The sequence below is a fragment of the Pseudomonas sp. SJZ080 genome, assembly GCF_007828295.1.
Taxonomy (GTDB): Bacteria; Pseudomonadota; Gammaproteobacteria; order Pseudomonadales; family Pseudomonadaceae; genus Aquipseudomonas; species Aquipseudomonas migulae_A.
Genome location: NZ_VIUK01000015.1, coordinates 115,344 through 161,587 on the forward strand (window position 1 = coordinate 115,344; position 46,244 = coordinate 161,587).

Here is a 46,244-nt window from a genome sequence, read left to right on the forward strand (position 1 = left end):
GTGCTGTCTTCATTCTTGATCCGCAGCGCCAATGTCAGGCGACCGATGCCGCGCCCCATCGCATACCCCGTGAGCAAGCCGGCAGGCACGGCCCAGAGCAGGCTGCGCAGCGCCCAGTCGCCCAGCCAGCCGGGGTTGCCGTCGTGTTGCAACAGCAGCAACCCGAGGATCACGAACGGAAAGGCAATCCCGTCGTTGAGCCCGGCTTCACCGGAGAGGCCGAAGCGCACACTGTCGTCATCCCGGGCGTCGTTGACTTGTACCAGCGCCGCGAGTACCGGGTCGGTGGGTGCCAGTATCGATCCGATCAACACGGCGACGCCCCAGGACATTTCGAAACCGTAGTGCAACAGCAGGCTGACACCGGCAATGGTCAACACCATCACCGGTCCGGCCAGGCCGACCGCGATGCGCCAGTTTTTATCCTTGAAGGGCGAGCGCAACTTCAGGCCACACACGAACAGCGAAAAGAGCACCGCGACTTCCGTCAGATGCTCCATCCAGGTCGAGGCGTCGTTCATGTCCAGTTTCAACAGACCCAGTGCTGCGGGCCCGATTGCAATCCCCAACACCAGGCACACCGCCGATGTCGTCACCGGCATCCAGCGCAGGTACGAGGACGTCAACGCCAGAGTGAGCAGCACCGCACCCAACACTGCTACCCAGAGAATGAAGCTCATGCGCTGTACCCGCCCAAAGGATGCGTATTCAAAGCATAGGCTTGCCGCCGGTAATCCCGTAGCGCTGACCGGTGATGTAGCTGGCCTCATCCGAGGCCAGCAGCACATAAATCGGCGCCACTTCGACGGGTTGTCCCGGCCGTCCCATCGGTGTTTGCCCGCCAAAGTTCTGCACTTCCTCATCGGGCATGGTCGAGACGATCAGCGGCGTCCAGATGGGCCCTGGCGCCACGCAGTTGACCCGGATGTTTTTCGGTCCCAGCATCTGCGCCAGGCCGGCGGTGAAGTTGGCGATCGCGCCTTTGGTGGTGGCGTAGGGGAGGAGGGTCGGCTTGGGCATGTCCGAATTGACCGAGCTGGTGTTGATGATCGAACTGCCGGGTTTCATGTGCTTCAGCGCCGCCTGGCAGATCCGGAAAATGGCGGTGATGTTGACGTCAAAGGTCATCACCCATTCTTCGTCCGGGATGTCCTCGAAATGTTCGTGGGTCATCTGGAACGCGGCGTTGTTGACCAGGATGTCGATGCGGCCAAATCGTTCGACGGTTTTGTCGACCAGCGTCTGGCATTGCGCTTTCTGCGCGATGTCGCCGGGCAGCAACACGCACTGACGCCCGGCCTGTTCGACCCAGCGCGCGGTTTCCTGCGCGTCTTCATGTTCATTGAGGTAGGCCACGGCGACGTCCGCACCTTCACGGGCGAACGCGATCGCGACGGCGCGGCCGATCCCGCTGTCGGCGCCGGTGATCAGGGCGATCTTGCCGTCCAGACGGCCGGAGCCTTTGTAACTCTGCTCGCCACAGTCCGGGTACGGGTCCATTTTCTTCTGGGAGCCGGGGACGGGTTGGCCCTGTTTCTTGAAGGGGGGTCTTGGATAGTCAGTCATCGTGAAATCTCCGTTCTCAAGGCAGAAGAGTCAAAGGGTGGACCCTGCTCTTTTGTCTTGAGTTCGGTTGGATTTCGGAGGGCTGTGGAATCTCTCGAACTGCATAGATTCCCTGTGGGAGCGAGCTTGCTCGCGAAAACGGTGTGTCAGTCAACATTAATACTGGATGACACACCGCTTTCGCGAGCAAGCCCGCTCCCACAGGGGATGGCGTTGACGAAGTTCGGTCAGGCCTTGAGATTGATCAGGCTGCGCTCCATCCGCGCAATCCCTTCCTCGAGCAACGCACGCGGGCAGCCGAAATTCAGGCGGACGAACTGTTTGCAATCATCGCCAAAATCCAGGCCTGGGCTAAGCCCGACCTTCGCCTGTTCAAGGAAGAACTGCTGCGGATTCTCCAGGCCCAGCGCCGAGCAATCGAGCCACGCCAGATAAGTGCTCTGCGGTACGTTCATGGTGACGCCCGGCAGCCGGGTGCGAACCGCATCGACCAGGTAATCGCGGTTGCCTTGCAGGTAACCCACCAGCGCGGTCAGCCACGGCCCGGCTTCAGTATAGGCAACCCGTGTCGCTTCCATGCCCAGCGGGTTGACGCTGTCGACCATCCCGCAACGGGCGTGGTTGACGCGCTCACGCAAGGCCCGGTCCTGAATGATCATGAACGAGGTCTTCAGGCCAGCGATGTTGTAGGCCTTGCTCGCCGACATCAGCGTGATGGTGCGCTGGGCGATTTCCGGGCTTAACGATGCGGTGGGAATGTGCTTGCGCCCGTCGAAGCACAGTTCGGCGTGGATTTCGTCGGAGATGATCCAGGCGTCCTGCTCCCGGCAGATGTCGGCTACCGCTTGCAGTTCGTCCCGTGGGAACGTCTTGCCCAACGGGTTGTGCGGATTGCTCAGCAGCAACGCGCCGCCACCGGCCAGCGACTGGCGCAAGGTGTCGAGTGGTGTGGCGTAGGTGCCGTCTGCCTGCGTGTCGAAATTCAGTTCAACCTTGTTCAGACCCCAATGGCCAGGGGCATGCCGCAGCGGCGGGTAGTTGGGGACCTGGACCACGACGTTCTGTTGCGGTTGTACCAGGGCGTTCAGGGCCATGTTGAAACCCGACTCCACGCCAGGCAGGAAAATCAGCTCTTGCGGCTGAACGCGCCAGGCGTACTTGTTCCACAGATCGGTGACGATGGCGTGGCGCAAGTCATCCTGAGCCACGCTGTAGCCGAGCAACGGGTGTTCCAGACGCTTTTGCAGGGCCTGGATGATCACCGGCGGCGCGGCAAAATCCATGTCGGCGACCCACATCGGCAATACCTCGGCCGGGTAGCGGCTCCACTTGGTACTGCCGGTGTTGTGGCGATCGAACACCTGATCAAAATCGAAAGTCATGCTCATCTCATAAAGGCCGGGATTAATTCGGCAGACATGATAAGCGCCAAGCCCTCGTGGGAGCGAGCCGTGTGGAGGGTGGATTTGTGGAGAGGAGGTTTTGTGGTGAGGGGATTTATCCCCCCACCACAAAATCCATCAGCCACAGGCTCCCTCCCACCGGGGAAGATGCCGGGCCGGCTGTCGGTTTTCACACTGTCCGCAACAGCATTGTCTAGAGTTTGAAGTGTCGGCAGCCCGTCTGCCGCTACCGTGATCGTCCAGAAAAAACCGGCAAAAGTGCCGGGTCTTCACCTGATCAGGAGTGCACGATGGACCTCAACCGTCGTCAGTTCTTCAAGGTCGCCGGTATCGGCCTTGCAAGCTCGAGCCTCGGCGCGCTGGGCATGGCCCCGGCGCCGGCCTTCGCCGAGCAGGTGCGCCACTTCAAGCTTGCCCACACTCATGAAACCCGCAACACCTGCCCGTACTGCTCGGTCGGTTGCGGCTTGATCATGTACAGCCAGGGCGATGCGGCCAAGAATGTCGCGCAAAACATCATCCACATCGAAGGCGATGCCGACCATCCGGTCAATCGCGGCACGCTGTGCCCCAAAGGCGCAGGGTTGCTGGACTTCATTCACAGCCCCGGCCGCCTGCAATACCCGCAGGTGCGCAAACCGGGCAGCAGCGAATGGACGCGGGTGTCCTGGGATGAAGCGCTGGATCGCATCGCCGACCTGATGAAGGCCGACCGCGACGCCAACTTCATCGAGAAGAACGACCAGGGCCAAACGGTGAACCGCTGGCTGACCACCGGTTTCCTTGCGGCTTCGGCGGCGTCCAACGAGGCGGGTTACATCACCCACAAGGTCATTCGCAGTCTCGGCATGCTGGGGTTTGATAACCAGGCGCGTGTCTGACACGGCCCGACGGTGGCAAGTCTTGCCCCGACGTACGGCCGTGGTGCCATGACCAATACCTGGACTGATATCGCCAACGCGAATCTGATCCTGGTGATGGGCGGCAACGCAGCAGAAGCGCACCCGTGCGGTTTCAAATGGGTGACCGAAGCCAAGGCGCACAATGCCGCGAGGCTGATCGTGGTCGACCCGCGATTCACCCGCACCGCGTCCGTGGCCGACTATTACGCGCCCATCCGCACCGGCACCGACATCGCCTTCATGGGCGGGCTGATCAATTACCTGCTGACCGAGGACAAGATCCAGCACGAATACGTGCGCAATTACACGGACGTGTCGTTCATCGTCAAAGCCGGGTATGGCTTCGAGGACGGAATATTCAGCGGTTACGACGTGGCCAAGCGTGCGTATACCGACAAGTCCGGCTGGGGTTATGAGCTCGGTGACGACGGCTTCGTCAAGGTAGATCCCAGCTTGCAAGACCCGCGATGCGTCTACCAATTGATGAAGCAGCATTACAGCCGCTACAACATCGAGCTGGCCAGTCAGATTTGCGGCATGCCCGTGGAGGCCATGCAAAAGATCTGGGAGGAGATCGCCACCTGCTCGCAACCCGGCAAGACCATGACGATTCTCTATGCCCTGGGCTGGACGCAGCACTCGATCGGTTCGCAGATCATTCGCAGTGCCGCCATGGTGCAATTGCTGTTGGGCAACGTCGGCATGCCGGGCGGGGGCGTCAATGCCTTGCGCGGGCACTCCAATATCCAGGGGCTGACGGACCTGGGGCTGCTGTCCAATGCGCTGCCGGGCTATCTTACGTTGCCGCAGGACGCGGAGCAGGATTACAACGCCTACATCACCAAACGCACGCAAAAACCATTGCGGCCGGGGCAGCTGTCCTACTGGCAGAACTACAGCAAATTCCACGTCAGCCTGATGAAAGCCTGGTACGGCGGCAACGCCACGCTCGAGAACAATTGGGCGTATGACCATTTGCCCAAACTCGACATCCCCAACTACGACATCCTCAAAGTGTTCGACCTGATGGGGCAGGGCAAGGTCAACGGCTATATGTGCCAGGGCTTCAACCCGATTGCCGCGTTGCCCGACAAAAACCGGGTGATGGCGGCGCTGGCCAAGCTGAAATGGCTGGTGGTGATGGACCCGCTGTCCACCGAAACCTCGGAGTTCTGGCGCAACGTCGGGCCGTACAACGACGTGCAAACCGACGGCATCCAGACCGAAGTGATTCGCCTGCCCACCACCTGTTTCGCCGAGGAAGACGGCTCGCTGGTCAACAGCAGCCGCTGGCTGCAATGGCACTGGAAAGGCGCTGACGGCCCTGGCGAAGCGCGCACGGACGTGCAGATCATGAGCGAGCTGTTCCTGCGTCTGCGTCAACGCTATCAAGCCAATGGCGGCGCTTATCCCGACCCGATCCTCAAACTGTCGTGGCCCTACAAGATTGCCGACGAACCGATGCCGGAAGAGCTGGCCAGGGAAATCAACGGCTACGCCACCACCGACTTCACCGATGCGACGGGTGTGGCGATCAAGGGCAATGCGCAACTCGCCGGCTTCGGCCAACTCAAGGACGACGGCAGCACCGCTTCAGGCTGCTGGATTTTCTGCGGCAGCTGGACCGAGACCGGTAACCAGATGGCCCGACGCGACAATAGTGATCCGTACGGCATGAAACAGCATCAGGGCTGGGCCTGGGCCTGGCCGGCGAACCGACGGATTCTCTACAACCGCGCCTCGTGCGACCCACAAGGCAAACCGTGGGACGAGAAAAAACGCCTGGTGTGGTGGAACGGCAAAGTCTGGGGCGGCACCGACGTGCCGGACTTCAAGGCCGACTCGCCACCGGAAGCCGGGATGAATCCGTTCATCATGAACCCCGAAGGCGTGGCGCGATTCTTCGCCGTGGACAAGATGAACGAAGGCCCGTTTCCGGAACACTACGAGCCATTCGAAACGCCCATCGGCATCAATCCGCTGCACCCGGAAAACAAGAAAGCCACCAGTAACCCGGCGGCGCGAATCTTCGATTCGGTATGGGACTCCCTCGGAGTGGCCAAGGATTATCCGTACGCCGCCACCAGCTACCGCCTGACTGAGCATTTCCACTTCTGGAGCAAGCACTGCAAGCTCAACGCGATTTCCCAGCCCGAGCAATTTGTCGAAATCGGCGAGGTGCTGGCCAAGGAAAAAGGCATCGTCGCCGGTGACCGGGTGCGGGTCAGCAGCAAGCGCGGGCATATCGAAGCGGTGGCGGTGGTGACCAAGCGGATACGTCCGTTGCAGGTCAACAATCAGGTGGTGCACCAGATCGGCATCCCGTTGCACTGGGGATTTACCGGGCTCACGCGTCACGGGTACCTGACCAATACCTTGGTGCCGTTCCTCGGCGATGGCAACACTCAGACCCCGGAATCCAAGTCATTCCTGGTCAACGTGGAGAAAGTGTAAATGGCCAGCCAAGACATCATTGCTCGCTCGGCCACCACGACGGTTTCGCCGTCGGTGCGCAATCAGGAGGAAGTGGCCAAGCTGATCGACACTACCAAGTGCATTGGTTGCAAAGCCTGTCAGGTCGCCTGTTCGGAATGGAACGAGCTGCGCGACGACGTCGGTCACAACCTCGGCACTTACGACAATCCCCAGGACCTGAGCGCGGAAACCTGGACCCTGATGCGCTTCACCGAGCACGAAACCGACGCCGGCAATCTCGAATGGCTGATCCGCAAGGACGGCTGCATGCATTGCGCCGAGCCGGGCTGCCTGGCGGCGTGCCCGAGTCCGGGGGCGATCATCAAGCATGCCAACGGCATCGTCGATTTCGATCAGGATCACTGCATCGGTTGCGGCTATTGCATCACCGGTTGCCCGTTCAACATCCCGCGGATCTCGCAAAAGGATCACAAGGCCTACAAGTGCACGTTGTGCTCGGACCGGGTCGCTGTGGGACTGGAACCGGCCTGCGTGAAAACCTGTCCGACCGGGGCGATTGTGTTCGGCACCAAGGACGACATGAAGGAGCACGCCGCCGAACGCATCGTCGACCTCAAGAGCCGCGGCTTCGCCAATGCCGGCCTGTACGACCCCGAAGGCGTGGGCGGCACGCACGTCATGTACGTGTTGCATCACGCCGACACGCCTGTGTTGTACGCCGGTTTGCCGAACAGTCCGACGATCAGTCCGCTGGTGGAATTGTGGAAAGGCGTGAGCAAACCCCTGGGCTTGCTGGCCATGGGGCTGGCGGTGCTGGCCGGGTTTTTCCATTACGTGCGCATTGGCCCGCAGCTGGTTGAGGAAGACGAACTTCCGATGCTCAAAGACCCGGCGGTACACGAAGTCGATCCGGCGGTGCACACCTTCGATCCGCGCGGGGAGGACAGACCATGATCCGCAGACAGATCCTGCGCTACACCCCGAACCAGCGCACCAATCACTGGCTGGTGGCGATCTTCTTTTTGATGGCGGCACTGTCAGGGCTGGCGCTGTTTCATCCGGCGTTGTTCTGGCTCAGCAACCTGTTCGGTGGCGGGCCGTGGACGCGCATCCTGCATCCGTTCATGGGCGTGGTGATGTTCGTGCTGTTCCTGGGGCTGGTGATTCAATTCTTCAGGGCCAATTTCTTCATCAGCAATGACCGTTTGTGGCTGCGCCGCGTCGGGCGGGTGATCCAGAACGAGGAGGAGGGCGTGCCGCCGATCGGCAAATACAACCCGGGGCAGAAGCTGCTGTTCTGGACGTTGCTGTTGTGCATGCTGGTGTTGCTGTTCAGCGGGTTGGTGATCTGGCGCGCGTATTTCAGCGAGTATTTCGGCATCACCGCGATTCGCTGGGCGATGTTGCTGCATGCCTTGGCGGGATTTGTATTGGTGCTGAGCATCATCGTGCACATCTACGCCGGTATCTGGATCAAGGGCTCGGTGAGCGCCATGGTGCATGGCTGGGTCAGCCGCGCCTGGGCAAGGAAACACCATGAACTCTGGTACCGGGAAGTGACGCGCGATGAACACCCTGAGCGACCGATCAGTAAAAAAGGATAAGCACCTTGGCGACGATTCTTGAGCCTGGCGAGATTGAAGCGGCGGCGAGTTCTCCGCCGTTTCTGCACCTGCCGCCGAATAACCTGTTCGCGTTGCGCGCGCAGCGACTGGAACGGTTGGCTGAGGGGCATCCTTTGGCCGATTACCTGCTTTTGGTGGCCGGGCTGTGTGATGTTCAGCAGCAATTGATGGACGATCCGCCCGTCGCTGCGTTGCCGGACCCTGAACGTCTGCGGGTTTGCCAGCAGCATGGCTTGCCGCCGTTCGCTGCCGACAGTCTGGTGCGCGAGGGCGATTGGTTGCCTTGGCTCGATGCGCTGTTGCGCCGTTATCAGCCACCGTCGCAACTGGAAGTCGAGAGTGCGATAACCCGCTTGCGCAATGCCGGTGCCGGTCAGCTCAAGGCCTGGGCAATTGCCTTGGTCAGTGGCCAGTTCGCGTTGCTGCCTGCGGCGTTGGTGCCATTTCTGGGCGCTGCATTGCAGGTTGTCTGGAGTCATTGGTTGCTGAACACGCCTGATCTGTTCTTGAAACCCGGTGACAGTCTCAACCAGTGTCCGGCGTGCGGTTCGCCGGCGATGGCGGGGGTGATCCGGCATCGCGGTAAACATAATGGCTTGCGCTATCTGGTGTGTTCGCTGTGCGCCTGCGAATGGCATGTGGTGCGGGTCAAATGCGTGTATTGCGAGCAGAGCAAGGGTCTTGAATATGTCAGCTTTGATGATGACCGCCATGCCGCCAATCAGGCGCCGTTGCGGGCTGAAGTGTGCCCCGGTTGTCGCAGTTATCTGAAGTTGTTGTATCTGGAAAACGATGCTGATGCTGAAGCGCTGTCGGGTGATTTGACTAGTCTGATGTTGGACATGCGGCTGGAGCAGGAAGGGTATCAGCGGTTGGCGCCGAATCTTTTGTTTGCGCCTGGAAGTGATTGAATCTGTCTTGGAGGTTTTAAACGCTAGGGGGACATATCTGTTTCTGCGGTAACGGCGGCTATTGGTTCCGCCCTTACGGCGAGTCACTTGGAGAAGCGCCAAGTAACCAAGCGCTCTTGCCCCTTTCGTTCGGTGCCTCGCTGTGGCTCGGCATGCCCTCGTTCCGGTCTCACGAGGGGGCGCGACTACCGCCACAGCGCCGCGAGGCGGCCTTCGGGCCGACCTGGGCGTCAAGCGGGCGCGCTTCGCTCATTTGTCGTTTACATCCCTCTTGAACAACTCCCACAGGGGATTTTTGGCGGGTATGAGATGGGGGGGCACTGCCGATGACCTTGACCGAAAACAGGTCGGCTCTAAGGCCGCCTCGCTTTGTTTTTGATCTTGATCTTGATCTGCCCCGTCGGAAGGCCGAGTGGAGGTTCTGCGCAGTGGGCAACCCGGCATGGATGCCGGGTTAGCCGCCCCCGGCCATGGATGGCCGATGGCGGCGGGCCCACGGAGCAGGACCGGAGCGAGGGGATGGCGAGCCTTAGCGAGCCACCGTACGTCAGGGGCGCAGGCGCTTGGTTACTTGGCGCTCTTCCAAGTGACCCGCCGTGAGGGCGGAACCATTAGCCGCCGTTACCGCAGCAATGGATATGTACACCCTCAAAAAACAAGCCGCCTGACGCTCAGCCATCGCTAGCAAGCCAGCTCCTACAGGGGGGCCGGGGACATCAGCAAGAACAGGTCGGCTGTCAGGCCGCCAGCGCACGAGCGCCAGCCGTACGCAGATCCATTGTGGGAGCGTCAGCGACTACACTCAGGCGGTCAGCCGTTTACGGGAGCCCCTGATGTCCTCCAGATCCGCCAGCCCGGCCTTGCGGCTACCTTCCATCGACAGTTTGCTGCGCCATCCGGCCTGTCAGCCACTGACCGAGCGCTACGGACGCGAGGCGTTGCTGGCGAGTTTGCGACAACTGCTGGATGACCTGCGTGAACCAGTCATTTCAGGACAACTCGAGGCGATAGAAATCACCCCGGAAATCCTCGCGGGCAGGGCTGGCGAACGCCTTGCCCAACAGCATCGCAGCCATGTCCGTCGCGTATTCAACCTCACCGGCACCGTGCTGCACACCAACCTCGGTCGCGCGTTGTTGCCACAGGAAGCGATTGACGCCGTGCTGATGGCCGCCCGTCATCCGCTCAACCTGGAATTCGACCTGCACAGCGGCAAGCGCGGCGACCGCGACGATTTGATCGAAGGCCTTATCCGCGAACTCACCGGCGCCGAAGCCGTGACCGTGGTCAACAACAACGCGGCCGCCGTGCTGCTGACGCTCAACAGCCTGGGCGCGCGCAAGGAAGGCATCATCTCCCGTGGTGAACTGATCGAAATCGGCGGTGCGTTCCGCATTCCCGACATCATGGCGCGGGCCGGGGTGAAGCTGCACGAAGTCGGCACCACCAATCGCACCCACGCCAAAGACTACGAAGCCGCCATTGGCCCGCGCAGCGGTCTGGTGATGCGCGTGCACGCCAGCAACTACAACATTCAGGGCTTCACCACGAGCGTGCCGACCGCTGAACTGGCAGAGCTGGCGCACAAACATGATTTGCCGCTGCTCGAAGACCTCGGCAGCGGCAGCCTGCTGGACCTGACTCGCTGGGGCTTGCCCGCCGAGCCGACGGTGCGCCAGGCATTGCTCGACGGTGCCGACATCGTCACCTTCAGCGGCGACAAACTACTGGGTGGCCCACAGGCCGGACTGATCGTGGGTCGCAAAGACCTGATCGCGAAGATCAAGAAGAACCCGCTGAAAAGGGCGTTGCGCGTCGACAAACTGACCCTGGCCGCCCTCGAAGCCGTGCTGGGGCTGTATCGCGATCCGGATCGTCTGGCCGAACGCCTGCCGAGTCTGCGCCTGCTCACTCGGCCACGGGCAGACATCCTCGCCCAGGCCGTACGCCTGCACCCATCGCTGGCCAAAGTGATGGGTGACGGCTGGAGTGTCAGCGCAGTGCCAGCGTTGGGCATGATCGGCAGCGGCAGCCAACCGGTGGCGCGCCTGCCGAGTGCGGCGTTGTGCCTGCGACCGGAAGTCAGCAAGCGCCTGCGCGGTCGACGGTTGCTTGAGCTGGAGGCTGCCTTCAGACAGCTGGACATTCCGGTGCTCGGTCGCCTTGATGACGACGCCTTGTGGCTGGATCTGCGGCAACTGGACGACGAGCCGGCGTGGCTGGCGCAACTCGATCGACTGCAGGTGCCCGGGTGATCGTCGGCACCGCCGGGCACATCGACCACGGCAAGACCGCTTTGCTGCAGGCCTTGACCGGTCAGGCGGGCGACCGTCGCCGGGAAGAGCGTGAACGGGGCATGACCATCGACCTCGGCTACCTCTACGCAGCGCTTGAACCCGGCGCGGCCCTGACGGGGTTTATCGACGTGCCCGGTCATGAACGTTTCACCCACAACATGCTGGCCGGGGCGCAGGGTATTGATCTGGTGCTGCTGGTGGTGGCTGCCGATGACGGCGTCATGCCCCAGACCCGCGAACACCTGGCTATCGTCGAACTGCTGGGCATTCCTCGGGCACTGATTGCGATTACCAAATGCGACCGGGTCGAGCCTTCCCGGGTGCAGGCCGTGCGCGAACAGATCGCCACCTTGCTGGCGCCCGGTCCTTATGCGGGTGCACCGCAGATTGCGCTGTCGAACACGACCGGCGAGGGCATCGAAACGCTGCGCCAGGCCTTGCTGGATGCGCAAGAAAACGTGCTCCAGCGCAGTACCCACGGTGGGTTTCGTCTGGCGATTGATCGGGCATTCAGCGTCGCCGGCGCGGGCATTGTGGTGACCGGCACAGCGTTGTCCGGGCAGGTGTCGGTCGGCGACACGCTGTTGTTCGGCCCGCAGGGCAAGCCGGTGCGAGTGCGCGGCCTGCATGCGCAGAATCAGGCCGCCGACAGCGCAACGGCGGGCCAGCGCGTGGCATTGAACCTGAGTGCCGAGCGCCTGGCACTGGAGCAGATTCATCGGGGACACTGGTTGTTGGCCGAGTGGCTGTATGCGCCGACCCAACGCCTGGATATCGACATGCAATTGCTGGCCAGCGAACCCAAGCCCTTCGAGCACTTTCAGCCGGTGCATGTTCACTTGGGGACTCAGGACGTAACGGGGCGGGTGGCGCTGCTGGAGGGGGCCAGCCTGGCACCGGGCGAGCGAATGTTTGCGCAGATCCTGCTGAATGCGCCGGTGCAGGCGGTGAAGGGCGACCCTTTGATCCTGCGCGATCAAAGCGCTCAACGCACCCTCGGCGGTGGTCGGGTGCTGGACCCGTTCGCGCCATCCCGACAGCGCCGAAGCGCGGAGCGACTCGCGCAGTTGCAGGCACTGACCACGACGACAAATCTGGAGGACGTCCTGCCGGCATTGCTGATCAACAGCGACATCGGACTCGATCCGCAGCAACTGGAACGCCAGTTCAACCGTCTGCGCGGCACCTGGAACCTGCCCGATGATGTGCGCCTGATCGACACACGCCAGGGACAACGACTGTTCAGTACGCTGCGTTGGGAAACGCAAAAAGCCCGGTTACTGGAGCATTTGGCGCGTTTTCATGAACTCGAACCGGACCAAATGGGCCCGGATCGGGACCGCCTTCGCCGGTTCACCGGCACGGCGCTGAACCGCGCGACGTTCATCAGCCTGCTCGACGAACTACTGGCCAGCGGCGTGATTACCGCCAGCGGACCGTGGCTGCATTTACCCGGTCATCAGGTACGTTTGAGCGAGGAGGACGAAGCCCTGTGGCAACACCTGCAACCGTTGTTCGAACAGGCCGGTTTCGATCCGCCGTGGGTGCGTGATCTGGGAGGCAATGAGGTGGCGGTACGCTTGCTGCTGCGCAAGATGGCGCGCCTGGGCCTGTTGCATCAAGTGGTCCGCGACCTGTTTTACACCGATGCGATGCTGCGTCGTCTGGCGACTATGCTCTTGCAACTGGCGGTGCAAAACGAGGTGATTCAAGTCACCGCGTTTCGCGATGCGGTGGGCCTTGGGCGCAAACGCAGCATCCAGATTCTCGAATACTTCGACCGCATCGGCCTGACCCGACGCTTTGGCGACAAGCGCCATGTGCGTCTGGACAGTGCACTGGCTCGGCAAACAGAGCCCTGAGTTCAAGGAAGGCAATCGCGCCCGGTGGCGCGGCCGGGCTTCAAACCCGGTTGGGGACGGCATCCGTTCCCGGGCAGGTTCGACTCCTGCTGCCTTCCGCCATTTCCATCAGAAACGCCCGAAGTTCAGCGGGTACTCGATAACCACGTAAACCCGGTCGATATCATCGCCGGCCTGGGCGCTGTTGGCCCGGTGCGAGACATGGGACAGTTGCAGTGACAAGCCCTTGGCCGAACCGGACTGCACGATGTAGCGCAAGTCGATGTCGCGCTCCCAATGCCGTCCGCCATCACCTTGTTGCGGCACGTTCGTGCCCAGCGATTCATCGAACGGGTTGTAAGCGCCACCTGGGGGGGCGTGGGTGCCATCAATCTGGCTGCCCCGGACATACCGGGTCATGAATTTCAGACCGGGAATGCCATAGGCACCCAGATCCAGGTCGTAACGCGCTTGCCAGGATTGTTCATGGGCGCCGTTGAAGTCGGCGTACTTGATCGAGTTGGCAAGGTAGATGGAATCGCCGCCGACGAAATCGAACGGTGTATCGCCGTTGACCTTCTGATAGGCCAGGGTAAAGGCATGGGCATCGACGGTGTATTTACCCGACAGGCTGAACGCTGTGTTATCGATAGCGCCGGCAAGTGATCGGCCAGTGTCCTGGGTGTGATAAAGATTGGCATCGAGGAACCAACCGGACTGTTTCAGGTGCAGATTGCCGTAGTACTGATGCCAGGTGTCGGTCAATTCCGATGCGTACAGGGCTGCGCCGAGAGGGCTTTGCGTAAACAGGTCGGCACCCAGCAATGAAATGCCGCCCGCTTCGGTGTTTGCGCCATAGCCGTAAAAGTTGCCCTTGCCCGAAGAGGCGTCCTGGTTCTTGAACGCTGTAAAGTGGCCGGCGACCAGGTTCATCCCGTCGATTTCGCGGCTGTTCAACAGAAACCCGCTGGCGTATTCCGGTTGCAGACGTTTGTCCGCGGTGTCGAATACCGGGGTTTCGACCATCATTTCACCGAAGGCCAGGGTGGTTTTCGAGGCCCTGATCTTCAATGCGCCGCCGCCACTGGAGTAGCTGTCTTCGCTCCTGCCGTCACTGTCCAGCGGCAACAGTCCTGTCCCGGAATGGCCCTTGCCGCCATTCAGTTTCAGCCCCAGAAACCCGTGGGCATCGAGGCCAAATCCCAGGGTGCCGGGGGTGAAGCCCGATTCGAACGAGCTGATGAAACCCTGGGCCCATTCCGCCTTGTAACTCTTGCCGGTGGGCGAGGGCGTACGGTAATCGCTGTTGAGGTAGAAGTTACGGCTCAATACTTCCGCCTTCGAGCCTTCAAGAAAACCCTGCACCGATTCATCGGCACGGGCAGGTCCAATAGTGCTGGCTAAAAGCACGGACAAGCACAATGGCAGCCTGACCCGGAGGTCTTGCGAGGAATATTTCATCGGTCAATCACCGCGGGGGAAAGCGACTCCGCAGGCCGCGGAGTCGCTGGTATTGCTTAGTGGCCTTCGGAAGCACCAAACATGGTCTTGGCGTAGATCAGCCCCAGACCGTAGGACCCACCGTTGGCAATCGAGGTTTTCACGGTTTCATCGTAAGTCTCGGTACGTGCCCAGTCGCGCTGCAACTCAAGCAGGTATTGCAACGAAGTCATTGGGCGGGCACCGATCTGGATCATGCGCTGCATGGCCATTTCATGAGCTTCGGTGCTGACGTCGCCACAGGCATCGGCAATCACGTAGACCTCAAAACCCTGGTCGATGGCCGACAGCGCCGGGCCAACGATGCACACGGAGGTCCACAGGCCGGCGAGGACGATTTTCTGTTTGCCGAACTTGTTCACTTCAACGGCAATGCGCTCGTCTTCCCAAGTGTTCATGCTGGTGCGGTCGATGACGTTGTGTTCCGGGAACACCGATTTGATTTCATCGAAAATCGGACCGGAGAAGCTCTTCTCGGCAACCGTGGTGAGGATGGTCGAAACCTTGAAGCCGCGGGCAGCCTTGGCCACCAGCGCGGTGTTGTTGCGCAGGGTCACGGCATCGATCGACTTGGTCGCAAAGGACATCTGCGACTGGTGGTCGATCATGATCAGCGTGTGGTCGGTCGGGGTCAGCAGGGTTTTGCCGGGAACTGCTTTTGCGATAGCCATGGCGAGGTCCTTACGGGTGAGTGAGGAGGCCATGGTTGCGTAAATTGACGCGGGGATATTGAACCGGTGTGCTGTGTTTTGACTTTCTTGCAGGGCGAGAACGACGCGCCGCCCCGCGCAATAAAAGCTATCGCGCGGGACATTCCATCATTGCATCACGTAACGACCTGGGGCCGATTCAATTGCAGGGTACTGCGCGTTGCCGGTGTGCAGCGCTGAAGGCTGGCGTTCACCGGCGTGTTCGGCCAGCCAGGCGAACCAGTCGTTCCACCAGCTACCGGGATGTTGCTCGGCATCCTTGAACCAGGTATCGGGGTTTTTCGTCACCCGGTTGTTGGTCCAGTAATTGCGCTTTTCCCTGGCGGGCGGGTTGATGACCCCGGCGATATGCCCCGAAGCGCACAGCACGAAGCGCTTGGTGCCCGACAGCAATTCGGTGCTGGCGTAGGCGCTTCGCCACGGCACGATGTGATCGTCATGGGTGGCGAGGATGTACGCCGGCGCGTCGATGGCGCGCAGGTCGAGCTTGACCCCGCAACAGTCCAGCTCGCCGGATTTCAGGTCGTTCTGCAAATAGGTGTGGCGCAGATACCAGCAATACATCGGGCCGGGAAGGTTGGTGCTGTCGTTGTTCCAGAACAACAGGTCCAGCGGAATAGGCTTCTGACCCTTGAGGTATTTGTCGACGTTGTAGTTCCACCACAAATCATTGGGGCGCAATAGCGAGAAGGTGTTGCCCATGTCCTCGCCCTTGAACAGGCCGATGGGGCCGTCATTGCCACCGATGGTGCGTTCGCGGTAAGCCACCAGTTGCTCGTCGACGAAGATGTCGATCGGGCCGGTGTCGAGGTAATCGAGAAAGGTGGTAAGCAGGCTCACGCTGCCGATTTCCTTGTCGCCGCGGGCCGCCAAAACGGCCAGCGCCGAACTCAACAGCGTGCCGCCAATGCAGAAGCCGACGCAGTTGGGACGTTGTTCGCCGCTGATTTCACGGGTCACTTGCAGGCCTTTGATGATGCCGGTTTCGATCAGGTCATCCCAGGTGGTGCCGGCGTGTGCCTGGTCGAAGTTGCGCCACGACATCAAGAACACCGGATGGCCTTGTTGCAATAGATGGCGAACCATCGAGTTGTCCGGGCGCAGGTCGAGGATGTAGTACTTGTTGATCGACGGAGGGACGATGAACACCGGGCGCCGATACTGGGTTTCGCTTTGCGGGTAGTACTGAATCAGCTGGAACAGTTCATTCTCGAACACCACTTCGCCAGGGGTGTTGGCCAGATCGACGCCAACCTTGAAGGCGCCGCTGTCGCACTGGCGCATCTTGCCTTCCTGCAGGTCGCTGGCCAGGTGCAACAGGCCCGTGAGCAGGCTGCCGCCTTGAGTGTCCGCGGCTCGCTGCAGGGCATCGGGATTGCTCACCAGGAAATTGCTTGGCGCACCTGCGGCGATGGCTTGTTCCACGAGATACAGCAGGCGCTTGCGGGGTTTCTTGTCTTTGATTGGCAGTTTGTCGAGCAGTTTGAGCAGGAACCCGGCGTTAAGCAGATAAAACGCGGCGAGGGAGCCGAACAGCGGCTGGCTCCAGTTGCCACTGGCGAAACGTCGATCTTCAAAGGTGAAGGGCTGGCCGGTCATCAACCGTTGGCCAAGGTCCGTCCATTGCAGTTGATAGTCCGATTGAAGGCTGTCCAGGGTGACGCGCGGCAGGTCGAACCACTCGTTGTATTCCTGACCGGTAAACCATGGATTGGTGCTGACCCATAAACGTAATTGTTGCACTGCAAAGGAGGCAATGAACGGAACCTGACCGGACCAGAAGGTGTTGAAAGTGTGCGCGTTAGTGTTCATGGAACTCCTTGCCCACATCAGTAAACCGGGCAGAAAAAAACCGCGGTGCCGGAATTCGGCACCGCGTCAGCAGTCAAGCAAGCAGTCCTGTGTTTCTTATTATCGTTCGATGACCAGGCTGACGCCTTGGCCGCCACCGATGCACAACGTGGCCAAGCCTCTTTTGCCCTCACGGCGAATCAGTTCGTGCACCAGCGACACCAGAATCCGCGCACCCGACGCGCCGATCGGATGACCCAGCGCGATCGCGCCACCGTTGACGTTGACTTTGCGGGTGTCCCAACCCAGTTCTTTACCGACCGCCAGCGATTGCGCAGCGAATGCTTCGTTGGCTTCGATCAGGTCGAGGTCGTCCAGGCTCCAGCCGGCTTTCTCCAGCACCAGACGGGTGGCCGGCACTGGGCCGATGCCCATGATCGACGGATCCACGCCCGCGCTGGCGTAAGCCTTGATGCGTGCCAGAACCGGCAAGCCGAGGGCCTGGGCCTTGGCGGCGCTGGCCAGCAGCAACACGGCGGCGCCATCGTTGAGGGTCGACGAGTTGCCGGCGGTCACGCTGCCGTCTTTCTTGAACGCCGGTTTCAGATTGCTCATGGCTTGCAGCGTGCCGCCCGGGCGCGGTTGTTCATCCGTATCGAACACCAGCGGATCGCCCTTGCGCTGAGGGATCAGGATCGGTGTGATTTCACGCTTGAAGTAGCCCGCTTCGATGGCTGCGGCAGCTTTCTGTTGCGAGGCGGCGGCGAAGGCGTCCTGATCTTCGCGGCTGAGGCTGTACTGAGTGGCCAGATTTTCAGCGGTGATGCCCATGTGGTAGTCGTTGAAGGCGTCCCACAAACCGTCCTGAATCACGCTGTCTTGCAGTTGCGCATGGCCCAGACGCAGGCCGGCGCGCACCTTGGGCAGCACATAGGGCGCCAGGCTCATGTTTTCCTGACCGCCGGCAATCACCAGTTCGGCATCGCCGCAACGGATCGCCTGGACAGCCAGTTGCACGGCCTTGAGGCCCGAGCCGCAGACCTTGTTCAGGGTCAGGGCCGGAGTGGTAAAGGGCAGGCCAGCCTTGATCGCCGTCTGGCGTGCCGGGTTTTGTCCCGAGCCTGCGGTGAGGACCTGGCCGAGGATCACTTCATCGATCTGCGTACCGTCCAGACCGGTCTCTTCCAGCAGACGGCGAATCACCGTGGCACCCAGCTCGGTGGCTGGAATCGCGGACAAGGCACCTTGGAAACTGCCAATGGCGGTACGAGTAGCGGCAACGATTACGACTTCGTTCATGCGTGACCTCATTAAAATTTTGTCCAGCGGGAGCAGGGCGTCCTTGCCCCGATCGGTCTATTGCATGTTCATGCCGCCGTTCACCGAGAAGTCGGCGCCGGTGCTATAGCCCGATTCATCGGAGGCCAGCCAGGCAACGATCGAGGCGATTTCTTCGGGTTGGCCGAGGCGCCCGACCGGGGTGGCCGCAATCATGGTGTCGAGGATGTCCGGGCGGATGGCCGCAGTCATGCTGGTCTGGATGTAACCCGGCGAAACGGTGTTGACGGTCACGCCCTTGCCGGACACTTCCCGAGCCAGTGCCATGGTGAAACCGTGGATGCCGGCTTTGGCCGCGCTGTAGTTGGTCTGGCCGAACTGGCCGCGCTGACCGTTGATCGAGGAGATGTTGATCACTCGTCCCCAGCCTTTGGCCAACATCCCTTCAATCACCTGCTTGGTGGTGTTGAACAGGCCGCTCAGGTTGGTGCCGATGACCGCGTTCCAGTCCTCGGGCGTCAGCTTGCGGAAAGAAGCATCACGTGTAATGCCGGCGTTGTTGACCAGCACATCGATCGGGCCGAATTGTTCGCGCGCCATCTCGAAGGCCTTGCGCGTCGACTCCCAATCGGTGATGTCGCCGTAGATACACTCGAACTGAAAACCCGCCGCCAGCTGAGTGGCGATCCAGTCGTTCTTGCGGGCGGAGTCAGCGCTGCAACCGACGATGACCTTGAATCCTTCCTTGTACAGGCGCTGGCTTATCGCCGTGCCAATCCCACCCATACCACCCGTGACCAACGCAATACGACCAAGCGACTTCATAAGCTCCATTCCTTTTTTGTTTTTGCGCTGCAAGATGGGCGATTGTTCGGGATTGGCGTGGGATGCGGAAGTGTTGGGAGGTGACGGTGTGGTGTCCAACGGTGCCATGGGCGGTTTAGCGGCTGTGATGCGACGAATGGCCCGAAACACTGGCTAAAAGTGAGGACTACCTATACTGGGATCAATATTGGCAACGAAACACCCCGTTAGAATCTCGATTCATCGCAGATCAGTCATGGCTCCGGACAGGATGTCCGGTTCCACAGGTCATTGAGGACGCCATGTATAGAATGAGTTCAGGCTATGCCAGCGTGCTGGCAAATACGCTCTCGGCTCAAGGACTGGATGTCGCCAGTCTGTGTCGGGAGGCTGGACTAGACATTAATCTCGCAAACAAACCAGGAGCGTTCTGCGAGCGAAAGACCATCTATCGACTCTGGGAACTGGCCACAGAGGCCTCGGGCGATCCGGACATTGGCTTACGGGCCTATGGCAGTTTCCACCCCGGCAGTTTTCAGATCGTCGGCTACACCATGATGTCCAGCCTGAATCTGAAAAAAGCCCTTGAACGCCTGGTCCGTTTCAGTCCGTTGATTGGCACCGGGTTCAGCCTTTTCTTCACTTCGGAACAGCAACATTACCGTCTGTCCGGGCTCGACCATCAGCAGCAGGGTTCGGTCAAACCGCGCCAGTACACCGACGCCGGGCTGGCGTCATTGCTGGGGTTCTGTCGCAAGCTGTCGGGCGGCAACGCACCGCAACCCCTGAGTGTCGAGTTCACCTATCCCAAGCCTGAAGACATCTCCGAGCATCGACGGCTGTTCGGCTGCAATCTGCATTTCGACGCGCCTTACGACAGCATTTTGTTTGACGGGGAGGAGCTGATGCGGCCTTTGAGCATGGCCAACGAAGCGTTGGCAGTGCTGCATGACAGTTTTGCCGAGGCGCAACTGGACCTGCTGTTTGGTTTTTGCATTGTCGGCCGGATTCGCGCGCTGCTTACCGAGCGCTTGAGTCAGGGGCAGGGGCAGTGCGACATGGAGTCGATCGCGGCGGCCTTGAACATCAGCAAGCGAACGCTGCAACGTGCGCTGGAAAAGGAAGGGACTCAATTCAAGGACGTGCTGAACGCGGTGCGTCGACAACTGGCGGATTTCTACCTGCGTCATTCTCACTTCAACATGAAACATGTCGCGTATCTCCTTGGTTTTCATGATCACAGCAGCTTCAACAAAGCCTGTAGCCGCTGGTTTGGCATGACACCGGGGCAGTACCGTTCCGATGAATCGTTCGAGATCGAGGAAGCCGCGCCGGTGTGACTCGTTGCTCGTCAGCACTTGAGCCTTGTCCACCATTTTGTAAGCAACGAATCCCCTGTGTGGCGAGGGGATTTATCCCCGTTCGGCTGCTAAGCAGTCGTAAAACCATTGTGTGCGGTGTACCTGATACACCGCGGTTTTCGATTTCGGGGCCGCTTCGCAACCCAACGGGGATAAATCCCCTCGCCACACAGGTCGCTCATCATGGTGCAGGAGGTTTCTTCGCACCTTTTTTGCCCTTGGCGGGTTTGCGCGTTTTAGTCGACATTACCGGGGCAATTGGCTCAGCGACGACCACTGGGGTCTTTTGCTTGACCGGCTCTGGTACGACGACGGGGGCTTTTTGCTTGACCGGCTCAGGTACAACGACCGGAGTTTTCGGTTTGATGGGCTCCGGAGTTATCGCCGAAACTTTCTCCACGACAACATCGGTTTCACCTGGAGGTTGAGTCAGGCTGAACCCCGGCAGCGGCACATCGAGCAGCGTGTGCAATTCACACCAGAACAGGTTGTCTGCGCCGCTGGTCAGCAGTTCTGGCAGCAACTTCGCGACGGCCGCCAGCACTTGTTGGCGTTCTTCGGGCTCAACCAGCATCAGGGGCAAACTGTGCAGGCTTTCCTGCGGGTGGGTGGCGACCAGCAGTTTTTGCAGGCGAAGGGTTTCGCGCAGGTCCATCGGCGCGGCACTGTAGTCCTGCAGCAGCACTTGCAATTGCAGGATAAGTTTCTCGACGCTTTGTTTGCCTGGTTCATCGCTGTCGCGGCACAGCAGGAACAGGATCCGGATCAAGGCTTCCATCAAGCCGCCAAGGGGCAGGGCGTCCTGAAGGCGTTGGGTCAGGACTTTATCGTGCTGCCTGGCATGCGCCTGGAGGTCTCGCCCCGGGGTATTGCCGGCGAGGCTATTGAGGACGCCATACACGCCGTAAAAACTCATCTCCTGTGCGGCATCACGCAGGTCCCGATAACCATTCAAAGCGTCCTGTACCTGGTTGGAAAACAGCTCCTGCCAGGCCAGCAACGGATTGGACGGGCTGGCGGGATGTCGATCCTTGCTCACTTGAGCGGCACTGCCTGCCAGCCACCAGAGGGCCGGGTTCAGGCTGTTCCACATCACCTGTTGCTGGTGGAACGGGTGTGCCTTGCGCATCATTTCGGCGGTCGGCTCGTTGATCAACTGACGCAACCACGGCCGTACAAATCCGTCATAAAGCGTGTTGTTGAAATCAGAGGCGCGTTCGACCAGCGCGAATTCGCGATCGTCGTCCCGGGGCGGCTGCACTTTACCGTGGATGTCGGCGATACGCCGTGGCTCGAAACGCACGGCGTACGGCGTATCCGAGTGTTCCGGCAGGTCATCGATGAGCATTTCATAGAGCCCGCCCGGCAGTTCATTGATTGCATCGACTGCGCCGAGCAACTCACGGTGTTCACGCCGCGCCACTTCACCCGACACGAAGATGCCCAGATGACCGATGCTCGCGTGCCGCAGGTAAACGATAGTGCGACCGGCATTTTGCAGGGCAAGATCGCTGGGATAGACATCGGTAATCCAGTCCAGCGCCTGCTGCGGCGAGGTGATGTTGTCGCCATAGGAACAGAACACCACCACCGGCACTTCGATGCGTTTGAGGTCGAGCCCGCTGCTCTTGCGCCCGAGGCCGCCGGACAGCTGATTACCGATGAACAGATCGTCGACGATCATCTCGATCTCTTCGCCATTGAGCAGGGTCGGGCTGCCCCACCAGCGTTCGAAATCCAGAAAGCGCGGGGCTTCGCTGTCGACTTCGCTGAACAGGTGGTAGTACTTGCCCCACCAGGTGTTGGCCGGGTCGAGGCTTTCGAAATTGCTCACCAGCCAGGTGCCGTCGAAACGGTCATTGCCCAGGTCGCTGCCCAGGCGCGCCATCCAGCCGCCACCCAGCAAACCGCCGGTGTAGCGCATCGGATTGCGCCCATTGACGCCGGCCCAGTACGACAAAGGCGCGCCATTGACGATGATCAGTCCTGGCAGTTCCGGGCGGGTCGCCGCCAGGCCCATCAGTGCCCAGCCGGCCTGGCAGTTGCCGATCACCACGGGTTTGGTGCTGGTGGGATGTCGCGTGCTGACCTCTGCGAGGAACCGTGCCTGGGCTTCAACGATGTCCGCCAGGGTTTGGCCCGGGCGTGGCGAATGGCTGAACGAGATGAAATAGGTCGGATGGCCGGCGCGCAGGCTTTCGCCGATGACCGAATCCTGTTTGAAACCGCCTATCCCCGAACCGTGACCGCCGCGTGGGTCAATGATGATCACTGGCTGTTTTTTGCTGTCGAGCGTTTGCCCGGGGCCCGCGAGGATCTGCAGCAACGAGTAGTTGACCGGGCGAAGCAGGTCTTCGCCGGCAATCAGGGTTTCATGATTGAACTTGAGCAGCAGCGGATACCCGGCGCGTTCGTAGGCCAAGGTGTTGTCACCGCGCTGACGCAGGGTGTCCCAGAACAGCACACTGCGTTGGCCCAGGTCGGTGACGTATTCCTGCCAGTCAGCGGCATTCGGCGTTGTCAGTAGCCCAAGGCTTGAAGGCGCGTAGGTTTTGGCCTGACGCTGTCGCGCGGCGTCGAGAACGTTGAGGGTGTTGAGGCGCTGGAGGTGGTTCAGGTGTTCGAACAAACCGGATGGAGCTGAAAGCCCATCATCTTGCAGCGCAATATTTTCTTGCTGACCCATCGTGAACTCCTGACCCACTGCGTGGGAATGTCGCCCTGATTGATAGAAGCCAGGCCGTCATTCAATTGTCACGAGTGTATAGGGAATATCAACCGAGCAAGCGAACTTTATTGTGCGCTGCACAAAATAGGCGTTGCCAAATAGTTTTGTGCGCTGCAATATCAAACCCGGCGCGATGACTGGCAGGATCGCTATCGCGTCCGCAGGCCCATCCGGGCCTTCCAGTACCAGGAGATTCAAGCATGTCTTTTTTCAACCCGGAAAATCTGCAAACCGCTCAGAAAGCCAACCTCGACTTGTTGCAGCAAATCAGCGGCAAAATGTTCGCCAGCGTTGAGCAATTGAGCCAGTTGCAGTTCAAGGCACTGCGTGACTCCACCGAAGAGCACTTCGAAGGCGTGCGCAAACTGCTGGCCGTCCGTGATGCACAAGGTTTTGCTGATCTGCAGGCGTCGTTCACCCAGCCGAGCGCGCAATCCGAACGTCTGGCCGAGTTTAATCGTCAGGTTCAGGCGCTGATCGTGGGCACGCAGTCGGACATCGCCAAACTGACGTCGAGTCAGGTCGAGGCGGGCACCCAGCAGGTGAATGAGTTTGTTGAATCGATCAGCAAGAATGCACCGGCCGGCTCCGAGCCTGTAGTGGCTGCATTCAAGTCCGGCCTGGCGAATGCCAGTACCGTGTTTGAAAGCGCACAGAAAGCCGTGAAACAGGCTTCCGATGTGGCTCAGAGCAATTTTGACGCCGCCACTGCCGCTGCCGCCAAAGCAGCACCAGAAGCCAGCGCCAAGACCACCAGCGGTAACAAGTAAGTCAAATCAGGCCGGCAGCACCGATGGCGACGGGTTTATTCCCCGTCGCCATTTTTTTTTGTGCCGTTTTCACTTTCAGGTTTGCCGGTGAACAGGCCAAACATGTTTTGCGTGTTCAGGTAGAGCGCCTTGGACTGGTCGACATACTGGCGCATGAGGTCCTTCATGACCGGCGCCTGCTGGTGCATGAAGGTGCTCCAGGCTTCGGAAGATTGCGCGCCGGTCTGGGACTGGATATCGATCACGGTCTGAATACTTTTGTCGAGGTAGCTGCCCAGCACACCCTGATAAGGACCGTAGAACTGGATAATCCCCATCAGCATCTCGCTGGTGAAGATCGGCTCACCGCCGCTTTCCGCTTCCAGAATCACCTGCAGCAGGATACTGCGAGTCAGATCCTCGCCAGACTTGGCATCGACCACCTGAAACGAAACCTTATCGACGACCAACTGGCGTATGTCCGCGAGCGTCAGGTGACTGCTGGTGTGGGTGTCATACAGTCGGCGATTGGGATACTTCTTGATCAGGCGGGGAGTGTTCCGACTGTTATCTGGCATGCGGGGCGTCTCGTGGCGAGCCTGGTTTGCAGGCATCTTAACCTACAATGGCTGCGGCCGCGGGATGGTGTCGGGGAGAGAGGTCGGGGCTGACCTTCCGGGTGTAGTTGAAGCCCCCATCGCCAGCAAGCCGGCTCCTACAGAATCGGGGTGTGCCGATGTTTTATGAACGACACAAACCGTGTAGGAGCCGGCTTGCTGGCGAATCGGTGGTGGCCGTTACGCAGCCTTACCATATCGGCAACGTGTAACTGACAATCAAACGGTTTTCATGGAAATCACGGCCAAAATTCGTTGAACCCCCCATCGCCAGCAAGCCGGTTCCCACAGAATCGGGGGATGCCGATGTTTTATGAACGACACAAACCTTGTAGGAGCCGGCTTGCTGGCGAATCGATGGTGGCCGTTACGCAGCCTTACCAGATCGGCAACGTGTAACTGACAATCAAACAGTTTTCATGGAAATCACGGCCAAAATTCGTTGAACCCCCCCATCGCCAGCAAGCCGGCTCCTACAGAATCGGGGGATGCCGATGTTTTATGAACGACACAAACCTTGTAGGAGCCGGCTTGCTGGCGAATCGGTGGTGGCCGTTATGCAGCCTTACCAGATCGGCAACGTGTAACTGACAATCAAACGGTTTTCATCGAAATCACGGCCAAAATTCGTTGAAGACCCCATCGCCAGCAAGCCGGCTCCTACAGAGTCGGGGGATGCCGATGTTTTATGAATGACACAAACCTTGTAGGAGCCGGCTTGCTGGCGAAGCGATGGTGGCCGTTACGCAGCCTCACCAGATCGGCAACGTGTAACTGACAATCAAACAGTTTTCATCGAAATCACGGCCAAAATTCGTTGAAGACCCCATCGCCAGCAAGCCGGCTCCTACAGAATCGGGGGGATGCCGATGTTTTATGAACGACACAAACCTTGTAGGAGCCGGCTTGCTGGCGAAGCGATGGTGGCCGTTATGCAGCCTTACCAGATCGGCAACGTGTAACTGACAATCAAACGGTTTTCATCGAAATCACGGCCAAAATTCGTTGAAGCCCCCTTCGCCAGCAAGCCGGTTCCCACAGAATCGGGGGGGGCCGATGTTTTATGAACGACACAACCCGTGTAGGAGCCGGCTTGCTGGCGAAGCGATGGTGACCGTTACGCAGCCTTACCAGATCGGCAACGTGTAACTGACAATCAAGCGGTTTTCATCGAGGTCGCTGCCAAAATTGGTCGACCGCACCGTCGCATTACGCCATTTCACCCCGACGTTTTTCAGCGGCCCGCTCTGCACGACATAGCCAATGTCGGTGTCCCGTTCCCATTCCTTGCCTTGCGGACGGTTACCGCCCAGGTCGATATTGTCCCCGGTGATGTAGCGCGTCATGAAGGTCAGGCCCGGTACGCCAATGGCCGCAAAGTTGTAGTCGTAGCGAGCCTGCCAGGACTTCTCGTCCTTGCTGGCGAAGTCGCCGATCTGCACGAAGTTCACCAGGAACGCATCGGTGCCATTGACGTAGGCGTACCCGGTGTCACCGCTCATGCCTTGATAACCCAGGCCCAACGCATGCCCGCCGAGGCTGTAGGTGAACATCGCACCGATGGCGTTGTTATCGACATTGCTGCCGCCATCATCCGTTGAACGGGCGAAGCGCAGGTCGGTTTTCAACGACTGGCCGGTGGTGACCGGCAACACATAGGTCAGGTTGACCAGGTGCTGGCTGTAGAAATTGTCGAGATGCCCGTAGCTGTAACCGGTGGCGAGGTTGCCGGTCCATTTGTAATTGAGGCTGGCGAAATCGAAGCTGTCGCTGTCCGGATGGCGGCTGGTGATGCCCTTGGCGCCGGTTCGGGTGATGCCCATGTCCTCGTAGTCCGAGGAATCGCGCTGGTTGACCTGCGTCAGTCGTCCGGCATCCACGCTCAGGCCTTCGATTTCCAGGGAGGTCAACTGACCGCCCTTGAAAGTTTGCGGCAGCAGCCGTGAATCGTTAGCCAGCACCGTCGGCAGTTTCGGCAGCAGCGTGCCGAGTTTCAGCGTGCTTTTGGAGGCGCGTACTTTGGCGGTCAGGCCCAGTTCGCCGTACTCGTCCTGCGCACCTTTGCGGGTGTCGCGATGGCGCTGTAGCAGGCCGGAGCCGGCGCGATCCGGGCTGGAGTCGAGCTTGACGCCCAGCAGGCCGATCGTATCGAAACCGAACCCGATCAAACCCTCGGTGAAGCCGGACTCGTAGCGCAGCAGGAAACCCTGCGCCCATTCCTCCTGCTTCGATTGCGCCGCGTTGGCCTGACGATAATCCCGGTTGAAGTAGAAGTTGCGCAGTTCGAGGCTGGCCTTGCTGTCCTTGATAAAGTCAGCCGCGGCGGGAGCCGAGAGGCTGATGACACCGCCGGCCAGAAACAGTCGGGTAGCGAGAATACGGGTGTTGCGATCCATGTGAAGCCCCTTTGTTTTTATTATGGAATGACGGCTTGCGCGACCCTCGCCAACCGGGCGAGGGCTTATCAATAAAAAAACGCGGACACCAAAAAGAGAGGAGCGTGGCGCCGCGTGCGGTTCAATCGTCAGAACTGCTCGGCCCTCAGACCGAACAACGAAGCACTGCCGGCGCGAATCGACTGTTCGAGGCTCAAAATGCGCGGCAGCAAACGATGGATGTAGAAATCGGCGGTGGCGATTTTCGCGCCGTAGAACGCTTCGTCTTCGCCACGTTTTTTCTGAGCAACCTGCGCCATGCGCGCCCACAGCCAGGCGTAAGCGACATAACCGAACAGGTGCAGATATTCCACGGAGGCGGCGCCGACTTCGTTGCGGTTGGTCGCCGCCCGGTCCTGCAACCAGTCGCTCAAGGCTTCCAGGCGCTGCACGGCATCGAACAGTTGCGCGGAGTAGGGCGCGTCAGGCTGATGGGCGAAATGGCGGATCTCGCCGGTGAACTGACGCAGCGCGACACCGTTATCGGCCAGCACCTTGCGCCCGAGCAGATCCAGCGCCTGGATGCCGTTGGTGCCTTCGTAGATCTGTGCGATGCGCACATCGCGGACCAATTGTTCCTGGCCCCACTCGCGGATGTAGCCATGGCCGCCGAACACTTGCTGGCCGTTGATGCAGCTTTCCAGGCCGGTGTCGGTGAAGAAGGCCTTGGCAATCGGTGTCAGCAAGGCGACCAGGGTCTGGGCGGTGTCGCGTTCTTGCGCATCGTCGGAGAACTTCGCCAGATCGAGCTGCTGCCCGACATAACTGGCGAACGCGCGGCCACCTTCGGTCATGGCTTTCATGCTGAGCAGCATGCGGCGCACGTCGGGGTGAACGATGATCGGATCGGCGACTTTGTCCGGGGCCATGGCGCCGGTCGGGGCGCGGCTCTGAATGCGTTCACGGGCGTACGCCACAGCACTCTGATAAGACGCTTCGGCGCAACCAATGCCCTGAATGCCGATGGACAGGCGTTCGTAGTTCATCATGGTGAACATCGCCGCGAGGCCTTTATTGGCTTCGCCCACGAGCCAGCCACTGGCACCGTCGAAATTCATCACGCAAGTGGCCGAGGCCTTGATGCCCATCTTGTGCTCGATTGAACCGCAACTCACGGCGTTGGCGTCACCGAGTGAACCGTCGGCATTGACCAGCACCTTGGGCACCACAAACAGCGAGATGCCTTTCGGCCCGGCCGGTGCGTCCGGCAGTTTGGCCAGCACCAGATGGACGATGTTCTCGGTCAGGTCCTGATCGCCACCGGTGATGAAAATCTTGCTGCCAGTGATGCTGAAACTGCCGTCGGCCCGAGGTTCGGCGCGGGTGCGGATGAGCCCCAGATCCGTGCCGGCATGAGCTTCGGTCAGGCACATGGAACCGGCCCAGCGACCTTCATACATTGGCGGCAGGTACAGGTCTTTCAAGCTGTCGCTGGCGTGGGCATCCAGTGCCAGGCAGGCACCGGAACTCAATGCCGAGTACAGCGCGAAGCTTGAATTGGCGCCGTAGAGCATTTCTTCAAACTGCACGGCCAGCATTTTCGGCATGCCCATGCCGCCATATTCGGTATTACCTGACAGGCCGACCCAGCCACCTTCGATGTACGTGGCATAAGCCTGTTTGAAGCCGATCGGCGTGGTCACCTGACCTTCATGCCATTGCGCACCTTCCTCATCGCCGCTGCGGTTCAAGGGTGCGATCAGGTGCGCGGTGACTTTTCCCGCCTCCTCAAGGATCGCGTCGGCGATGTCGGCATCGATGTTGTCAGCCAGGGCCGGCAGGCGCGCCCACAGGGCCGGGGCGTCGAACACTTCATGCAGGACGAAGCGCAGGTCGCGCAGGGGGGCTTTGAATTCGGGCATAACGTGAACCTCAACAGGACGGTTGTGCACGGCGCCGCAACAGCGCGCCGTGCCTTTCAATCAATGGCTGGAAGCGGCGGCAGCACCGAGGCCGGTCTGGGCGCGCACGAACTGGTCGGCGTAGGCATCACGTTCCTTGTCGGCCCGCACGCTGCGGTCGAGTCGGGACACGACGACGATCACCAGAAACGCCAACGGCATGGAGAACAGCGCCGGGTGGTCATACGGGAAGATCGCGTGAGCATGACCGAGCACGGTCACCCACACGGCCGGGGAAAGGATCACCAGCACCAGGGCGCAGATCAGGCCGGCAAAACCGCCGATGATCGCGCCTTTGGTGGTCAGGCCTTTCCAGTACATGGCCATGATCAGTACCGGGAAGTTGGTCGACGCGGCGATGCCGAACGTCAGGCCGACCAGGAACGCGACGTTCATCTTCTCGAACAGAATGCCCAGCAGAATCGCGATGACGCCCAGGCCCACGGTGGCCATGCGGGTCACGCGCATTTCCTGTTTCTGAGTGGCTTTGCCTTTCTTGAACACGGTGGCGTAGAGGTCGTGGGAAATCGCCGACGCACCGGCCAGGGCCAACCCGGACACCACTGCAAGAATGGTGGCGAAGGTCACGGCCGAGAGGAACCCGAAGAACAGATTGCCGCCGACGGCTTTGGCCAGGTGCATGGCCACCATGTTGCCGCCGCCGATCAGGGCACCGCCGACTTCGCCATTGACGTAGTACTGCGGATCGGTGCCGATGATCACCATCGCGGCGAAGCCCAGGGTGCAGACCACCAGGAAGAAGAAGCCGATGAAACCGGTGGCGTAGAACACCGATTTACGCGCTTCCTTGGCGTTGGGCACGGTGAAGAAACGCATCAGAATGTGCGGCAAACCGGCGATGCCGAACACCAGGCCGAGCGACATCGACGCCGTGTTGATCGGGTCGGCCAGCATTGAGCCGGGGCCCATGATGTTCCAGCCGCTGGCATGCGCCTCGACTGCTTTGGTAGCCAGGGTTTCGTAGCTGAAACCGAACTGCGACATGGCCATGACCGCGAGGGTCGTACCGCCGGCGAGCAACAGCACGGCTTTGATGATCTGCACCCAGGTGGTGGCGATCATCCCGCCGAAAATCACATACACCAGCATCAACGCGCCAACGATCATCACCGCGACCGGGTAGTCGAGCCCGAACAGCAATTTGATCAACTGGCCGGCACCGACCATCTGCACGATCAGGTAGCAGCACACCACCGTCAACGAACCGAACGCGGCGAAAATCCGCACTTTGTTCTGGTCCAGTCGATAGGAAACGATGTCGGCAAAGGTGTAGCGCCCCAGATTGCGCAGACGCTCGGCCATCAGGAAAGTGATGATCGGCCAGCCGACAAAGAAGCCGATGGTGTAGATGAAACCGTCATAACCCTTGGCAAACACCAGGCTGGACAGCCCCAGCAGCGTGGCGGCGGGCATGTAGTCACCAGCGATCGCCAGGCCATTCTGAAACCCGGTGATGCCACCGCCGGCAGTGTAAAAGTCCGATGTGGATTTGGTCTGGCGTGCGGCCCACCAGGTGATCGCCAGCGTACCGAGGACGAACACGAAGAACATGCCGATCGCGTTCAGGTTCAGCGGTTGTTTTTCTATGGCGCTCAACGCGGGCGCGGCGAACACAGCGGAGGCCGGCAGCAGGCACGCTGCGGCGAGGATGAGTTTACGCATCACTTGCTCTCCTCAAGAATGGCGGCGCCCAGCGCATCGAAGCGGGTGTTGGCGCTGTAGACGTACCAGCCGGTCAGCAGCCAGGAAAAAATGATGATCGCCGCGCCAACCGGCATGCCCAGGGTCAACATCCGATGCTCGCCAAGCGGTGCGTGCAGCCACTTCGGGGCAAACGCCACCACGAGCATGAACAGGTAATAAGTGCCGAGCACGGCAGCACTCAACGACCAGGCCAGGCGCGAACGGCTGCTGACCAATTGAAGGAATTTCGGGTTGGTCCGAATACGTTCACAGCGTTGGGTATCGGTTGCATGGATGTCGATCATGGTGCGCTCCACATTGTTGTTGTTATCGGTGTGAGGTGGCAGGGCGTGCCGAATCCGGCGTGCACGAGCCCGAAGCGGCAGGTAAGACACCTGCCGCCTGATAGGTGAAAAGTCGGTTAGGGTTAGAGGGCCTTGGCCCTGTCTCGCAGTACGTACTTCTGGATCTTGCCGGTGGAGGTCTTCGGCAACAGGGTGAAAATCACCGTGCGCGGGACTTTGAAACCGGCCAGGTGTTCGCGGCAGAAACTGATGATGTCGGCCTCGCGAACGTCCTGGTGATCGGCCTTCAAGGTGATGAAGGCGCAGGGCGTTTCGCCCCATTTTTCATCGGGACGGGCGACCACCGCGGCTTCCATCACGCCCGGATGGCGGTAGAGCACGCCTTCGAGTTCGATGGTGGAAATGTTCTCGCCACCGGAAATGATGATGTCTTTGAGGCGGTCCTTGATCTCGACATAACCGTCGGGATGACATACCGCCAGGTCGCCGGTATGGAACCAGCCACCCTCGAACGCTTCGGCGGTGGCCGTCGGGTTTTTCAGGTAGCCCTTCATCACGGTGTTGCCGCGCATGAACACTTCACCGATGGTCTGGCCATCGCGTGGGGTCGGCTCCAGGGTCTTCGAGTCGCCGACCATCACGCCTTCGAGCGTCGGGTAGCGCACACCCTGGCGGGATTTGATCTGCGCCCGTTCTTCCAGCGGCAGTTCATCCCATTCGGCATGCCAGGCGCAGAGGGTCACCGGGCCATAGGTTTCGGTCAGGCCGTAAACGTGGGTGACCTTGATGCCCATTTCTTCCACGGCGCCAATCACTTTGGCCGGCGGTGCAGCGCCGGCAACCATGGCGGCGACCGGGTGATCGATGGCCGCCTTCGCCGATTCCGGCATGTTGACCAGCGCATTGAGCACAATCGGTGCACCGCACAGGTGGGTGACCTGGTGTTCGCGGATCAGCGTGAGGATTTTCTGCGGATCGACGCGGCGCAGGAACACGTGCACACCGGCCAGCGCGGTGATGGTCCACGGATAGCACCAGCCATTGCAATGGAACATCGGCAGGGTCCAGAGGTACACCGGGTGGTTGCCCATCGCCCAGGTCATCTGGTTGCCCAGGGCATTCAGATAAGCGCCACGGTGGTGATAGACCACACCCTTCGGATTGCCGGTGGTGCCGGAGGTGTAGTTCAGCGAGATGGCTTGCCACTCATCGTCCGGCCATTGCCAGGCGAATGCCGGGTCGCCTTCGGCCAGCAATGCTTCATAGTCCAGATCGCTGACGGCCTGGCCTTCGCCGTATTCCGGATCGTTGACGTCGATGACCAGCGGCGGGTGATCCAGCATGCCGATGGCGGCATGAATGACGCTATGGAACTCGCGGTCGGTGATCAGCACCTTGGCCTCGCCATGCTGGAGCATGAAGGCAATGGCTTCGGCATCCAGGCGCACGTTGAGCGGGTTGAGCACGGCGCCGATCATCGGTACGCCAAAATGCACTTCAAGCATTTCCGGAATGTTGGGCAGCATCACCGCCACGGTGTCGTCCTTGCCGATGCCGCGACCGGCGAGCGCCGAGGCCAGGCGTCGGCAACGGGTATAGGTCTGCGCCCAGGTGCGACGGATCGAGCCATGGATGACTGCGGGGTACTCGGGATAAACGTTGGCGGTGCGCTCGAGGAAGCTGAGCGGCGACAAGGCGATGTGATTGACAGCCAAAGGGCTTAGCCCTTGTTCATAGATCGACATGTACGGGTACTCGGTGGCTGATTGTTAGCTCTATCGGTGGCCTTTCAGCGTAGCCGCTGAAGGTCACCTTTTATGTCCGGGTTGCTTTATATAACAATCCGCCATTGGTATGGAAGTACAACCTATAGCGTATAGTATATATACTATATTTGATTCTTTCTGATCTAAATGACTACAGTCATATCGATGAGGCCGGTATATCCTTGGCTTCCCCAACAAAGCGACCCCGTGATGACCCTGACTCCCGTTCGATTGCACAGCTGGTTACGCCTGCAGCGCGAGGGCGTTTCCCTGGCTGCCCGTGCCGATGCGTTGTGCCGGGCCTTGCAGGATTGCCCCGAGGTGCGTCGCGCGGTTTACCTCAGCTGGCAACCCCAGGCGAGGATCTACAGCCACGAAGGCGCCGCCCAGCATTTTCCGCCGGGCCAGGGCGACCCGTCGCAGGCCAGCGATCAGTTGCTGTTCGAGCGGCTGCTGGAGACGGGGCGCCTCGATCTGGCGCAAGTGCGGCAACTGGATTGCTGGTTGGCCGGCCGACTGCGCCGCGCCGCGATCAGCCACGGTCAGGTGTTTGATCTGGCGTTGACGCCAGGGCAGGCGGGTCTGTTGCTGGTGGAAGTCTGTGACGGTGTGAGTCTGGATTGGCTGGGGTGGGTGCAGGATTTGCTGACCGCCTTGCTCAGCAGCGTCAATGGCATGCTGCGTGGCTCGCCTTTATTGGGCCACGATCCACAGCCGAGCCTGTTGCTCGACGCGCAGGGCCGGCCGCAGGAATTCAACGCGGCGTTGTTGGCGCTGCTGGCCGAAAAGCCGCTGACCGATGTACTGGGATTTCTACCGGTCAATCATCGGGTGCTGGTACGCGCCTGTCTGGATCAGCAACGGGCCATTGAAGGGGTTGAAGCCCAATTCGAATCACAGATTCTGATCTGGACATTCATTCCCGATCCGCAGGACAACCGCGTGCTTGCCCGTTGCCGCGACGCCACCGTGCAAGTGCTGGCCGAACGCGAAGCGACCCAGGCGCGGCGGCTTTACCGGTTGATTATCGAGAACACCACTGACCTGATTTCCCGGCACACACCGGACGGCTGTTTTCTCGATGCCTCACCCGCTTCGTGGACATTGCTCGGTTACTGGCCGGAAGAATTACGCGGGAAAATGGCCCAGGGGTTGTTCCATGGTCAGGACCTGGCCAGCCTGGTGCAGCGCGCCCGCGATGCGCTGGAGCAGGACGGTTATCACACGATGACGTATCGCATTCGCCATCGGGACGGGCATTACCTGTGGTTCGAAACTGCCAGCCGGGCGATTCGTGAAACCTACACCGGCACGGTGGTCGAGGTGGTCAGCGTCTCCCGGGACATCACCGCCCGGGTGCAAGCCGAAGAGAACAAGCGGCGCCTGGCCGAAGTCGTCGAAGCCAACATCGACCCGGTGCTGTTTATCGATCCCGAAGGGCAAGTCACTTACCTCAACCCGGCGGCACGCCGCATTCTCGGGATTGGCGAACAACAGCCGATGCCGACCCTGGCAGAACTGTTCGCCAGCGCGGACTTGACGCGTCTGCAACGTGACGGCTGGACCGGCGCCGAACGCGACGGCGTCTGGAGCACCGATGCGCGCTTGCAACCACCGGGCGGTGGCGCTTCGGTGCCGGTATCCCTGGTGTTGTTGGCGCACCGTTCGGCTGGCGGCGAGCGCTACTATTCCCTGGTGGCGCGGGACATGACCGAACGTGAACTGCGCGAAGTGCAACAGCGCCGCCATCAGGATGAGCTGGCGCACACTGCGCGCCTGGTCACCCTCGGTGAACTGGCCTCGGGCATCGCACACGAAATCAATCAGCCGCTGGCCGCTGTGGTCAATTACGCGAATGCCAGCCAGCGCTATTTACAGACCGTGGATTCCAATCCGCAAGCCGCCGCCCGGGTCGCGCAAGGCCTGCAGCGCATCACCCACCACGCCACGCACGCCTCGGAAGTGATCCGTCGTTTGCGGGCGTTTCTGCGCAAGGGCCAGCGCCGCATGCAGGCGCTGAATGTCACCGATGTCGCCCGCGAAGCCGTGCGTTTGTGCGACTGGGAGGCGAGCAATTGCCAAGTGACAATCGAGGATCGACTGCCGGATAATCTGCCGCCCGTTTATGCCGACCGGGTGCTGCTGGAGCAGGTCCTGCTCAATCTGTTGCGCAATGCCATCGATGCCAACCGAGAACAACATCCCGGCCTGCCTTCGCTGATCGTGATGACTGCGGGGCAGGGCGGTGCCGCCTGCGTGGACATCAATGTTCAAGATCAGGGCCCCGGCGTGAGCGAGCCCGAACTGGAGCAGATCTTTACCCCGTTCTATACCAGCAAGGCCGATGGCCTGGGGCTCGGGTTGTCCATGAGCCGCAGCATCATCGAAGGTTTTGGCGGCGAATTGCAGGCTCGACGCCAACCGGTCGGGTTGCTGATGTGCTGTCGCTTGCCGCTTGCCGGCCCAACAAAACAACAACAGGAATAATGCAATGGCGGGTGTGACTGAGCACGTGGTGTATGTGGTCGATGACGATCAAGGCATGCTCGATTCGACGGTCTGGCTACTTGAGTCGGTCGGCCTCAAGGCGTTGCCGTTCACCAGTGGCGTCGAATTCCTCAATGCCTGCGATGCCAGTCTGGCGGCCTGTGTCCTGCTGGATGTGCGCATGCCTGGCATGGGCGGCTTGAACGTGCAGGAAGAAATGCGTTTGCGCGAACTGAACCTGCCGATCATCTTCGTCAGCGGTCACGCCGATGTGCCGATCGTGGTGCGTGCGTTCAAGGCCGGCGCTCACGACTTCATTGAAAAACCCTACAACGAACAATTGCTGCTGGACAGCGTGCAACAGGCCCTCAGTAATTGCGCGACACACCGTTCGGGCAATCAAGGGCATGAAGCGTTGCAGGCGCGCTTGCTCACGCTGACCCCACGGGAGCGCGACGTCTTGCTGCCGCTGGTGCAGGGTTACACCACGCGGGAAATCGCCGAGCAATTGGGGGTCAGTGCGAAAACGGTCGACCTCTACCGCTCTCGCGTGATGAAACGCATGCAAGCCAATACCCTGCCGGACCTGGTCGGCATGGCCATTGCCGCCGGACTGGTTGATCCCTTGAAGCTGCGTTGAATCCTCGCGCTTTCAATTGAGCGTCTATGCTGGGCTAACCGATCCCGTACCGCAGTGATCAGGGAGGCCTCCATGGAACCCACATCGTTCTCCGAAAAAACGCTGACGCGCACGCTGCTCGATGTCTTGATCCGGGCCGGTCTGATCGCCGTGCTGGTGTTGTTCTGTTTCGAGATTTTCAGCCCGTTCCGCGACCTGATGCTGTGGGCGCTGATCCTGGCGATCACCCTTTACCCGTTGCAGCAGCGGCTGAAAGGGCCCTTGGGGCAAAGGGACGGGCGCATTGCGACGCTGATTATCCTCATCGCCATCATCATTCTGGTGTTGCCGATCTACTTTCTGGGCACCTCGATTGCCGATTCGGTGGAGCGCGCGATGGAACTGGTCAAGGGGGGCGACTTTCACATCCCACCGCCCGCCGAATCCGTCGCCAGTTGGCCGCTGGTGGGCCAGCCGCTGTCTGATCTGTGGCTACAGGCTTCAACCAATCTTCCTGACCTGACCGCGAAATACATTCCGCAGATCAAAGACGTCAGCCTGACCCTGTTGAGCAAGATGGCCGGCGTCGGCATGGGTTTTCTGACTTTTATCTTTGCCTTGATCATTGCCGGTATTTTCATGGCCCATGGCGAGGGCGGCAGCCGCAGCGCGGTGCAGATTGCCTCCCGCGTGAGCGGCCCCGGCAGAGGACCGAAAATCGCTGCACTGTGCACCGCGACGATCCGCGCGGTGGCGTTGGGCGTGGTGGGCATCGCGTTCATCCAGATGCTGCTGGTGGGGCTCGGTTTTGTCTTCAAAGGCATCCCCGGCGCAGGTTTGCTGGCCTTGGCGGTGTTGTTGCTGGGCATCATGCAATTGCCGGTGACGCTCATCACTCTTCCGGCGATTGTCTTCGTGTTTACCACCGAGGGCGCGAACACTGCGACGATCGTGTTCGCCATCTATGTCTTTATTGCCGGCCTGGTGGATAACGTGCTCAAACCGTTGTTGTTGGGACGCGGGGTCGATGTGCCGATGCCGGTGGTGCTGATCGGCGCCCTTGGCGGCATGGTCACCAGCGGCATCATCGGACTGTTCATCGGCCCGGTAGTGCTCGCGGTCGGGTATCAATTATTCTGGCAATGGGTACAGGATCGGCCACCGGAGGAAGGAGGGCCGCAACCATGAATGCACAGCGTGATGAACTGCTGAATGAGGTGCTGACCGCCCACGGTGGTCTGGAACGCTGGAACGGTTTCAATCAGGTACGCGCCACCATCGTGACCGGCGGCTCGCTTTGGGCAATGAAAGGGCTGACCCAGGACAGCGCGCCGCGCGAAATGACCGTGTGGTTGCATGAACAGCGGGCCTCCGTGACGCCCTTTGGCGGGGCCGATCAATTCACCGTCTACACACCGGATCGAATCGCCATCGAAAATACCGCCGGCAAGGTGATTGCCGAGCGTGCAGCGCCGAGGGAATCCTTTCGCGACCATGGGGAAAACAGTCCCTGGGATCCGCTGCACCGCGCGTACTTCAACGGTTACGCACTCTGGTCCTACCTGACCATGCCTTTCCAGTTCACGTGGCCGGGTGTCTTGACCGAGGAGGTCGAACCCTGGCACGAGGGCACTCAGCGCTGGCGGCGATTGCGGGTGACCTTTCCCGAAAACATCGCCACTCACTGCGCTGTGCAGGATTTCTACTTCGGTGACGACTTCTTGTTACGTCGACACGACTACAACGTGGACGTCAGCGGTGCTCTGCCTGCCGCCCAGTACGTTCATGGCTATGTCGAAGCCAATGGCTTGCGCATGCCCGGCAAACGGCGCGCCTATCGACGCAAGGCTGATGCGCAAGCGGACAAGGACGCCTTGCTGGTGGCCATCGATCTCAGCGACATCGGCTATTGGTAATACATTGCAGAGGAATGAATCATGAACATGCATTCCTGGGAAAAACTCTACCTCGATGACCTGAGCCTGGGTCAGGAATTTGAAAGCGACCCCGTTCGCGTCAACCGCGAAGCGATGCTGGCGTTTGCTCGCGAGTACGATCCGCAACCCTTTCACCTGAGCGCCGAAGAAGCCGAGTCGAGCCTTTTCGGCGGCCTGGCAGCCAGCGGCTGGAACACCGCGGCCCTGACCATGAAAATGCTGGTGGCCAGCGTGCCCCTGGCAAACGGCATCATTGGCCTGGGCATCGAGTTGAGTTGGCCGACGCCGACTTATCCGGATGATGTGTTGCGCCTGTTCAGCACCGTGAAGGCCATCGATCCGTCAGCCTCCAAACCGGATCGGGGTGTGGTGACGCTGTTCATGGAAACGCTGAATCAGAATGACAAGGTGGTGCAGCGAGCCACCGGGAAGTTGCTGGTGTTCAGAAGGCCGGCAGAAGATTGATTGACTGGTCATGTCTTCAGGTTCTCAGGGCAATCCCACTTAGAAACTGAACCGCTGCAGAATAACGCCCAGTCCGTCGGACATTGCCTTGAGTTCCTGGGTCGTTCGAACGATTCCGCCTTGGGCTGTGGCGTTCTCTTCGACACTTTGCGCCACTTTTTCGACGTTGCAGGCGACCTGTTCACTGGCGGCGCGTTGTTCCTGGAGCGACAACGAAATGAAACTGACGGCCGCAAGGGATTCGTCCAGTGCACCCTTGATCCTGCCCATGGAGAGGCCCGCGCTTTCGACCAGTTTCTGGCCATGGGTTACGCGCTCACAGCCAGCGGCCATGCTGTCTTTGGCTTTGACCATGCCGTTTTGTATGGTACTGACCAAGGCCACGATTTCCGTGGTGGATTGGGCTGTGCGGGCGGCAAGGCTGCGCACTTCATCGGCGACCACGGCGAAACCGCGACCTTGCTCGCCCGCGCGTGCCGCTTCGATGGCGGCATTGAGGGCCAGCAGATTGGTCTGTTCGGCGATGCCCCGAATCACCCCGACAATCAGACTGATGTCATTCGACTGAATCGCCAGCTGATCGATGTCCGATGAGCTTTGTGCAACCAGATCGGCTATCTGGTCCATTTCCTGGATGGAGGCCTGCATGACCTCCATGCCTTCGCTGGTGATTTCGCCCGCTTTCTGCGCGGTGCTCTGAGCCTGTCGGGCATTGTCGGCAATGTGAGTGATGCTGACGGAAAGTTCTTCTACCGTGGCCGCCATGGAGGAGGCTGTCTCGCTTTGCAGGGCGGCGCTGCTCAATCCTTGCTCGGAAGAGGCAGACAGTTGCAGCGTGGCACCCTCGATCTGCTCGGAGGCCTGGCTGATCTTGCCGATCATTTCGCTCAGACTGTGGCGCATCGCCTGGACGGAGTGCAGCACACCCGTCGTCTGCTGTTGCTGGTCAAACTGTGTCGCGGCCAGTTTCCCCAGGGCAATGTTCGAACTGATGGCGGCCAGTTCTGCCGGTTCGGCACCGAGCTGGCGGCTCAACAGTCGGGAGAACAAAAACGTGTAGGCCACGCCTGCGATCAACGCCATTGCGAGAATCAACAGGCTGAGCTGGAGACTGGAGGTGTAGGCGATCTGGTTCTGCTCGAACTGGTATTTGGACTCCACCAGTTGAACCTCGATCAACTCGGAAAACTTGGCTGACAAGGGATCGATCAGTGGATACAGCTGGTCTGTCGCGAAACGTGCGAGACCGGCGTTGTCGTTCTGGCGCAGCATGCCCTGCAGGTTTTGCAATGGCCCGCGGGTGGCTTCCATCAGTGGGTTGATTTGCGCGATCAAACGGGTTTCTGCGGGGATCAGCGTTGTCGATTTGTACGCTTGCCACGTCTGATCGATTTCTCTCTGCGCTTGCTCTATGCGGGTCAATGACTCAGCGTTGGTGAAGTTGCCATTGCGTGCCTTGTGGGTGGCATCGACGATGTCCACGGCGTACAGGTCAGCGATTTTCTTCAAGTCCCGCAGCGGCACGACCCGATCGAGATACACGGTCTCCAGACTGTGTACTGCGGATTGCATTCCCAAGAGTCCAAGCCCACCGACACACAACAAACCCAGCAGCAAAGTGCTGGTGAGCACAAGCAGGTGAGTCCTGATTTTCCAGCTTTCCATGATCTGTAATTCCTGAGTCAGCCAAGTGATAGCGAGCGAGAGGTCAGCGTAAGCTGCAATAAAGGCACTTTGACATCATCTGCTGAGACTCAGGAGGAAAAACATCGTTTGATCGGCGAGAATTTATGGAAAGGCGACGTTTAATCACTGTAAATTTCGAACATGTTGCGTACGTACTGCACTCTGTTTTTCACCCCTGAGGGCTAAAGTCCCATGAACGATTCGGAGGATGCGCCCCCCGTTCCTGAGCCGGGTCGGATTACGCGCAGCCATACTGGCGATCAAACCGGCTGGCGCCGTTGGCTGCCGGGGCTGCAGACGTTGCGCAGCTATAAGATGGCATGGTTGCCGCACGACATTGTGGCCGGACTCGTGCTCACCACCATGCTGGTGCCCGTCGGCATCGCCTACGCGGTGGCATCGGGAGTGCCCGGCATTTATGGTCTTTACGCGACCATTGTTCCATTGCTCGCTTATGCATTGTTCGGCCCCAGCCGAATCCTGGTACTGGGGCCGGATTCCTCATTGGCGGCCGTCATTCTTGCTGTCGTTCTGCCGCTGTCCGGTGGCGATCCGCATCGCGCGATCGCTCTGGCCGGCATGATGGCGATTGTCTCGGGGATGGTGTGCATCCTGGCCGGCGTAGCGCGGCTGGGTTTCGTCACCGAGTTGCTGTCCAAACCGATCCGCTATGGCTACATGAACGGCATTGCATTGACGGTATTGATCAGCCAACTACCCAGGCTATTCGGCTTTTCGATCGATACCGACGGACCGTTGCGCAACCTGTGGGCCATTGTCACCTCGGTGTCGGATGGGAAAACCAACTGGACCACCTTTATGGTCGGTGCGGCCACCATGGCGGTCATCTTGTTGCTCAAGGACAAAAAACGCGTGCCAGGAATTCTGATCGCCGTGGCAGGCGCCACCGTCGCCGTTGGCGTGCTGGACCTTGCAGCCTACGATGTGGCGGTCCTCGGCTCTCTGCCCCAAGGCCTGCCGGCGTTTGCCATCCCCTGGATCCGCAGTACCGATATCGTTCCTGTGCTGATCGGGGGTTGCGCCGTTGCGCTTGTCTCGTTCGCCGACACCAGTGTGCTCTCGCGTGTCTATGCGGCGCGGACCCAGACCTATGTCGATCCCAACCAGGAGATGGTAGGACTCGGCGTGGCCAACCTTGCTGCCGGTTTGTTCCAGGGTTTTCCCATCAGCAGCAGCTCTTCACGGACTCCCGTGGCCGAGGCCGCGGGCGCCCGGACCCAGCTCACCGGCGTGGTGGGAGCGCTGGCTGTTGCTTTGTTGTTGGTATTTGCCCCGGATTTGCTGAAGAACCTGCCCACCAGCGCATTGGCGGCGGTGGTCATCGCATCGGCGATAGGCTTGATGGAAGTGGCCGACCTGCGACGGATTTATCGTATCCAGCGCTGGGAATTCTGGTTATCGATCGTTTGTACGGCAGGTGTGGCGGTATTCGGCGCCATCGAGGGCATTGGCCTTGCCATCGTCATAGCGGTGATTGAGTTTCTATGGGATGCCTGGCGTCCGTATTCTGCGGTTTTGGGTCGCGCCAAAGGCGTCCATGGCTATCACGACATCACGCGTTATCCGGATGCGCGTCTTACTCCCGGCCTGGTGCTGTTTCGCTGGGATGCCCCGTTGTTTTTTGCCAACGCGGAGCTGTTCCATGACCGAGTGCTGGACGCCGTGGCGGCATCGCCCACGCCAGTTCGTTGGCTGGTGGTAGCGGCGGAACCGGTCACCAGCGTGGATGTGACTTCCGCCGACATGCTGGCCGAACTGGACGACACCTTGAGCGCGGCGGGCATCACGTTATGCGTGGCCGAGATGAAAGACCCCGTCAAAGACAAGTTGAAGCGATTCGGGCTTTTAGAGCGGTTTGGCGAAGCTGCGTTTTTTCCGACATTAGGTGTCGCCGTCAGCAGCTATCTCAAGGTCTATCCGGAAGACCGGAAGGAAGGGCGGGGCGTGGATCGCGAGTAGACAAAGTGCATGTACGCTATCGGAGCCGGCGCGGTAGTCCGGCCCCGACACAATCGGGCTGGCGGCCCGGTTACTTGCGCACGTTCTGGTACAGCATCAACCTTGAGGTTTCATGCAAGCCGCGGGTCAGTTGCACCAGGCGCTTGAACTCTTCGGGGTTTTGCGGGGCCACGTTGTCCAGCGGCGTCGGTGAGGCCAGGTCGTGCAGCGTCGGCGAGCTGCCGTCGTGCTGCATTTGCACCATGTAGTGTTGAGTGACGCCCGCAATCAAAGGGAACGTGCCTTCACGCAGCACCAACGGCACCACGCGTTCACCCTCGGGCGCAGGCTGCTGGATGTCGCGCCCCATGCCGCTGTTGCGGAACTCGAGGCCCGCCATTCCCGCCACGGTCGGCAGCAAGTCCACCAGGCCGACGGCTTCCTTGACGGTCCGCGTGCCGAGCAGGCCCGGTGCGTGGATGATCATGGGCACCGCGTTGCTTTCCAGACCCAGTTGCTCATAAGCCGGTGCAAGGAAAGGGATCTGGGCGATACGGGTGTTATGGTCGCCAAACAGCACGAAAATGGTGTTGTCGTAGTAACCCCCTTCCTTGGCTATTTCCATCAAGCGCCCGATGTTGAAGTCCAGCAGGCGCACGGCGTTGTACTGTTCGACACTGCGCGAACCTGCGGCTTGAACTTCCGCCAGGGTAGGGTGCTTGACCTCGAAACCGTCATTGCTCTTGGGAATCGTGAAGGGCCGATGGTTGCCGGCCGTCTGCACATAGGCAAAGAACGGTTTGTCCTTGGGCAGTGCCTGCAGGATCTTGTCGGTTTCCTTGAACAGGTCCAGATCAGAAATCCCCCAGACATCCACGACCGGGGATTCCCAGTCCCGCTCTTCAAGCAAGCGAACCCCGTCGATACTTTGCCGGATCAAGGCGTTCATGTTGGCCCAACCGGAGTTGCCGCCGATGGTGTAGATCTTCTCGTAACCGGTGAAGGCATTGATCAATGTGTGCTGCTTGGTGATCAGCGGATTACGCGTCGCGGTTTCCTGTCGAGTGACGTCTGGAACCCCGCTGATGCTGGCCCAAACGGTTTTTGCGGTCCCGGTGACCGGAACATAGAAGTGCTCGAAGAACCAGCTCTGCGTGGCCAGACGATCGATATTGGGCGTCGGATTGATCGGGTTGCCATAGGCGCCGACGGCACTGGTACCCAGAGACTCGAGCATGACAAACATCACGTTCGGTGGCCGCGAGTTCGATATTTTGTACGGTTGCGGAGCCTGGTGACGGACGAAATTCAGGGTGTGCGGGTCGGGCTGGTCGACTCCCAGGTACTTGGCTATCACCTCGTAGTGTTCACGCACCTGCGCTTCGTCATAGTGCGACTGGCCGACCTTGACCGTGTCGTAAAGGAAGATCACCGGATTCAGGCCCAGCGCGGCGATCTGGTTATTACCGGAGAAGAAGGCATCGCTCCAGCGCAATGGCACAGGGTTTTCAAGGTTCATGTTCTCGACACGGCCCAGAATACCCAATAGCACCAGCACAACCATCAGCGCGCCCCCCCACGTGGCGGAGAGCGGGTGAATGGCTTTGCGGGGGCGATCCAGTGTCACGCGTTCAAGACGCACCAGGGCCAGCGTCACCAGCGCAACCGTTGCCAGCCACCCCAATGAAATCCAGATAACCGGGTAGGTTTGCCAGACCATGTCACGGGATATTTGCGCATCCTCGATGAAGCGCAGCACGGTGGCGTTGATCCTCACGCCCAGGTAGGCGTAATGGCCAAAATCGACGATATAGATCAGCAGCAGGGCGCCTATGGCTACTGCCAAATAGACGCGTGCCAATCCGCGAAGCAGGCGGCTGCCGAGAAGATTCCAACGCGGAATCCAGGCCAGCAACGCCAGAGGCAACATAACCAGGATGGCCAGACGCAAATCGAAACGGAAGCCGATGCCCAGGGTTTCCAGGACTGAATTTTCGTCGCTCAACGCGTTGGCGTCGAAACCGGAAAAACCGAAAAAGAACACCACCCGCAGCAATGCAAACAGCACAAACGCAACCGCTGTTGCGCCTAGCCAATAATGCAAACGTCTTGATTGCAGCCAACCCATCCCTGTTCCCCTAATAAAAATGTCGTTGAATCTCAAACGGATCCGGAGTCTTTCGCTGAGTCAGGCAACGTGTTCAGCCAGCCATACGACCAGCGCACCGCCAGCACCAGCAGTGCCGCGCAGCAATACAGGCCCAGCAGCGGATCAACCAGGTAATCCCAATAGTTATGCGAAGGTTTTATCCCGGCGATGAAGGCCAGGGTCGCACTCGCCAGCATCACGACGGCCAGGTAACTGCGCAGGTATAACAGGCCTGCCGTGAGCAGGGCGACGAAGATCAGCATCGGGCGTGGGCTGAAGCCGAACCGGTACGGGTCCAGATAACTCAACCCCAGCGTTGCCGGGTAGAGCACCAGCGCCATCACCGCGAAGATGATCAATACGCTGGTCGTACCTTGCTGCGCAGGCGGCAGGAAGCCCAGTCGATGCAGACATCCCCACACCATGAACACCAATGTCGTGACCGCAAGGTCATCAATGTGGCTGCGCAAATACGCAGCCAGCGACAAGCCATCCAGCGGTATGAAGCTGGCTGCCAGCAATGCGGCCAACAGTGCAATCCGCACGGTTCTCTTCAAACCAAAATCAGGCAGCAACAGGAAAATGATCATGGTGAAGCTGAGATGGGCTTGCCACAGGTTGATCATTTGGCACGCTCCGACAACCATGCATCGTTGAAGGTGACGTGCTTGATGAAGGTGTTGTTCCAGGAATAAACCAGGTGATACATACCGTCGGGACTCCGGATGAAGTACGGGTATTCATATTCGAAACTGCAGGCCTGGTCTTTGCAGACCCGGCTGTCGAGGTTGTTCAGGAACTGCGCCTCGAGCGGTTGGCGAAGTGCGCCACTGGAACCGCGAAACTCCCTGCCAATGATTTCCTTGTAAGCCTCCGGTGAAAACGTATCGCCCTCTGGATCAGGTGATTTGTCGAGGTCTCGCAGCGAGCGCCAATCGTCCATTTTTGCATCGGTGCCATAAAGGCTCAGTTTGAAGCGCCCGTCCTGCAAGTCATTGAGCGCCACCAGCAAGCCTTGCTCGGGTGTGGCGACGGCCGCCAACGAAGAATTGGGATTCGAGGGATCCAGTGGATAAGGCTCGCTCCAGGTCTGGCCGGCGTCTTCAGTGCGGGTCGCCAGCACACGATGATGGGTGTTGCCGGCATAGCGCAGCAAGGCGATACCGCGCTGTCCATCCAGTGGAACGACCGTGGGTTGCAAGGAGTTAGTGCCGCGGCTGATGCGGAATTTATCGATCACATCACCGTCTGCGCTCAGGTACAGGTATTCGGCAAACTTGCCCAGAAACTCGTGGTAGATCGGTAAGCCGATGGAACCGTCAGTGTGAAAAATCGGGGCGGAACGTACCAGGGTGCTGATATTCAGAAAGGGGGAAGTGATCAATTGGCGCGGCTCGGACCACTGGCGACCAAAGTCGTCAGAGACCATCACGTTGACCGCACTACCGGCCCAGCCCCCCATGGACACGGAAACGTAAAAGAGCCAGAGGCGGCTGTCCGGTGCGAGCGCAATGACCGGGTTGCCCAGTTTGCGGATGTATTTTCGAGTGCCCTGTTGGGTCGAATCCCGAGTCGCCAATACCTGTTCCGCACCCCATTCGCCAGTTTTCGCGTCGAAGCGGGCAGAGCGCACCTGCACGTCGGAGGCACCTTCGCGAGTGCCGGCGAACCAGACTGCCATCAGGCTGCCATCAGGCAAGGCGGTGACTGCCGAGGAATGCACGAAGTCCACCAGCCCGGAAGAGGCAAAACGACTGGTATAAACGGGTTTGGCGACTTGCTCGGCAGCAGCCCTCACCGGATTCATCAGGGCAAAGGAAGAATGCTCAGGAGCAGGATGGGTGAACCATGCAGCCGCAAACATGCACGAAAGGGCGACGTAGACCCCGAAGGAGGTAAGGCGGGGAAGTTGGATGCGCATAATTCAGGCTGTGCATCTCATGGCCAGGTCAGGCAGCTCAACCTATCACTTGTAGTCACAGACTCGTTCTTTAGCGAGCTGCTGCTTTGTAAGCAAATGTTTGTGTCACGGCAGTCGGCGGTACGTTTAGTCGATAACTAGTGCTTATCAGTGGCTTGCAGCCTTAATCAGGCGCCAGACCGTTTATCGAAAACTTCATTTCGACCGAAGGTGACCAGACTAAAAAACGCCGTTACTCATCCGGGAACACGATTGGTTTCGCGAAGGATGAGCTTATGAGCACGGATTATTCGGTACTTAATGAGATGGTCAGCTCGGCTCGAGAAACCCGGTGAGTCTAGACTTACCGGGTTTCTCTCTTTACCGAAGGAGGATCTCTCATGAACACCGT

The 46,244-nt window shown here is 59.9% G+C and carries 33 protein-coding genes, 1 tRNA gene and 1 pseudogene (1 of these 35 only partly in view); 15 read left to right on the plus strand and 20 right to left on the minus strand.

The genetic code is table 11. The features are described from left to right. The 3 genes from FBY04_RS19805 to FBY04_RS19815 form a co-directional block, all read right to left on the minus strand. Positions 1-680: the 5' portion of a sodium:proton antiporter gene (locus tag FBY04_RS19805; RefSeq protein ID WP_145316425.1), read on the minus strand. 664 nt of this gene lie to the left of the window's left edge; 680 of the gene's 1,344 nt are visible here — the first part of the coding sequence; the start codon lies at positions 678-680; its stop codon lies beyond the left edge, outside the window. A gap of 28 nt (positions 681-708) precedes the next feature. After that, complete coding sequence (locus FBY04_RS19810) at positions 709-1,566, minus strand: SDR family oxidoreductase (protein WP_145316427.1); 858 nt, start codon at positions 1,564-1,566, stop codon at positions 709-711. A gap of 227 nt (positions 1,567-1,793) precedes the next feature. Then, on the minus strand, positions 1,794-2,948 hold the full coding sequence (locus FBY04_RS19815) for a MalY/PatB family protein (RefSeq protein ID WP_084323798.1): 1,155 nt from the start codon (positions 2,946-2,948) through the stop codon (positions 1,794-1,796). A gap of 311 nt (positions 2,949-3,259) precedes the next feature. Between FBY04_RS19815 and fdnG the strand changes: the two genes are divergently transcribed. The 7 genes from fdnG to FBY04_RS19850 all read left to right on the plus strand — a co-directional run bounded on the left by fdnG (position 3,260) and on the right by FBY04_RS19850 (position 13,104). Further along, positions 3,260-6,325 (plus strand): formate dehydrogenase-N subunit alpha, encoded by a 3,066-nt coding sequence (gene fdnG / locus FBY04_RS19820; protein ID WP_145316429.1) that lies wholly within the window; start codon positions 3,260-3,262, stop codon positions 6,323-6,325. Beyond that, positions 6,326-7,261, plus strand: a complete 936-nt coding sequence (gene fdxH / locus FBY04_RS19825) for a formate dehydrogenase subunit beta (protein ID WP_145316431.1) — start codon at positions 6,326-6,328, stop codon at positions 7,259-7,261. It abuts the gene before it with no gap. After that, a complete protein-coding gene (locus FBY04_RS19830; protein ID WP_084323416.1) occupies positions 7,258-7,911 on the plus strand; it encodes a formate dehydrogenase subunit gamma in 654 nt (217 codons plus the stop codon). Before fdxH ends, FBY04_RS19830 begins: the two co-directional genes overlap by 4 nt. Before the next feature lie 5 nt (positions 7,912-7,916). After that, positions 7,917-8,843 carry a formate dehydrogenase accessory protein FdhE gene (gene fdhE, locus FBY04_RS19835; RefSeq protein WP_145316433.1) on the plus strand — a complete coding sequence of 309 codons (927 nt, stop codon included), beginning with the start codon at positions 7,917-7,919 and terminating at the stop codon, positions 8,841-8,843. Between the two features lie 833 nt (positions 8,844-9,676). Beyond that, on the plus strand, positions 9,677-11,098 hold the full coding sequence (gene selA / locus FBY04_RS19840; protein WP_145316435.1) for an L-seryl-tRNA(Sec) selenium transferase: 1,422 nt from the start codon (positions 9,677-9,679) through the stop codon (positions 11,096-11,098). Further along, positions 11,095-13,002: a selenocysteine-specific translation elongation factor gene (gene selB / locus FBY04_RS19845; RefSeq protein ID WP_145316479.1), complete on the plus strand. Its 1,908-nt coding sequence runs from the start codon at positions 11,095-11,097 to the stop codon at positions 13,000-13,002. Before selA ends, selB begins: the two co-directional genes overlap by 4 nt. Positions 13,003-13,008: 6 nt before the next feature. Next, positions 13,009-13,104 (plus strand) — tRNA-Sec (locus FBY04_RS19850). Between the two features lie 6 nt (positions 13,105-13,110). Here the strand turns inward: FBY04_RS19850 and FBY04_RS19855 are convergent. The 5 genes from FBY04_RS19855 to phbB all read right to left on the minus strand — a co-directional run bounded on the left by FBY04_RS19855 (position 13,111) and on the right by phbB (position 19,085). Further along, positions 13,111-14,442: an OprD family porin gene (locus tag FBY04_RS19855; RefSeq protein WP_145316437.1), complete on the minus strand. Its 1,332-nt coding sequence runs from the start codon at positions 14,440-14,442 to the stop codon at positions 13,111-13,113. 56 nt (positions 14,443-14,498) lie between these two features. Then, on the minus strand, positions 14,499-15,152 hold the full coding sequence (locus FBY04_RS19860; protein ID WP_145316439.1) for a hydrolase: 654 nt from the start codon (positions 15,150-15,152) through the stop codon (positions 14,499-14,501). Between the two features lie 147 nt (positions 15,153-15,299). After that, a complete protein-coding gene (gene phaC / locus FBY04_RS19865) occupies positions 15,300-17,003 on the minus strand; it encodes a class I poly(R)-hydroxyalkanoic acid synthase (protein ID WP_145316441.1) in 1,704 nt (567 codons plus the stop codon). A gap of 99 nt (positions 17,004-17,102) precedes the next feature. Then, positions 17,103-18,281 (minus strand): acetyl-CoA C-acetyltransferase, encoded by a 1,179-nt coding sequence (locus FBY04_RS19870; RefSeq protein ID WP_145316443.1) that lies wholly within the window; start codon positions 18,279-18,281, stop codon positions 17,103-17,105. 57 nt (positions 18,282-18,338) lie between these two features. Next, entirely contained in the window at positions 18,339-19,085 is a 747-nt protein-coding gene (gene phbB, locus FBY04_RS19875; protein WP_145316445.1) for an acetoacetyl-CoA reductase, read from the minus strand. 281 nt (positions 19,086-19,366) lie between these two features. Between phbB and FBY04_RS19880 the strand changes: the two genes are divergently transcribed. Next, a complete protein-coding gene (locus tag FBY04_RS19880; RefSeq protein WP_145316447.1) occupies positions 19,367-20,404 on the plus strand; it encodes an AraC family transcriptional regulator in 1,038 nt (345 codons plus the stop codon). Positions 20,405-20,606: 202 nt separating this feature from the next. On the opposite strand, the gene FBY04_RS19885 is transcribed toward FBY04_RS19880, so the two are convergent. Next, positions 20,607-23,111, minus strand: coding sequence for a DUF3141 domain-containing protein (locus FBY04_RS19885; protein WP_145316449.1), 2,505 nt, complete (start codon positions 23,109-23,111; stop codon positions 20,607-20,609). A 242-nt stretch (positions 23,112-23,353) separates the two neighbouring features. Here FBY04_RS19885 and phaP point away from each other — a divergent pair, with 242 nt between their 5' ends. Continuing rightward, positions 23,354-23,923 carry a TIGR01841 family phasin gene (phaP, locus tag FBY04_RS19890; protein WP_145316452.1) on the plus strand — a complete coding sequence of 190 codons (570 nt, stop codon included), beginning with the start codon at positions 23,354-23,356 and terminating at the stop codon, positions 23,921-23,923. Positions 23,924-23,958: 35 nt separating this feature from the next. On the opposite strand, the gene phaR is transcribed toward phaP, so the two are convergent. The 6 genes from phaR to FBY04_RS19920 all read right to left on the minus strand — a co-directional run bounded on the left by phaR (position 23,959) and on the right by FBY04_RS19920 (position 32,609). Beyond that, positions 23,959-24,480, minus strand: a complete 522-nt coding sequence (gene phaR / locus FBY04_RS19895) for a polyhydroxyalkanoate synthesis repressor PhaR (RefSeq protein WP_145316454.1) — start codon at positions 24,478-24,480, stop codon at positions 23,959-23,961. A gap of 1,166 nt (positions 24,481-25,646) precedes the next feature. Then, complete coding sequence (locus FBY04_RS19900; RefSeq protein ID WP_084323410.1) at positions 25,647-26,915, minus strand: OprD family porin; 1,269 nt, start codon at positions 26,913-26,915, stop codon at positions 25,647-25,649. Between the two features lie 128 nt (positions 26,916-27,043). Continuing rightward, entirely contained in the window at positions 27,044-28,816 is a 1,773-nt protein-coding gene (locus FBY04_RS19905) for an acyl-CoA dehydrogenase C-terminal domain-containing protein (protein ID WP_145316456.1), read from the minus strand. Positions 28,817-28,876: 60 nt separating this feature from the next. Continuing rightward, complete coding sequence (locus FBY04_RS19910) at positions 28,877-30,538, minus strand: cation acetate symporter (RefSeq protein ID WP_145316458.1); 1,662 nt, start codon at positions 30,536-30,538, stop codon at positions 28,877-28,879. Beyond that, complete coding sequence (locus FBY04_RS19915) at positions 30,538-30,864, minus strand: DUF485 domain-containing protein (RefSeq protein WP_145316459.1); 327 nt, start codon at positions 30,862-30,864, stop codon at positions 30,538-30,540. The genes FBY04_RS19910 and FBY04_RS19915 overlap by 1 nt, the downstream gene beginning before the upstream one ends. Positions 30,865-30,986: 122 nt before the next feature. Further along, positions 30,987-32,609, minus strand: a complete 1,623-nt coding sequence (locus FBY04_RS19920; RefSeq protein ID WP_084323407.1) for an acyl-CoA synthetase — start codon at positions 32,607-32,609, stop codon at positions 30,987-30,989. A gap of 231 nt (positions 32,610-32,840) precedes the next feature. On the opposite strand from FBY04_RS19920, the gene FBY04_RS19925 reads away from it, so the two are divergent. From FBY04_RS19925 to FBY04_RS19945, 5 genes are all read left to right on the plus strand, one after another. Beyond that, positions 32,841-35,117, plus strand: coding sequence for a PAS domain S-box protein (locus FBY04_RS19925; protein ID WP_145316461.1), 2,277 nt, complete (start codon positions 32,841-32,843; stop codon positions 35,115-35,117). 4 nt (positions 35,118-35,121) lie between these two features. Next, positions 35,122-35,757: a response regulator transcription factor gene (locus tag FBY04_RS19930; RefSeq protein ID WP_084323405.1), complete on the plus strand. Its 636-nt coding sequence runs from the start codon at positions 35,122-35,124 to the stop codon at positions 35,755-35,757. A gap of 72 nt (positions 35,758-35,829) precedes the next feature. Continuing rightward, a complete protein-coding gene (locus FBY04_RS19935) occupies positions 35,830-36,924 on the plus strand; it encodes an AI-2E family transporter (RefSeq protein ID WP_084323404.1) in 1,095 nt (364 codons plus the stop codon). Further along, a complete protein-coding gene (locus tag FBY04_RS19940; protein ID WP_145316463.1) occupies positions 36,921-37,652 on the plus strand; it encodes a hypothetical protein in 732 nt (243 codons plus the stop codon). The genes FBY04_RS19935 and FBY04_RS19940 overlap by 4 nt, the downstream gene beginning before the upstream one ends. 21 nt (positions 37,653-37,673) lie before the next feature. Continuing rightward, positions 37,674-38,138, plus strand: a complete 465-nt coding sequence (locus FBY04_RS19945; RefSeq protein WP_145316465.1) for a MaoC family dehydratase — start codon at positions 37,674-37,676, stop codon at positions 38,136-38,138. A gap of 39 nt (positions 38,139-38,177) precedes the next feature. On the opposite strand, the gene FBY04_RS33275 is transcribed toward FBY04_RS19945, so the two are convergent. Further along, positions 38,178-39,221 (minus strand): methyl-accepting chemotaxis protein, encoded by a 1,044-nt coding sequence (locus FBY04_RS33275; protein ID WP_371927831.1) that lies wholly within the window; start codon positions 39,219-39,221, stop codon positions 38,178-38,180. A gap of 57 nt (positions 39,222-39,278) precedes the next feature. After that, a pseudogene (locus FBY04_RS33280) lies at positions 39,279-39,803 on the minus strand (Tar ligand binding domain-containing protein); the annotation flags it as partial. 213 nt (positions 39,804-40,016) lie between these two features. Here FBY04_RS33280 and FBY04_RS19955 point away from each other — a divergent pair. After that, positions 40,017-41,804 carry a SulP family inorganic anion transporter gene (locus FBY04_RS19955; RefSeq protein WP_145316469.1) on the plus strand — a complete coding sequence of 596 codons (1,788 nt, stop codon included), beginning with the start codon at positions 40,017-40,019 and terminating at the stop codon, positions 41,802-41,804. A gap of 70 nt (positions 41,805-41,874) precedes the next feature. Here the strand turns inward: FBY04_RS19955 and FBY04_RS19960 are convergent, their stop codons facing one another. Genes FBY04_RS19960 through FBY04_RS19970 form a run of 3 tightly spaced genes read right to left on the minus strand, consistent with a single transcriptional unit; the run spans position 41,875 to position 45,853 of the window. Continuing rightward, on the minus strand, positions 41,875-43,911 hold the full coding sequence (locus tag FBY04_RS19960; RefSeq protein WP_145316471.1) for an LTA synthase family protein: 2,037 nt from the start codon (positions 43,909-43,911) through the stop codon (positions 41,875-41,877). Positions 43,912-43,943: 32 nt separating this feature from the next. Further along, on the minus strand, positions 43,944-44,558 hold the full coding sequence (locus FBY04_RS19965) for a hypothetical protein (RefSeq protein WP_145316473.1): 615 nt from the start codon (positions 44,556-44,558) through the stop codon (positions 43,944-43,946). Beyond that, the gene (locus FBY04_RS19970; protein ID WP_145316475.1) at positions 44,555-45,853 is read right to left on the minus strand and encodes an exo-alpha-sialidase; all 1,299 of its coding nucleotides are present in this window, start codon (positions 45,851-45,853) and stop codon (positions 44,555-44,557) included. Before FBY04_RS19970 ends, FBY04_RS19965 begins: the two co-directional genes overlap by 4 nt. Positions 45,854-46,244 lie beyond the last annotated feature (391 nt).

Coding starts and splice junctions, on each gene's coding strand:
- FBY04_RS19810 (WP_145316427.1), bottom strand. CDS start 1,566: ATGACTGACTATCCAAGACCCCCCTTCAAGAAACAGGGCCAACCCGTC.
- FBY04_RS19815 (WP_084323798.1), bottom strand. CDS start 2,948: ATGACTTTCGATTTTGATCAGGTGTTCGATCGCCACAACACCGGCAGT.
- fdxH (WP_145316431.1), top strand. CDS start 6,326: ATGGCCAGCCAAGACATCATTGCTCGCTCGGCCACCACGACGGTTTCG.
- FBY04_RS19830 (WP_084323416.1), top strand. CDS start 7,258: ATGATCCGCAGACAGATCCTGCGCTACACCCCGAACCAGCGCACCAAT.
- selA (WP_145316435.1), top strand. CDS start 9,677: ATGTCCTCCAGATCCGCCAGCCCGGCCTTGCGGCTACCTTCCATCGAC.
- FBY04_RS19855 (WP_145316437.1), bottom strand. CDS start 14,442: ATGAAATATTCCTCGCAAGACCTCCGGGTCAGGCTGCCATTGTGCTTG.
- FBY04_RS19860 (WP_145316439.1), bottom strand. CDS start 15,152: ATGGCTATCGCAAAAGCAGTTCCCGGCAAAACCCTGCTGACCCCGACC.
- phaC (WP_145316441.1), bottom strand. CDS start 17,003: ATGAACACTAACGCGCACACTTTCAACACCTTCTGGTCCGGTCAGGTT.
- FBY04_RS19870 (WP_145316443.1), bottom strand. CDS start 18,281: ATGAACGAAGTCGTAATCGTTGCCGCTACTCGTACCGCCATTGGCAGT.
- phbB (WP_145316445.1), bottom strand. CDS start 19,085: ATGAAGTCGCTTGGTCGTATTGCGTTGGTCACGGGTGGTATGGGTGGG.
- FBY04_RS19880 (WP_145316447.1), top strand. CDS start 19,367: ATGTATAGAATGAGTTCAGGCTATGCCAGCGTGCTGGCAAATACGCTC.
- FBY04_RS19885 (WP_145316449.1), bottom strand. CDS start 23,111: ATGGGTCAGCAAGAAAATATTGCGCTGCAAGATGATGGGCTTTCAGCT.
- phaP (WP_145316452.1), top strand. CDS start 23,354: ATGTCTTTTTTCAACCCGGAAAATCTGCAAACCGCTCAGAAAGCCAAC.
- phaR (WP_145316454.1), bottom strand. CDS start 24,480: ATGCCAGATAACAGTCGGAACACTCCCCGCCTGATCAAGAAGTATCCC.
- FBY04_RS19900 (WP_084323410.1), bottom strand. CDS start 26,915: ATGGATCGCAACACCCGTATTCTCGCTACCCGACTGTTTCTGGCCGGC.
- FBY04_RS19905 (WP_145316456.1), bottom strand. CDS start 28,816: ATGCCCGAATTCAAAGCCCCCCTGCGCGACCTGCGCTTCGTCCTGCAT.
- FBY04_RS19910 (WP_145316458.1), bottom strand. CDS start 30,538: ATGCGTAAACTCATCCTCGCCGCAGCGTGCCTGCTGCCGGCCTCCGCT.
- FBY04_RS19915 (WP_145316459.1), bottom strand. CDS start 30,864: ATGATCGACATCCATGCAACCGATACCCAACGCTGTGAACGTATTCGG.
- FBY04_RS19920 (WP_084323407.1), bottom strand. CDS start 32,609: ATGTCGATCTATGAACAAGGGCTAAGCCCTTTGGCTGTCAATCACATC.
- FBY04_RS19925 (WP_145316461.1), top strand. CDS start 32,841: ATGACCCTGACTCCCGTTCGATTGCACAGCTGGTTACGCCTGCAGCGC.
- FBY04_RS19930 (WP_084323405.1), top strand. CDS start 35,122: ATGGCGGGTGTGACTGAGCACGTGGTGTATGTGGTCGATGACGATCAA.
- FBY04_RS19935 (WP_084323404.1), top strand. CDS start 35,830: ATGGAACCCACATCGTTCTCCGAAAAAACGCTGACGCGCACGCTGCTC.
- FBY04_RS19940 (WP_145316463.1), top strand. CDS start 36,921: ATGAATGCACAGCGTGATGAACTGCTGAATGAGGTGCTGACCGCCCAC.
- FBY04_RS19945 (WP_145316465.1), top strand. CDS start 37,674: ATGAACATGCATTCCTGGGAAAAACTCTACCTCGATGACCTGAGCCTG.
- FBY04_RS33275 (WP_371927831.1), bottom strand. CDS start 39,221: ATGGCGTTGATCGCAGGCGTGGCCTACACGTTTTTGTTCTCCCGACTG.
- FBY04_RS19955 (WP_145316469.1), top strand. CDS start 40,017: ATGAACGATTCGGAGGATGCGCCCCCCGTTCCTGAGCCGGGTCGGATT.
- FBY04_RS19960 (WP_145316471.1), bottom strand. CDS start 43,911: ATGGGTTGGCTGCAATCAAGACGTTTGCATTATTGGCTAGGCGCAACA.
- FBY04_RS19965 (WP_145316473.1), bottom strand. CDS start 44,558: ATGATCAACCTGTGGCAAGCCCATCTCAGCTTCACCATGATCATTTTC.
- FBY04_RS19970 (WP_145316475.1), bottom strand. CDS start 45,853: ATGCGCATCCAACTTCCCCGCCTTACCTCCTTCGGGGTCTACGTCGCC.